Annotated in this window: 45 protein-coding genes, 1 tRNA gene and 1 pseudogene (1 of these 47 only partly in view); 33 read left to right on the forward strand and 14 right to left on the reverse strand. The window is 65.6% G+C overall.

Annotated features, from left to right (window positions below; all coding sequences use genetic code 11):
- The 5 genes from B133_RS0100265 to B133_RS0100285 all read left to right on the forward strand — a co-directional run.
- A protein-coding gene (locus tag B133_RS0100265; RefSeq protein WP_018598702.1) for a deoxyribonuclease IV crosses the window boundary here: on the forward strand, positions 1 to 486 show its 3' portion. Its footprint begins 270 nt before the window's first position; the window shows 486 of its 756 coding nt (coding positions 271-756); its start codon lies beyond the left edge, outside the window; it ends in the stop codon at positions 484 to 486.
- Between the two features lie 70 nt (positions 487 to 556).
- Complete coding sequence (locus B133_RS22155) at positions 557 to 1,690, forward strand: phosphatase PAP2 family protein (RefSeq protein ID WP_051088014.1); 1,134 nt, start codon at positions 557 to 559, stop codon at positions 1,688 to 1,690.
- Positions 1,691 to 1,720: 30 nt separating this feature from the next.
- Positions 1,721 to 3,400, forward strand: coding sequence for an acyl-CoA dehydrogenase family protein (locus B133_RS0100275; protein WP_018598704.1), 1,680 nt, complete (start codon positions 1,721 to 1,723; stop codon positions 3,398 to 3,400).
- Between the two features lie 51 nt (positions 3,401 to 3,451).
- The gene (locus tag B133_RS0100280; protein ID WP_018598705.1) at positions 3,452 to 4,183 is read left to right on the forward strand and encodes a PaaX family transcriptional regulator C-terminal domain-containing protein; all 732 of its coding nucleotides are present in this window, start codon (positions 3,452 to 3,454) and stop codon (positions 4,181 to 4,183) included.
- Positions 4,180 to 4,947: a crotonase/enoyl-CoA hydratase family protein gene (locus B133_RS0100285; protein ID WP_018598706.1), complete on the forward strand. Its 768-nt coding sequence runs from the start codon at positions 4,180 to 4,182 to the stop codon at positions 4,945 to 4,947. Before B133_RS0100280 ends, B133_RS0100285 begins: the two co-directional genes overlap by 4 nt.
- An 8-nt stretch (positions 4,948 to 4,955) precedes the next feature.
- Here B133_RS0100285 and B133_RS0100290 read toward each other — a convergent pair whose 3' ends face one another.
- The 6 genes from B133_RS0100290 to B133_RS0100315 form a co-directional block, all read right to left on the reverse strand.
- On the reverse strand, positions 4,956 to 5,723 hold the full coding sequence (locus B133_RS0100290; protein ID WP_018598707.1) for an enoyl-CoA hydratase family protein: 768 nt from the start codon (positions 5,721 to 5,723) through the stop codon (positions 4,956 to 4,958).
- A 31-nt stretch (positions 5,724 to 5,754) separates the two neighbouring features.
- Positions 5,755 to 6,921 (reverse strand): acyl-CoA dehydrogenase family protein, encoded by a 1,167-nt coding sequence (locus B133_RS0100295; protein WP_018598708.1) that lies wholly within the window; start codon positions 6,919 to 6,921, stop codon positions 5,755 to 5,757.
- Positions 6,918 to 8,873, reverse strand: coding sequence for a biotin carboxylase N-terminal domain-containing protein (locus B133_RS0100300; RefSeq protein ID WP_018598709.1), 1,956 nt, complete (start codon positions 8,871 to 8,873; stop codon positions 6,918 to 6,920). The genes B133_RS0100295 and B133_RS0100300 overlap by 4 nt, the downstream gene beginning before the upstream one ends.
- Before the next feature lie 91 nt (positions 8,874 to 8,964).
- Positions 8,965 to 10,554: an acyl-CoA carboxylase subunit beta gene (locus B133_RS0100305; RefSeq protein WP_198291019.1), complete on the reverse strand. Its 1,590-nt coding sequence runs from the start codon at positions 10,552 to 10,554 to the stop codon at positions 8,965 to 8,967.
- A gap of 2 nt (positions 10,555 to 10,556) precedes the next feature.
- Positions 10,557 to 11,735, reverse strand: coding sequence for an acyl-CoA dehydrogenase family protein (locus B133_RS0100310; protein WP_026255792.1), 1,179 nt, complete (start codon positions 11,733 to 11,735; stop codon positions 10,557 to 10,559).
- Positions 11,732 to 13,519, reverse strand: coding sequence for an acyclic terpene utilization AtuA family protein (locus B133_RS0100315; protein ID WP_018598712.1), 1,788 nt, complete (start codon positions 13,517 to 13,519; stop codon positions 11,732 to 11,734). The genes B133_RS0100310 and B133_RS0100315 overlap by 4 nt, the downstream gene beginning before the upstream one ends.
- A gap of 177 nt (positions 13,520 to 13,696) precedes the next feature.
- Between B133_RS0100315 and rpmF the strand changes: the two genes are divergently transcribed.
- From rpmF to B133_RS0100345, 6 genes are all read left to right on the forward strand, one after another.
- Positions 13,697 to 13,873, forward strand: coding sequence for a 50S ribosomal protein L32 (rpmF, locus tag B133_RS0100320; RefSeq protein WP_026255793.1), 177 nt, complete (start codon positions 13,697 to 13,699; stop codon positions 13,871 to 13,873).
- Positions 13,874 to 13,930: 57 nt separating this feature from the next.
- Positions 13,931 to 14,617, forward strand: coding sequence for a response regulator transcription factor (locus tag B133_RS0100325; RefSeq protein WP_018598714.1), 687 nt, complete (start codon positions 13,931 to 13,933; stop codon positions 14,615 to 14,617).
- 7 nt (positions 14,618 to 14,624) lie between these two features.
- Positions 14,625 to 16,109, forward strand: coding sequence for a HAMP domain-containing sensor histidine kinase (locus B133_RS22160; protein WP_232423333.1), 1,485 nt, complete (start codon positions 14,625 to 14,627; stop codon positions 16,107 to 16,109).
- Positions 16,110 to 16,271: 162 nt separating this feature from the next.
- Positions 16,272 to 17,582: a S1C family serine protease gene (locus B133_RS0100335; RefSeq protein WP_018598716.1), complete on the forward strand. Its 1,311-nt coding sequence runs from the start codon at positions 16,272 to 16,274 to the stop codon at positions 17,580 to 17,582.
- A gap of 32 nt (positions 17,583 to 17,614) precedes the next feature.
- Positions 17,615 to 18,157, forward strand: coding sequence for a molybdenum cofactor biosynthesis protein B (locus tag B133_RS0100340; RefSeq protein WP_085974213.1), 543 nt, complete (start codon positions 17,615 to 17,617; stop codon positions 18,155 to 18,157).
- Between the two features lie 655 nt (positions 18,158 to 18,812).
- The gene (locus B133_RS0100345) at positions 18,813 to 19,475 is read left to right on the forward strand and encodes an MspA family porin (RefSeq protein WP_018598718.1); all 663 of its coding nucleotides are present in this window, start codon (positions 18,813 to 18,815) and stop codon (positions 19,473 to 19,475) included.
- A gap of 81 nt (positions 19,476 to 19,556) precedes the next feature.
- Here B133_RS0100345 and mscL read toward each other — a convergent pair whose 3' ends face one another.
- The 4 genes and pseudogenes from mscL to B133_RS0100365 form a co-directional block, all read right to left on the reverse strand.
- The gene (mscL, locus tag B133_RS0100350; RefSeq protein ID WP_018598719.1) at positions 19,557 to 20,018 is read right to left on the reverse strand and encodes a large-conductance mechanosensitive channel protein MscL; all 462 of its coding nucleotides are present in this window, start codon (positions 20,016 to 20,018) and stop codon (positions 19,557 to 19,559) included.
- 103 nt (positions 20,019 to 20,121) lie between these two features.
- Positions 20,122 to 20,762: pseudogene (locus B133_RS22165) on the reverse strand (SAF domain-containing protein).
- A gap of 70 nt (positions 20,763 to 20,832) precedes the next feature.
- Positions 20,833 to 21,153, reverse strand: a complete 321-nt coding sequence (locus B133_RS23450) for an FmdB family zinc ribbon protein (RefSeq protein ID WP_026255795.1) — start codon at positions 21,151 to 21,153, stop codon at positions 20,833 to 20,835.
- 72 nt (positions 21,154 to 21,225) lie between these two features.
- Positions 21,226 to 21,840, reverse strand: a complete 615-nt coding sequence (locus B133_RS0100365) for a 5-formyltetrahydrofolate cyclo-ligase (protein ID WP_018598721.1) — start codon at positions 21,838 to 21,840, stop codon at positions 21,226 to 21,228.
- A 13-nt stretch (positions 21,841 to 21,853) separates the two neighbouring features.
- Here B133_RS0100365 and B133_RS0100370 point away from each other — a divergent pair, with 13 nt between their 5' ends.
- From B133_RS0100370 to B133_RS0100390, 5 genes are all read left to right on the forward strand, one after another.
- The gene (locus tag B133_RS0100370) at positions 21,854 to 22,774 is read left to right on the forward strand and encodes a UTP--glucose-1-phosphate uridylyltransferase (RefSeq protein ID WP_036418308.1); all 921 of its coding nucleotides are present in this window, start codon (positions 21,854 to 21,856) and stop codon (positions 22,772 to 22,774) included.
- 45 nt (positions 22,775 to 22,819) lie between these two features.
- A complete protein-coding gene (gene glp / locus B133_RS0100375) occupies positions 22,820 to 24,079 on the forward strand; it encodes a gephyrin-like molybdotransferase Glp (protein WP_018598723.1) in 1,260 nt (419 codons plus the stop codon).
- Positions 24,079 to 24,732 (forward strand): GNAT family N-acetyltransferase, encoded by a 654-nt coding sequence (locus tag B133_RS0100380; RefSeq protein WP_018598724.1) that lies wholly within the window; start codon positions 24,079 to 24,081, stop codon positions 24,730 to 24,732. Before glp ends, B133_RS0100380 begins: the two co-directional genes overlap by 1 nt.
- A gap of 232 nt (positions 24,733 to 24,964) precedes the next feature.
- On the forward strand, positions 24,965 to 26,041 hold the full coding sequence (glpR, locus tag B133_RS0100385; protein ID WP_026255797.1) for a gephyrin-like molybdotransferase receptor GlpR: 1,077 nt from the start codon (positions 24,965 to 24,967) through the stop codon (positions 26,039 to 26,041).
- A 54-nt stretch (positions 26,042 to 26,095) separates the two neighbouring features.
- Positions 26,096 to 26,168, forward strand: a tRNA-Ala gene (locus B133_RS0100390).
- Positions 26,169 to 26,191: 23 nt separating this feature from the next.
- On the opposite strand, the gene B133_RS0100395 is transcribed toward B133_RS0100390, so the two are convergent.
- Positions 26,192 to 26,443: a tyrosine-type recombinase/integrase gene (locus tag B133_RS0100395; RefSeq protein ID WP_018598726.1), complete on the reverse strand. Its 252-nt coding sequence runs from the start codon at positions 26,441 to 26,443 to the stop codon at positions 26,192 to 26,194.
- Between the two features lie 136 nt (positions 26,444 to 26,579).
- Between B133_RS0100395 and B133_RS0100400 the strand changes: the two genes are divergently transcribed.
- Positions 26,580 to 26,918 carry a hypothetical protein gene (locus B133_RS0100400; protein ID WP_157625761.1) on the forward strand — a complete coding sequence of 113 codons (339 nt, stop codon included), beginning with the start codon at positions 26,580 to 26,582 and terminating at the stop codon, positions 26,916 to 26,918.
- 143 nt (positions 26,919 to 27,061) lie between these two features.
- On the opposite strand, the gene B133_RS24180 is transcribed toward B133_RS0100400, so the two are convergent.
- Entirely contained in the window at positions 27,062 to 27,283 is a 222-nt protein-coding gene (locus B133_RS24180; protein WP_026255798.1) for a hypothetical protein, read from the reverse strand.
- 305 nt (positions 27,284 to 27,588) lie between these two features.
- On the opposite strand from B133_RS24180, the gene B133_RS0100410 reads away from it, so the two are divergent.
- The 8 genes from B133_RS0100410 (at position 27,589) to B133_RS0100450 (ending at position 43,433) form a co-directional block, all read left to right on the forward strand.
- Positions 27,589 to 29,358 carry a fatty-acid--AMP ligase gene (locus B133_RS0100410; RefSeq protein WP_018598729.1) on the forward strand — a complete coding sequence of 590 codons (1,770 nt, stop codon included), beginning with the start codon at positions 27,589 to 27,591 and terminating at the stop codon, positions 29,356 to 29,358.
- Between the two features lie 8 nt (positions 29,359 to 29,366).
- A complete protein-coding gene (locus B133_RS0100415; protein WP_051088075.1) occupies positions 29,367 to 30,137 on the forward strand; it encodes a thioesterase II family protein in 771 nt (256 codons plus the stop codon).
- A gap of 81 nt (positions 30,138 to 30,218) precedes the next feature.
- Positions 30,219 to 34,979: a type I polyketide synthase gene (locus B133_RS0100425; protein ID WP_018598732.1), complete on the forward strand. Its 4,761-nt coding sequence runs from the start codon at positions 30,219 to 30,221 to the stop codon at positions 34,977 to 34,979.
- A 2-nt stretch (positions 34,980 to 34,981) separates the two neighbouring features.
- A complete protein-coding gene (locus B133_RS0100430) occupies positions 34,982 to 39,457 on the forward strand; it encodes a type I polyketide synthase (RefSeq protein ID WP_026255800.1) in 4,476 nt (1,491 codons plus the stop codon).
- Positions 39,458 to 39,469: 12 nt separating this feature from the next.
- On the forward strand, positions 39,470 to 40,477 hold the full coding sequence (locus B133_RS0100435; protein WP_018598734.1) for a daunorubicin resistance protein DrrA family ABC transporter ATP-binding protein: 1,008 nt from the start codon (positions 39,470 to 39,472) through the stop codon (positions 40,475 to 40,477).
- Positions 40,474 to 41,283 (forward strand): ABC transporter permease, encoded by an 810-nt coding sequence (locus tag B133_RS0100440; RefSeq protein ID WP_018598735.1) that lies wholly within the window; start codon positions 40,474 to 40,476, stop codon positions 41,281 to 41,283. Before B133_RS0100435 ends, B133_RS0100440 begins: the two co-directional genes overlap by 4 nt.
- A complete protein-coding gene (locus tag B133_RS0100445) occupies positions 41,283 to 42,101 on the forward strand; it encodes an ABC transporter permease (protein WP_018598736.1) in 819 nt (272 codons plus the stop codon). The genes B133_RS0100440 and B133_RS0100445 overlap by 1 nt, the downstream gene beginning before the upstream one ends.
- Positions 42,102 to 42,182: 81 nt before the next feature.
- A complete protein-coding gene (locus tag B133_RS0100450) occupies positions 42,183 to 43,433 on the forward strand; it encodes a hypothetical protein (protein ID WP_018598737.1) in 1,251 nt (416 codons plus the stop codon).
- Positions 43,434 to 43,453: 20 nt separating this feature from the next.
- Here the strand turns inward: B133_RS0100450 and B133_RS0100455 are convergent, their stop codons facing one another.
- Positions 43,454 to 44,827, reverse strand: a complete 1,374-nt coding sequence (locus tag B133_RS0100455; RefSeq protein WP_051088016.1) for a wax ester/triacylglycerol synthase family O-acyltransferase — start codon at positions 44,825 to 44,827, stop codon at positions 43,454 to 43,456.
- 53 nt (positions 44,828 to 44,880) lie between these two features.
- On the opposite strand from B133_RS0100455, the gene B133_RS0100460 reads away from it, so the two are divergent.
- Positions 44,881 to 45,663: an SDR family oxidoreductase gene (locus tag B133_RS0100460; RefSeq protein WP_018598739.1), complete on the forward strand. Its 783-nt coding sequence runs from the start codon at positions 44,881 to 44,883 to the stop codon at positions 45,661 to 45,663.
- Positions 45,664 to 45,681: 18 nt separating this feature from the next.
- Here the strand turns inward: B133_RS0100460 and pks2 are convergent, their stop codons facing one another.
- Complete coding sequence (gene pks2 / locus B133_RS0100465; protein WP_036418816.1) at positions 45,682 to 51,912, reverse strand: type I polyketide synthase; 6,231 nt, start codon at positions 51,910 to 51,912, stop codon at positions 45,682 to 45,684.
- A 494-nt stretch (positions 51,913 to 52,406) separates the two neighbouring features.
- Between pks2 and B133_RS0100470 the strand changes: the two genes are divergently transcribed.
- From B133_RS0100470 to B133_RS0100500, 7 genes are all read left to right on the forward strand, one after another.
- Positions 52,407 to 52,997 (forward strand): carboxymuconolactone decarboxylase family protein, encoded by a 591-nt coding sequence (locus tag B133_RS0100470; RefSeq protein ID WP_018598741.1) that lies wholly within the window; start codon positions 52,407 to 52,409, stop codon positions 52,995 to 52,997.
- A 301-nt stretch (positions 52,998 to 53,298) separates the two neighbouring features.
- Positions 53,299 to 53,565, forward strand: coding sequence for an integrase core domain-containing protein (locus B133_RS22175; RefSeq protein WP_018598742.1), 267 nt, complete (start codon positions 53,299 to 53,301; stop codon positions 53,563 to 53,565).
- Between the two features lie 201 nt (positions 53,566 to 53,766).
- Positions 53,767 to 54,066 (forward strand): type VII secretion target, encoded by a 300-nt coding sequence (locus B133_RS0100480; RefSeq protein WP_232423232.1) that lies wholly within the window; start codon positions 53,767 to 53,769, stop codon positions 54,064 to 54,066.
- A 71-nt stretch (positions 54,067 to 54,137) separates the two neighbouring features.
- On the forward strand, positions 54,138 to 55,919 hold the full coding sequence (locus B133_RS0100485; RefSeq protein ID WP_018598744.1) for an alpha/beta hydrolase: 1,782 nt from the start codon (positions 54,138 to 54,140) through the stop codon (positions 55,917 to 55,919).
- A gap of 114 nt (positions 55,920 to 56,033) precedes the next feature.
- On the forward strand, positions 56,034 to 56,483 hold the full coding sequence (locus B133_RS22180) for a hypothetical protein (protein WP_018598745.1): 450 nt from the start codon (positions 56,034 to 56,036) through the stop codon (positions 56,481 to 56,483).
- Between the two features lie 78 nt (positions 56,484 to 56,561).
- Positions 56,562 to 57,008 carry a metalloregulator ArsR/SmtB family transcription factor gene (locus B133_RS22185; RefSeq protein WP_036418314.1) on the forward strand — a complete coding sequence of 149 codons (447 nt, stop codon included), beginning with the start codon at positions 56,562 to 56,564 and terminating at the stop codon, positions 57,006 to 57,008.
- A 130-nt stretch (positions 57,009 to 57,138) separates the two neighbouring features.
- Positions 57,139 to 57,567 carry a Fur family transcriptional regulator gene (locus tag B133_RS0100500; RefSeq protein WP_081618148.1) on the forward strand — a complete coding sequence of 143 codons (429 nt, stop codon included), beginning with the start codon at positions 57,139 to 57,141 and terminating at the stop codon, positions 57,565 to 57,567.
- Positions 57,568 to 57,671 lie beyond the last annotated feature (104 nt).

The following is a 57,671-nucleotide window of genomic DNA, read 5'->3' on the forward strand; positions in this document are numbered from 1 at the left end:
ACTGCGGTGATCGTGCACGGTGGGCACGCCGATGACAACGACATGGAGGCCGGGTTTGAGCGCTGGGGCAAGGCGCTCGACTATCTGAATTCCGACGTACCGGTGTATCTGGAGAACACCGCGGGTGGGGACCACGCCATGGCCCGCCATTTCGACACCATCGCCCGGCTGTGGGACCGCATCGGTGACAAAGGTATTGGCTTCTGCCTCGACACCTGTCACGCGTGGGCCGCAGGCGAGGCACTCGTCGACGCGGTGGACCGCATTAAGGCCATCACCGGGCGCATCGATCTGGTGCACTGCAACGACTCCCGGGATGCCGCCGGTTCTGGCGCTGACCGGCACGCCAATTTCGGTCTGGGACAGATCGATCCGCAGCTGCTGGCCGCGGTGGTCAACGCCGCCGACGCTCCGGTGATCTGCGAGACGTCCGAGGAAGGCCGCAAGGACGACATCGCGTTCCTGCGCGAGCACGCTGTGAGCTGAGACGCCACGCCAGAAACGGTTCCCTAAACGGGGAGTTAGCGGCAGGTGAACTAGCCTTGTCCGGGTGTCCATGATTGATGAAGGGCAGTCAATCGTGCGATCACCGGTCGATCCTTCAGCGGAGACCGCCGCTCGCCGCGCGCTTTTGTTGCGTATCGTGCGCTATCTAGCGGTCGCGGTCTGGGCTGTCATCGTCGGTTATCGCACGGTCACCGACGGTTTCGCATTCAATCGAGAACTGTTGCTGCTCTACATCTCTACGGGCCTGCTGGCCGCCAGCATCGGACAGGGCCGGCGCATGTTCTATGTCGTCCGGGACTGGCTTCCGTTCGCGTTGGTGCTCCTCGCCTACGACCTGAGTAGGGGAGCGGCGACGTTGATCGGGCGGCCGACCCTCTGGCAATGGCAGGTCAACGCAGACCGCTGGATGTTCTTCGGCACAGTCCCGACGGTGTGGCTGCAGGAACGACTCAAGGCTCTGAACCCGCCGTGGTGGGAGATCGTGATCAGCACGGTCTATATGTCGTTCTTCATCCTGCCGTACGTTGTCGCCGGGGTGTTGTGGCTGCGTGACCGGGAGGAGTGGAAACGGTTCGTCCGGCTGTTCGTCGGGCTGTCGTTCGCGGCACTGATGATCTATGCGCTGCTGCCCGCCGCGCCGCCGTGGGCGGCAGCCCGGTGTACCGCCGATGATGTCGACGGTGGTCCGTCCGGTCCGCGGTGCATGTTCCGCTCGGCGCGCGAGGCTACCGACGGCGGACTGCTCGGGGCGATGCAGGGCAACCGGGACGGCGGCCACGAGTGGATCGAGCGAATCGTCACGCGCGGCTGGGGCAAGCTCAACCTGCACTCTGCGACCGCGTTGATCGATCAGGGCCAGGCGAGCGTGAATCTGGTGGCGGCCATCCCGTCACTGCATGCCGGACTGACAGCAGCGGTCTCGGCGTTTCTGTGGAACCGCGTCAACCGCGGTTGGCGGCCGGTCCTTGTGGGTTACGTCCTGATCATGGCGTTCACGTTGGTCTACACCGCCGAGCACTACGTGATCGACATCCTGCTGGGCTGGGCCTTGGCGGCAGTAGTGGTCACGGCGTTGAACCGCTATGAAGCGCGGCGGTCCGGACGCAGGGCCGATGTCGACACCTCGGGATGTTCGCTCGCAGAGGAGAGCGCGGAGGCCTCCGGCGGTCATTACAACTCTTGAACAACTGTCGAGAAACTGTAACACTGGAGTATGGCTCATGACCCTTCGCTCCTCGCGTCCGCGGCCACGCACGTCGTCACCAATCAGGTCCCGCCGCTGGAGGACTTCAACTCCGCGGCCTCGCCGGTATTGATCGAGGCACTCATTCGGGAAGGTGGTGAGTGGGGTCTCGACGAGGTCAATGCGGTCGGCGCGCTCAACGGCAGCGCCCAGGTCCAGCGCTGGGGCGAACTCGCCGACCGCAACCAGCCGATCCTGCATACCCACGACCGATACGGCTACCGCGTCGACGAGGTCGAATACGATCCGGCTTACCACGAGCTGATGGCCGCGGCGATCAAGCACGGCCTGCACGCGGCACCCTGGGCCGACGACCGGCCCGGGTCCCACGTGGTGCGCGCCGCCAAGACCTCGGTGTGGACCGCCGAGCCCGGCCACATGTGTCCGATTTCGATGACATACGCCGTCGTCCCCGCGCTGCGGTTCAACCCGGAGCTGGCCAAAGTCTACGAACCCCTGCTGACCAGCCGGGTTTACGACCCTGAGCTCAAGGTGCCGGCGACCAAACCCGGCATCACCGCGGGCATGTCGATGACCGAGAAGCAGGGTGGCTCCGACGTCCGGGCAGGTACCACGCAGGCCGTGCCCAACGGTGACGGCACTTACTCGCTCACCGGGCACAAGTGGTTCACCTCGGCGCCGATGGGTGACATCTTCTTGGTATTGGCCCAAGCGCGCGGGGGCGTGCGAAGCGACGGGGGATCGTCCGGTGGGCTGAGCTGTTTCTTCCTGCCGCGGGTGCTGCCCGACGGTAGTCGCAACCGAATGTTCTTGCAGCGCCTCAAGGATAAGCTCGGCAATCATGCCAATGCCTCCGCCGAGGTCGAGTACGACGGCGCGGTGGCGTGGTTGGTCGGTGAGGAGGGTCAGGGTGTGAAGACCATCATCGAGATGGTCAACCTGACCCGGCTCGACTGCGCATTGGGCAGCGCCACCAGTATGCGTACTGGGCTGAGCCGTGCGGTGCACCACGCCCAGCATCGAAAGGCGTTCGGCGCCTACTTGATTGACCAGCCACTGATGCGTAACGTACTCGCCGACCTCGCCGTGGAAGCCGAAGCGGCCACGATGCTCGCCATGCGGATGGCCGGGGCCACCGACAAGGCGGTGCGCGGTGACGAACGCGAAGCGCTATTGCGCCGTATCGGGCTGGCCGCCGCCAAGTACTGGGTGTGCAAGCGCGCTACCCCGCATGCGGGTGAGGCGATGGAATGTCTGGGCGGCAACGGCTACGTCGAGGAATCCGGTATGCCGCGGCTATACCGTGAGGCTCCGCTGATGGGCATCTGGGAGGGTTCCGGCAACGTTAGCGCCCTCGATACGTTGCGCGCCATGGCAACTCGCCCCGAGTGCGTCGAGGTGATGTTCGATGAGCTGGCGCTGGGGCAGGACCCACGGCTCGACGCCCACGCCGCCGCGCTCAAGGGGCAGCTCGGCACGTTCGACAACATCGAATACCGCGCCCGCAAGATCGCCGAGGACATCAGCCTGGCCCTGCAGGGCTCGCTGCTTATCCGCCACGGTCACCCGGCGGTGGCCGAGGCGTTCCTGGCCAGCCGGCTCGGCGGCCAGTGGGGCGGCGCCTTCGGAACCCTGCCCGCCGGGTTGGATCTCGCCCCGATCATCGAGCGCGCGTTGGTCAAGGGATGACTGCTCGCGAGGAGCGGTGAGGGCACGGCCACTAGCGTTGGGGTGTGACGGATGCCTGCGCTGAACCGGATGACGGCTCGTTCGGTCGTGCTGAGCGTGCTGCTCGGGGCGCACCCCGCGTGGGCGAGTGCCGCTGAACTGATCAGGCTCACAGCGGATTTCGATATCAAGGAAACCGCGTTGCGGGTCGCACTCACCCGCATGGTGGGGGCGGGTGACCTGGTGCGCTCCGAGGACGGTTATCGACTGGCCGACCGACTGCTGGCCCGGCAGCGCCGCCAGGACGACGCCATCAACCCCCGGCTGCGCCCAGATGATGAGGAATGGCTCACCCTCGTCATCACCAGTGTCGGCACCGACGCCCGTACCCGCGCCGCGCTGCGAATCATGCTGCAGCAGTATCGTTTTGCCGAGTTACGTGAGGGGGTGTGGATGCGGCCGGACAATCTCGACCAGGCGCTACCGCAGGAGATCGCCGAACGAGTGCGGATGCTGCACACCCGCGACGACGACCCGTTCGATCTGGTCGGGCGGTTGTGGGATCTGCCCGGTTGGGTCAGGGCCGGCCGCCGGTTGCTGGACGACATCGCGTCCGCCACCGACGTTCCGAGCCGGTTCGTGGCGGCCGCGGGTATCGTGCGGCACCTACTTACCGACCCGGTGCTGCCCGACAAACTGTTGCCCGCCGACTGGCCCGGCGCGCAACTGCGTACGGCCTACACCGATTTTGCCGCCGAACTCGTCGCGCGGCGCGACCGGGAAGAACTCATGGAGGCGACATGACCGAGTCGGTCCGAACTGAGCGCGACGGCGCGGTGACCACCGTCATCTTGCATCGTCCGCACGCACGCAACGCGGTGGACGGACCGACCGCGGCCGCGCTGGTCGCGGCGTTCGAGGAATTCGATGCCGATGATTCCGCATCAGTCGCCGTGTTGTGGGGCGATGGTGGAACATTCTGTGCCGGAGCTGATCTCAAGGCGTTCGGCACGCCGCAGTCGAACGTCCTGGGCCCCGTTGGTCCGGGGCCGATGGGGCCGACCCGGATGGTCCTGTCCAAGCCGGTGATCGCCGCCATCGGCGGCTACGCGGTGGCCGGTGGCCTGGAGTTGGCGCTGTGGTGTGACCTACGGGTAGTCGAAGAGGATGCGGTGCTGGGCGTGTTCTGCCGGCGCTGGGGCGTTCCGCTCATCGACGGGGGCACCGTGCGCCTGCCGAGGCTTATCGGCGAAAGCCGGGCCATGGACCTGATTCTGACGGGCCGCGCCGTCGACGCCGCCGAGGCCCACGCGATCGGCCTGGCCAACAGAGTGGTTCCCAAGGGCGACGCCCGAACCGAGGCCGAGGAGCTGGCAACGCAACTGGCGGCTCTGCCTCAGCAGTGCCTGCGGGCCGATCGACTGTCCGCACTGCGTCAATGGGGCCAATCAGAGCGAGCCGCAATGGAATTCGAGTTCGACAGTATCGAACGGGTCAAGCACGAGGCCGCACACGGGGCCGGCCGGTTCGCCGCGGGCGCAGGCCGCCACGGCGCCGGTGCGAGCTGAGGCCGGGCTCAACCAATCCAGTTCGGCCGACGTTTCTGCAAGAAGGCCAGCATCCCCTCACGGGCTTGGTCGGAGCCGAACAGTTCGGCCGACAGTCGAGTCAACTCCTCGGCGTGCTCGTCGAACGACCTGAGAATCGCCGCGGTCGTCAGCGCCTTCGACATCGCCAGACCCTGCGGTGAACCCTTGGCAATTTCGGTGGTCAAACCCGCGACAGTGCCCTCGACGTCGTCGGAGGCCAGGGTGATCAACCCGATCGCGGCGGCCTCGGCGGAGCCGAACTTCTCCCCGGTGACGAAGTAGCGACCCACCGAGCGCGGTGACATCTTCGGCAACAGTGTCAGCGAGATGATCGATGGCGCAACGCCGATCCTTGCCTCGGTGAGAGCGAACGTGCTGTTATGCCCGGCCACCACAAGGTCGCAGGCGCCGACCAGGCCAAGGCCACCCGCCCGGACATGGCCGTCGATCGCCCCGATGACAGGCACGGGTAGCTCGAGGATCGCGCGCAGCGTCGTCGTCATCTCGCGCGCCCGGTCGACCGCGACGTCACCCGGTTCACGTCCCGCCGCCTCGCTCAGATCGGCACCCGCACAGAATGTTCCACCGGTGTGGCCGAGGACCACCACCCGCACGGCTGGATCGGCGGCCGCCCGCGCCAGGCCCTTGTTCAATTGGTCGACCAGGGCCGTGGACAGCGCGTTGCGGTTGTGCGGTGAGTCGAGGGTCAGCCGGGCGACGGCGTTGTCGGCTACGTAGTGGACGAGTTCGCTCATCAGTATCGTTTCTTCTTCGCGCAAGCGCTCATCAGTACGACCGGGGGAGGCCCAACGAGGTCTGCGCCACGAAATTGAGAATCATCTCGCGGCTGACCGGGGCGATGCGGGCCAGCTTCGACGCGGTGACGGCCGCGGCGATGCCGTACTCCTTGGTCAGACCGTTGCCGCCGAGCGACTGCACGGCCTGGTCGACGGCCCGCACCGACGCCTCGCCTGCGGCGTACTTAGCCATGTTGGCGGCTTCGGCCGCACCCACGTCGTCACCGGCGTCGTACAACGTCGCGGCCTTCTGCATCATGAGCTTGGCCAGTTCGATCTCGATATGGTTCTGCGCCAAAGGATGTGACAGGCCTTGGTGTGAGCCGATCGGAACCTTCCAGACCTGGCGGGTCTTGACGTACTCGACGGCCTTGTTGATCGCGAACCGGCCCATGCCGACTGCGCTGGCCGCGCCCATGATCCGCTCGGGGTTCAGCCCGGCGAACAGTTGCGCGATCGCAGCATCCTCGGAGCCGACCAAGGCATCGGCGGGCAGTCGCACGTCGTCGAGGAAGACCTGGAATTGGCTTTCCGGGCTGGTGATCTCCATTTCGATCTTGGTCCAGTTCAGGCCCGGGGTGTCGGTCGGGACGACGAACAGCGCGGGACGGAGAGATTCCGACTTGTGAACTCCCTCTTTGTAGGTGCGGCCGACGACGAGTACAGCCTGAGCCTGGTCAATGCCGGAGATGAACGTTTTCTGGCCCCTGAGGATCCAGTCGCTGCCATCGCGGCGGGCCGTGGTGGTGATGCGGTGGCTGTTCGACCCGGCATCCGGTTCGGTGATCGCGAAGGCCATGGTGATCGAGCCGTCCGCGATGCCGGGGATCCAGCGCCTCTTCTGCTCGTCGGTGCCGAACTTCGAGATGATGGTGCCGTTGATGGCCGGGGACACCACCATCATCAGCAGCGCCGACCCGGCCGCCGACATCTCTTCCATCACCAGGCTCAGCTCATACATACCGGCGCCGCCGCCGCCATACTCCTCGGGCAGATTCACCCCGATGAAGCCAAGTTTTCCTGCCTCACTCCACAGTTCAGTGGTGTGCTGGCCGGACCGGGCCTTCTCCAGGTAGTAGTCCTGACCATAGTTGGCGGCCATAGCGGCCACCGCCTGGCGTAGCGCCTGCTGTTCCTCGGTTTCGACGAAGTTCACTGTTGTTCTCCTTCTTGAGATGACGCCGCTTCCACGCGGGCAAGGACGGCGCCGACCTCGACCTGCTGGCCCGCGGTGACATTGAGTTCGGCCAGCACCCCATCCTCGGGTGCAGCGATGGTGTGTTCCATCTTCATCGCCTCGAGCCAGATCAACGGTTGCCCGGCAGTGACGCTGTCGCCGGTGGTAGCGCCGACCCGCACCACTGAACCGGGCATAGGCGCGAGCAGCGAGCCGTGCGCGACGGCGTCGTTGGGATCGGGAAAGCGGGGCCGCGCGGTGAACTGCACCGGGCCCAGCGATGAATCGACGAAAACTTCAGGGGCTTCGGGGTTCCCGTACCGGGCTACGTCGAAGGCCCACTCGACGCGGTCGACCCCGAGCACCACATGCTCTGGCTTTGCGGCAACGAGTGTGACATCGGGGTGATCCGGCAGTTCCAAACCAGTGCGGGTGAACCGGTACCGCACGGTGTGCTCAGTATCGCCCTCGCAGTAAGTCCTGGTCTGATAACCCGACGCCAGGTTGCGCCACCCGCTCGGAGCGGCCCCGAAAACCTTGGCGGCGCTGCGGCTCTGCGCTGCGTCGGCGAGAGCCGCAGCGACTACGCTCAGCGTCACTGCCTCCGGTGAGCTGAGCGGGGCGGCCAGCGCCTCCAAACCGTGCGTGTCGAAGAATGCGGTGTCGGTGGCCCCGTCCAGGAACGCAGGATGGCGCAGCACATTCACCAGCAGATCCCGGTTGGTGCGGACTCCGTGAATCTTTGTGCGGGCCAACGCATCCGCGAGAACTCCGGCCGCCTGTCGGCGCGTCGGTGCGAAGGAGATGATCTTGGCCAGCATCGGGTCGTAGAAGATCGAGACCACCGAACCGTCTTCGATGCCGCTATCGACACGGACCTGTCCGGGCACGGCGAACCGGTGCACCGGGCCGGCCTGCGGTTGCCAGCCCTTGGCCGGATCCTCGGCGTAGAGGCGGGCCTCGATCGAGGAGCCCCGGGCCGGCGGCGGCTCGGGATCGAGCCGGCCGCCGTCGGCTACCGCGATCTGCAGCTCGACCAGATCGAGCCCGGTGGTGGCCTCGGTGACCGGATGCTCGACCTGCAGTCGGGTGTTCATCTCCAGGAAGAAGAACTCGCCTTGCTCGTCGGCCATGAATTCGACGGTGCCCGCACCGGTATACCCGATGGCTTCAGCCGCCGATCGGGCCGCTTCGAACAGCTTGGCCCGCATGCCAGGCGTGCGCTCGACGAGGGGCGACGGCGCCTCTTCGACGATCTTCTGGTGGCGACGCTGGATCGAGCATTCGCGTTCGCCGACCGCCCACACCGTGCCGTGCGCGTCGGCCATCACCTGCACCTCGACATGGTGACCGGCGGCGAGATACCGCTCGCAGAACACCGTGGGATCGCCGAACGCCGACTGGGCCTCGCGTTGCGCCGCGGCGACTTCGCTTGCCAGCGTGCCGAGTTCCCGCACAACACGCATACCGCGTCCGCCGCCGCCGGCAGAGGCCTTCACCAGCACCGGCAGCTGCTCGACTGTGACGCTGTCCGGCGAGAGCTCTTCGAGCACCGGCACACCGGCCGCAGCCATCATCTTCTTGGCTTCGATCTTGGAGCCCATCGCCTGCACTGCGGGTACCGGCGGGCCGATCCAGGTCAGCCCCGCGTCGATCACCGCCGTCGCGAAATCCGCGTTCTCCGAGAGGAATCCGTAACCGGGGTGGATCGCGTCAGCACCCGCGGCGCGAGCGGCCGCAATGATCTGCGCGGCGTCAAGATAGGCGGTGTTACCGGTGAGACGCACCCGAGCGTCGGCCTCGGCGACGTGGGGAGACTCGAAGTCGGGATCGGTGTACACCGCGACGGTGCCGATACCCAGGCGGCGGCACGTGGCGAACACCCGGCGGGCAATCTCGCCGCGGTTGGCGACCAGAACTCTGGTGATCATCTTCCTCCTCCGCCGAAACGACGCTTTTTGGCGGGATTCGGTCCGAAAGTCGACAGAATGCGTAGTCTCGGCCCAGACATGTGATGCCCCCTCACATCCGGAAGACGCCGAAGTTCGACGTCCCCTCGATCGGGCCATTGGCGATGGCGGACAGGCACATTCCCAGCACCGTGCGGGTGTCGCGGGGGTCGATGACCCCGTCGTCGTACAGTCGGCCGGACAAGAACATCGGTAGCGACTCGGCCTCGATCTGAGCCTCGACCGCCGCCCGCAGCGCGGCGTCAGCAGCCTCGTCGACCTCCTGGCCGCGCGCCTCGGCGGCGGCGCGGCTGACGATCGAGAGCACGCCGGCCAGCTGCGCGCCGCCCATCACGGCCGACTTCGCGCTGGGCCAGGCGAACAGAAATCGGGGATCGTAGGCGCGCCCGCACATGCCGTAGTGTCCGGCACCGTAGGAGGCGCCGATCAGCAGAGAGATGTGTGGCACCTTCGAATTGGACACGGCGTTGATCATCATCGAGCCGTGCTTGATCATGCCGCCCTCTTCGTACTGCTTACCCACCATGTATCCAGTGGTGTTGTGCAGAAACAGAAGCGGGGTATCGGCCCGGTTGGCCAACTGGATGAACTGTGTGGCCTTCTGAGACTCCTCGCTGAACAGCACACCGCGCGCATTGGCCAGGATGCCGATCGGGTAGCCGTACAGCGTGGCCCACCCCGTCACCAACGACGACCCGTACAGGGGCTTGAACTCGTCGAAGTCCGAGCCGTCGACGATGCGAGCGATGACGTCGCGCGGATCGAACGGGATCCGCAGATCCGCGGGCACGATGCCGATGAGTTCTTCGGAATCGAACAGCGGCTCGATGACCGGGGCCGGTGCCGGGCCCTGCTTGCGCCAGTTCAACCGGGCCACGATGCGCCGGCCGATCCGGATGGCGTCGAGCTCGTCGGCGGCCAGGTAATCACCGAGACCCGATGTGCGGGCGTGTATCTCGGCGCCGCCGAGCGACTCGTCGTCGGACTCCTCGCCGGTCGCCATCTTCACCAGCGGCGGCCCGGCCAGGAACACTTTGGACCGCGCGTGGATCATCACGACGTGATCGGACATGCCCGGCACATACGCACCGCCTGCGGTCGAGTTGCCGAACACCAGGGCGATCGTCGGGATGCCGGCGGCCGAAAGCCTGGTCAGGTCCCGGAACATCTGCCCACCGGGGATGAAGATCTCCTTCTGAGTGGGTAGATCAGCTCCGCCCGACTCCACCAGTGAGATCACCGGAAGCCGGTTCTGCAGCGCAATCTGGTTGGTGCGCAGGATCTTTTTCAGCGTCCAGGGGTTGCTGGTGCCCCCCTTGACGGTTGGGTCGTTGGCGACGATCAGGCATTCGACACCTTCGACCGCGCCGATGCCGGCCACGACGCTGGCGCCGACGGCGAAGTCGCTGCCCCACGCCGCCAGCGGGCTCAGTTCCAGGAACGGTGCGTCGGGGTCCAGCAGCAGTTCGATGCGTTCGCGTGCGGTGAGCTTGCCGCGGGAGTGGTGCCGGTCCACGTACTTAGGCCCGCCACCGGCCAGTGCCTTTGCGTGCTCTGCCTCGAGCTCGGCCAGCTTGGCGATCATCACCTCTGCGGCCTCGGTGAACCCGGGGGAGTGGGGGTCGACCGTCGATTTCAGAATTGTCATGGCTGGAACCCCAACGTCTTCGCGGCCAGTGAGGTCAGAATCTCGGTGGTCCCTCCGCCGATGCCGAGGATGCGCATGTCCCGATATTGCCGCTCGATCTCGGATTCGGCCATGTAGCCCATGCCGCCGAACAACTGCACGGCCGCATTGGCCACCCATTCGCCGGCCTCGACGGCGGTGTTCTTGGCAAAGCACACCTGAGAAATAAGGTCGATCTCTCCCTGGCCCGATGTCGCCGCCGGGGCGGCTCCGGCGAGTTGCCGCTCGACGACGTTGCGGGTGTACACGCGGGCCACGTCGGTACGGCGGGCCATCTCGGCCAGCGTGTTCTGCACCGACTGCCGGGAAATGAGTGGTCTGCCGAAGGTTTCGCGGTTGCGGCACCACTCGACGGTCAAGTCCAGACAGCGCTGCGCACTGGCATACGCCTGCGCGGCAAGGCCGACCCGCTCGGAGACGAACGCCGCGGCGATCTGAAGGAAACCAGAGTTTTCCACACCCACCAGATTGGCGACCGGCACCCGCACATCGGTGTAGGACAACTCGGCGGTATCGCTTGAGCGCCAACCCATTTTGTCGAGTTTGCGGCTCACCTCAAACCCGGGTGTGCCTTTGTCCACCACGATCAGCGACACCCCGGCAGCGCCCGGCCCACCCGTGCGCGCGGCGGTCACGACGTAATCGGCACGTACGCCCGACGTGATGTAGGTCTTGGCGCCGTTGAGGACGTATTCATCGCCGTCCCGAGTGGCCCTGGTCGTGAGATGCCCGACGTCGGAGCCGCCGCCCGGCTCGGTGATGGCCAGCGATCCGATGAGATCCCCTCGCAGCGTGGGCTTCACGTAGGTTTCGATCAGCCGCTTGTCGCCAGAGGCGATCATGTGCGGCACCGAGATCCCACACGTGAACAGCGACGCGAACACACCGCCCGGAGCTCCCGCGTAATGCATCTCCTCGCAGATGATCAGCGCGTCCGCGCCGTCGCCGCCACCACCTCCGACCGACTCGGGGAAGTTGGCTCCGAGCAGTCCGGCCTCACCCGCTTTGCGGTGCAGTTCGCGGGGGAGTTCACCCGTGCGCTCCCACTCCGCGACGTTCGGCAACACCTCACGTTCAGCGAAGCTGCGCACGGTCTTTCGTAGAGTCTCCCGTTCTGGGGTATTCCAGATGCTCACGTGAGAAGGTCCTCCGGGATATCGAGATGACGACTGCGCAACCATTCGCCCAGCCCCTTGGCCTGCGGATCGAACCGAGCTTGATAGGCCACGCCCTGGCCGAGGATGCCTTCGATGATGAAGTTCACGGCCCGCAGATTCGGCAGTACGTGCCGGGTGACGGTCAGATCCGCTGTCTCAGGCAGTAATTCGCGAAGTTTGTCGACGGTCAGCGCATGCACGAGCCACCGCCACTGCTTGTCGGCTTTGTCTCCCGTCGCTGCGCTCGCCCCGGTGCTGTTTCCCGTCGCTGCGCTCGCCCCGGTGCTGTTTCCCGTCGCTGCGCTCGCCCCGGCCCGCACCCATACCCCAACGTTGGCCGAGCCACCCTTGTCGCCGCTGCGGGCGCCGGCGATCGTGCCGAGCGCGACCCGGCGGGTGGGCCCGGCCGGTAACGGCTCAGGTAAATGTGGCTCTGCAACCGGTGCGACGACGAGGGTTTCGGTGGCCGGCGCGATGTCGACACGAGTGCCGTCGGCGTACACGGCGACATGCGGCACTTCGGCGGCATCGACGTATCCCGGGGTGAACACGCCGTACACCTGACCGTCCGCCGGTGGCGCGGTGGTGGTGAAGCCCGGGTAGCTCGCCAGTGCGAGTTCGACTCCCGCGGCGGAGAATTGGCGGCCGACGACATTGGGGTCGGGATCGCGCGCCACACAGTGAAGCAACGCACTGGCGGCTTCCTCGGTATCGGCGTCGGGATGGTCGGTGCGGGCCAAGAACCATTCCAGCTCTGCCGGTTTGACCTTCAGGCCCGCTTCGAGTTGGCTGCGCACAAGCTCGGCCTTGGCCTCGATATCCAGACCGGTCAGCACGAACGTCGCGGCGTTGCGGAATCCGCCGATGCTGTTCAGCGATACCTTGAGCGTCGGGGGCGGGGCCTCACCCGTCACACCGGAGATGCGAACGCGGTCGTCGCCGTCCCCACTCAACTGCAACGAGTCGACACACAGTGTCACATCGGGATTGGGGTAGCGGGCACCGGCGATCTCGTAGAGCAGCTGTGCAGTGACGGTGCCGACGCTGACCTGGCCGCCGGTCCCGGGATGCTTGGTGATCACCGACGAGCCGTCGGCCGAGATCTCGGCGAGTGGGAAGCCCGGCCGCTGCAGATCGGGTATCTCGGTGAAGAACGCGTAGTTGCCGCCGGTGGCCTGGGTGCCGCATTCGATGACGTGGCCTGCGGCGACCGCGCCTGCGAGGGCATCGTAATCGGTTCGGCCCCAACCGAAGTGCGCCGCGGCCGGCCCGACGATCACCGAGGCATCGGTGACCCGTCCGGTGACCACAACGTCGGCACCGCTGTTCAAGCATTCGACGATGCCCCACGCGCCCAGGTAGGCGTTGGCCGCGAGCGGCGTCCCCAGGCCGAGCTCTGTCGCCCGTCCGACCAGATCGTCACCCTCCACATGTGCGACGTTGACGTCGAGGCCAAGGCGTTCGACTAGCGCACGCACCGCGCCGGCCAGTCCCGCAGGGTTCAGGCCACCGGCGTTGGCGACGATCTTCACGCCCTTGTCCAGGGCCAGGCCCAGCGACTCCTCCAGCTGTAGCAGGAAAGTCTTGGCGTAGCCGCGCTCGGGATTCTTGGCCCGGTCGCGCGCCAGGATCAGCATGGTGAGCTCGGCGAGGTAGTCGCCCGTCAGATAGTCCAGCTCGCCCCCGGTGAGCATGTCCCGCATCGCGGCGAGCCGATCACCGTAGAAGCCCGAACAGTTGCCGATCCGTACTGCAGGTGGCACGCGTACTCCCGTCGACGCCGATGAACGACCCAACCAACCGGTAGGTTATCGGGTACCGCGGGTCTCACGTCAAGGGGTCTGCCCGTTTTGGACCCCACGCAGGTCAACCGTTACTCTGTAGTGCAATCGTCTGCCGCTGCTGTGCGCGCGGCAACCCCAAGCAAGGAGATGCACGTCATGGCTGTGCCCAAGCGCAGAATGTCGCGCGCGAACACTCGTAGCCGTCGCGCGCAGTGGAAGGCCGAGGCTACCGGTCTGGTCGGTGTCAACGTCGCGGGCCAGCAGCACAAGGTGCCGCGCCGGCTGCTGAAGGCTGCACGCCTGGGCCTGCTCGACCTGGATCGCCGACGCTAGACATATTCGCGGCGCGCCTCTCAGGTCAATCTCAGATAGAGCGTTGAGACTGTGCCTGTGCGCATACTTGTCGTCGACGATGATCGCGCTGTGCGCGAATCACTGCGACGGTCGCTTTCCTTCAATGGTTATTCGGTTCAGCTCGCCCAAGATGGGGTTGAAGCTCTCGAGCTGATTGCCGACGACCGGCCTGACGCCGTGGTTCTCGATGTGATGATGCCGCGGCTCGACGGTCTTGAGGTGTGCCGGCAACTTCGCAGCACTGGTGACGATCTTCCTATCCTGGTGCTGACTGCTCGCGACTCCGTGTCGGAGCGGGTCGCCGGCCTCGACGCCGGTGCCGACGACTACCTACCCAAGCCGTTCGCGCTTGAGGAGCTGCTCGCGCGCATGCGCGCGTTGCTGCGTCGCACCGTGTCCGACGACGGCGCCGAATCGCAGAAGATGTCGTTCTCGGATCTGACCCTGGATCCCGTCACTCGTGAAGTCACGCGCGGTGAACGTCAGATCAGCCTCACTCGAACCGAGTTCGCGCTGCTGGAAATGCTGATCGCCAACCCCCGGCGGGTGCTCACCCGTAGCCGCATCCTCGAAGAGGTGTGGGGCTTCGATTTCCCCACTTCGGGCAATGCGCTCGAGGTCTATATCGGCTACCTACGCCGCAAGACCGAAGCCGACGGTGAGCCACGGCTCATCCACACCGTGCGCGGAGTCGGCTACGTGCTGCGGGAAACGCCCCCCTGATCGGATGATGTCGCTCAATCCGAACACTTGGCGGTCGGGCGCGCTGCCTAATACCAGTTCACTGTCGTTGCGCTGGCGCGTAATGGTGCTCGCGATGTCGATGGTGGTCATGGCGGTGGTGCTGATGGCCGTCGCGGTGTACGCCGTGGTGTCCCGCGCGCTCTACGACGACCTCGACAACCAGCTGCACAGCCGGGCCCGGCTGCTCATCGAGAGTGGGTCGTTGGCCGCCGACCCGGCCAAGGCCATCGAGGGCACGGCCTACTCCGACGTCAACGCGATGCTGGTGATCCCGGGCCGGTCCATCTACACGGCGAATCAGGAGGGGCAGATGTTGCCCCTCGGCCAGCCGGAGAAGGATGTGATCTCCGGTGAACTGCTGATGTCGATGCGCACAGTCAATCACCAGCGGGTGCTAGCAGTGCACCTGGCCAACGGCAGTTCTCTGCTGATCTCGAAGAGCTTGGCGCCGACGGGACAGGTGCTCCAGCGGTTGGGTACCGTGCTGCTCATCGTCGGTGGTGTCGGTGTTGCAGTGGCTGCGATAGCGGGTGGTGCCGTCGCCCGGGCGGGTCTGCGGCCGGTTCGCCGACTCACCGAAGCTGCCGAACGCGTCGCCCGCACCGATGACCTACGTCCCATTCCGGTTGTCGGCAGCGATGAACTCGCTCGGCTCACCGAGGCGTTCAACATGATGCTGCGCGCGTTGGCCGAATCCCGGGACCGGCAGGCACGGCTGGTATCCGACGCCGGGCATGAGTTGCGTACCCCACTGACCTCGCTGCGCACCAATGTCGAATTGCTGATGGCGTCACAGGCACCCGGGGCGCCGCCGTTGCCCGAAGAGGAGATGGCCGGGCTGCGCGCCGACGTGATCGCACAGATCGAGGAACTGTCCACTCTGATCGGTGATCTGATGGACCTGACGCGCGACGACGCGGGCGGTGTGATCCACGAACCGGTCGATATGGTCGAGGTGGTCGATCGCAGTCTGGAGCGAGTCCGGCGGCGCCGCAATGATATCCAGTTCGATGTCACGATGACGGGCTGGCAGGTCTACGGTGACGCGCCCGGCATGGGCCGCGCTGTGCTCAATCTGCTCGACAATGCCGCTAAGTGGAGTCCACCCGGCGGCCGAGTGGGGGTATCGCTGCGCCAGATCGATCCTGGGCATGCCGAGTTGGTGGTGTCCGACTACGGGCCCGGTATTCCGCCGCAGGAGCGTCGGTTGGTGTTCGAACGGTTCTACCGGTCGGCTGCGGCCAGGGCGATGCCCGGATCAGGCCTCGGGCTGGCGATAGTGCAGCAGGTGGTGCTGAAACACGGTGGCGCACTTCGCATTGACGAGACTGTGCCGGGCGGCAACCCGCCGGGCGCATCGATCCATCTGATCTTGCCAGGTATGCCGCTTCCCGCCGGGCTTCCCGACATCGCACCGACACGCGGTCAACGTGACGTCGCCGACGATCCGGTCAGCGCGGACGAAAAGTGAGACAGTTAACCGCAGCCAGGGACAAAACATGGGTGGAACCGACGATTCTCTAAGTGGATTCTCAGTCCGCTCGGGCAACCTGACGGACACCTTCCTCGTTTGTTGAGTAGCAGTAGCGCCAGAGCCGATAGACCCCATACAAGAGAAGAGCATCGCACCGCCATGACAAACCATCCCAGGTATTCGTCACCGCAGCAGCCAACCCATGGCCCCGGCGGCGGTGCTCCTGGCTACCAGGGGAACCCGGACCCGTATCAGTCGCAGGCCTACGACTGGCGATATGCGCGTCAGCAGCAGCAGCCTTATCGCGCGCCGTACGATCCGTACCGCGTCGCGTCGGCAACCCCGCAGGTGGTCGGCCCCGCCCCCAAGAAACGGGGCAAGGGCGGTCTGGCCGCAGGCGCGTTGGTGTTGGCCATGGTTTCGGCGGGCATCGGCGGCGGCGTCGCAACAGTCGTGACCCATCAGGACGGTCCGCACCTCGGAGCGGAATCCAGCAGCGCGGCGCCCAGCGTGCCCGCGGCCGCACTGCCTGCCGGTTCGGTCGAACAGGTCGCGGCCAAGGTGGTGCCGAGCGTGGTGAAGCTCGAAACCGACATGGGACGCGCCTCCGAGGAGGGGTCGGGCATCATCCTGACCTCCGACGGTCTGATCCTGACCAACAACCATGTCGTGCAGGCGGCCAAGCAGTCGACGGGTACTCCCGGCGGTGCGCAGACGAAGGTGACATTCTCCGACGGCACCACCAAACCCTTCACCGTCGTGGGCACCGATCCGAGCAGTGATATCGCCGTCGTGCGCGCACAGGGCGCCTCCGGGTTGACCCCGATCACCCTCGGTTCGTCGAGCAACCTGCGCGTCGGCCAGGACGTGGTGGCGGTCGGTTCGCCGCTCGGCCTGGAAGGCACCGTGACGACGGGCATCATCAGTGCGCTCAACCGTCCGGTCGCGGCTGGCGGCGATGCCCGTAATCAAAACACCGTGCTCGACGCCATTCAGACCGACGCCGCGATCAACCCGGGTAACTCGGGCGGTGCGCTCGTCAACATGAGCGGTGAACTCGTCGGGGTCAACTCCGCGATCGCGACCATGGGTGGCGATTCGGCGCAGGCGCAGAGCGGGTCGATCGGTCTGGGCTTCGCGATCCCGGTTGACCAGGCCAAGCGAATCGCTGACGAACTGATCCAGAACGGCACGGCCTCACATGCCTCGCTCGGAGTCCAGGTCAGTAATGACGCCACCACCGATGGCGCCAAGATCGTCGAGGTCACCAAGGACGGTGCCGCCGCGGCAGCCGGGCTACCCAGCGGCGTCGTGGTCACCAAGCTCGATGACCGCGTGATCCCGAGTGCCGACGCGCTCGTTGCCGCGGTTCGGTCCAAGGCACCTGGTGAGAAGGTTACTTTGACCTATCTCGATCAGGCTGGCAAACCGCAGACGGTCACCGTCACGCTCGGTAAGGCCGACCAGTGAGGATCCTGACACCAGCTCTGGAACAGCTGTCACTGCGAGTGGCTGCGCCGCTGTCTGTGCACACATATACGGTTGCAGGCATGGAACAACCAGGGGAGTTGGTGGGGCGGGCACTTGTGGTCGTCGTGGACGATCGCACCGCTCACGGCGAGGAGGACCACAGCGGTCCGTTGGTTACCGAATTGCTCGGCGAAACCGGGTTTGTCGTCGATGGAGTCGTGGTGGTTTCGGCCGATGAGGTCGAGATCCGCAACGCGCTGAACACGGCTGTCATCGGCGGAGTGGATCTGGTGGTGTCCGTCGGCGGCACGGGTGTGACCCCGCGCGACGTCACGCCTGAGGCCACCCGCGACATCCTGGATCGCGAACTGCTCGGTATCGCCGAGGCGCTGCGGGCCTCCGCTCTGTCGGCCGGTATCGCGGATGCGGGAGTATCGCGCGGACTGGCCGGTATTTCCGGCAGCACACTCGTTGTGAACCTGGCGGGCTCCCGGTCAGCGGTCCGCGACGGCATGGCCACGCTGGGGCCACTGGCGGTGCAGATCATCGGCCAGTTATCAAGCTTGGACATCTAATGAGTGCGATACGGCGGTCGATGGCTGCCGTCTCGTAGAAGATGGCAAATGCGATACCGATCGATCGACGGGGTTGGCAGCAAGGCGACACCCGTCCGAAATAGATGTGATCTTCGTCACAAAAGGGAATGTCGATGACTCATCCATCCCAGCCGTCACGCCGCCTAGTTAACAAAATTTTCGGGGAAACTCTCCCCGAGGTTGCGCCGAGCGAGCGCGACGAGCCTTCGCCGGAGGACGCCTCTGAGCATGACCGGTGGTTGCGGAACAATATCCCGCCACATCATGGTTGAGCTGTGTTGCCGCAGTGAACGCTGTAAATGCACAGTTGACAATGTGGTGTGGCTCAACATTGGTTAGCGAAAGCGGGCCACATCACAGCATTGCCGGAGCGCTCAATCGGCAGGATCCGCACTTTCCCTAGTGTCCCCTCGCTCGAAGCTGGCAAACTTTGGACGGCTGATTGCAGGCATCTGCCCCGGTTTGTTCTTGCGTTGCCGGTCGGAGGCCGCCCCGTTATGTTCCTCGTGTCAACGATGAGCGAAATGTAAGAGCGAGGTGTGACCGTTCTAATCTGGGTCACGTCACTGGTCTTGCCGGGAGCTCGGCCCCGCAGCGGGTCGGGCACCCCTACAACGACATAGCTAGGGAGAACATGAAGGCATTCAGTCGAGTGCTGACCGCGTTGGTGGTTGCGATGGCAGGTGCCTTCGCAACCCTGTTCGTGAGCACCGGGACCGCGCATGCAGGTCTGGATAATGAGCTGAGTCTGGTCGATGGCCAGGATCGGACCTTGACGGTTCAGCAGTGGGACACCTTCCTCAATGGGGTGTTTCCCCTGGACCGTAACCGGCTGACCCGTGAGTGGTTCCATTCCGGTCGGGCCAAGTACCACGTCGAGGGCCCCGGTGCCGATGACTTCGCGGGCACGCTGGAACTGGGCTATCAGATCGGCTTCCCGTGGTCCCTGGGTGTGGGCATCAACTTCAGCTACACCACCCCGAACATCCTGCTCGACGACGCATCGATCGCACCGCCGCCGCTGGGCGGTGGCTTTTCCCCGCTGGGCTCGGTGATCACTCCTAACCTGTTCCCCGGTGTGTCGATCTCGGCTGACCTGGGCAACGGCCCGGGCATCCAGGAGGTCGCGACCTTCTCGGTGGACGTCAAGGGCCCGGCCGGCGGAGTGGCGGTCTCCAACGCTCACGGCACCGTGACCGGCGCCGCCGGTGGTGTGCTGCTGCGTCCGTTCGCCCGTCTGATCGCCTCCACCGGTGACAGCGTCACCACCTACGGCGACCCCTGGAACATGAACTGACATTTTCAGGCAACGCAACAGCCCCCGGATTCCTCCGGGGGCTGTTCGCGTTTCAGGGCTGTGGGCGTTTCAGCGCAATGGCTACGTCCGGTCGGCGCTGGTCGTCTCGGCAGTGTCCGGACTGGGGCCGGTGCCCGGGCCGGTGACATGCTTGCCGGTGGATCCGCCCTCGGCCAGTAGATCCCGAATCTCGGTGAGCAGGCTCAGCTCGGTGTCCTGTGCCTGCTCAACCTCGCCACGCTCTCGCAGCTTCTTATAAGGCAGCACGATGATGAAGTAGAGCACCATGGCCACCAGAAGAAAGTTGATTGCGGCCGACAGCACGGCGTTGAGGTCGATGAAGGTCTCGGGATTTCCACCCAGCGAGATCTTCAGAATTCCGTATTCCTTGTCGGGGCCTGCGCCGATCCGGTCGATCAATGGCTGGACCACTTTTTCGGTGAACGCCGTGACCAAGCCGGTGAACGCCGCGCCGATGACCACGGCGACGGCAAGGTCGATGACGTTTCCCCTGGACAGAAACTCCTTGAAGCCCTTAAACATGCCGGGACCCTTCCTGCAGTGACGACAATTATTGGGTGAACAAGCGAACACTAACCGAGTTGTGCGGATGTCAGCAGAGTTCAACCATCGCTGCAGTGCACCGCTAATGCATCACAACGGTCACGGCCGCGACCAGGCTCGCAGTGGCTACCTCGTTGGCCAACCGCGCAGGCAGGGCCACCAGTGCCACCCGTTCGCCGCCACCCTTGGGCTTCTCCGACACCAGAACCACCACCCCGTCGGTGGCAAGGAGCCGGGGCCGGGATTCAGCGCTGTCGTCGGCGGTGAGTACGTCGACCACGTCACCGGGCCGGATCAGGTCCAGCACGGCGGTGTCTCTCAGTTGTAACGGCACGATCCTGGCGTTCGGGCCCGCGGTCGATTCACTCAGACGGGGCCCGAGCAGGCGCACATCGGTGAGTACCTCACCGCGGCGCGCGGGCCCGGCCACTGTGGCGCCGATCATGGTGGTGACGTCAGTCTGGGCTCCATCGGGCACAGTGGCCGCGCTGCGGTTCTCCAGCCGGACGTCTTCGGCGGTCAGTGTCACGCCTGGCGTCAGATCATGTGCGGCCACCACGACCTGGGTGTGATCGCCCCGTGGATCGGACGTACGGCGGCGAGGCCGGCGAGCATCACGAGGCCGGCAGCCGCGGCACGTCGGGCAGCGACCGTGCGGGACCAGTCCGGGCGCAGCGCGCCGGTCAGGCGGCGCAGTGCCGAAGGGTTGAGTGATTCGGCCATGGCGTCACCGTAGGCGCCGGCATCGGGTGCCGGAACGATGTTTTCGCCGGCCTGTGGATAACTCTGTCGGTCAGCTCGACGCTGCGGCTGCGGGCGCGGAGCTGCTCGACGAGCTGTTCGATGATGAGGAAGAGGACGACGAAGAAGAGGCTTTCTCCGACGAGCTTGAGCTCTCACCGCTCTTCGCCGAGCCGTTTGACGAGCTCTTGCCCGACTCCCGGTTGTCGGTGCGATAGAAGCCGCTGCCCTTGAACACCACTCCCACTGAGCCGAACAGCTTGCGCAGCCGGCCGGAGCACTTCGGGCAGGTGGTCAGCGCATCGTCGCTGAACGCTTGCACCGCGTCGAACCGATTGCCGCACTCGGTACACGCATAGGAATAGGTAGGCACGAAAACCTCCGACTAGGTCAATCTTGTTAGCACTCTACCGGCTCAAGTGCTAGAACCGCTACGTGGGGCAGGTCATTCCCACGCAAGGGGGGCTATACCCCCGGTCGGCGTCATGACGTGGGTCATCCGGATGTCGTGAGGCTCGGCGGGCAGCTCGTCGAGCAGTTCGTCGTCGCGAACCACGGCGATCAGTTTCGCCCCGGCGGCGGCACTCAGGGTGCGGTCGTAGAAGCCGGCGCCGCGACCCAGTCGCGCGCCGGATCGGTCCACAGCCAGCGCAGGCACCAGGATGACGGCCGCCTCGCTCACCGTCTCGGCGGGCAGGTAGGGGGGCCGGGGCTCGCGCAGCCCGAAACCCGCCGGCTGCAGGCTGCCCGGTTGATATTCGGCCCACCGCAACGGCAGGGGAACTCCGTCGGTGTCGTTTCGGGCGATGGGGAGCAGCACTCGGGCGCCGAGCTCAAGCAGCCGGTCGAGGAGGGCGGGGGAGCCGGGTTCGGAACCGACCGGCACGTACGCGCATACGGTCTGACCCGGCCCGACGAGACCGGGGAGCCATCGGCAGAGTGCCTCGGACTCCGCGTCGCGCGACTCCTGCGGGATCGCTCGTCGCGCGCGCAGCAGCGCGGTTCGTAACTCGGGCTTCGTCAGTGGGGTCACAACCTCCCACCATGTCAGAACGCGCATTAGGGTATGAACGATGACCACGTCTGCGAAGCCGCCTGTGGTGCCTATTCCCTACACTGCGGTCGTTCCGGCTGCAGGCCTGGGCACGCGGTTTCTTCCCGCCACCAAGACGGTGCCGAAAGAACTGCTGCCCGTGGTCGACACGCCCGGCATCGAACTGGTCGCCGCAGAGGCCGCAGAAGCCGGCGCCGAACGGCTCATCATCGTCACCTCTGAAGGCAAGGACGGTGTCGTCGCGCATTTCGTCGAGGACCTCGTGCTCGAGGGCACGTTGGCGGCGCGCGGCAAGGTGAAGATGCTCGAGAAGGTGCGCCGCGCGCCTGCTCTGATCAAGGTGGAGTCGGTTGTGCAGGCCGAGCCGCTCGGGTTGGGCCACGCCGTGAGTTGTGTCGAGGCGAGCCTGCATCCTGACGAGGACGCCATCGCCGTGCTGCTGCCCGACGACCTGGTGTTGCCGACCGGCGTGCTGGAGACGATGTCGCGGGTACGGTCCAAGCGCGGTGGTTCGGTGTTGTGCGCGATCGAGGTGCCCGGTGACGAGATCAGCGCCTACGGCGTGTTCGACGTGGAGCCCGTTCCCGACTCCACCAACCCGAACGTGCTGCGGGTCAAGGGCATGGTCGAGAAGCCCAAGTCCGAGGACGCCCCTTCGCACTACGCGGCTGCCGGCCGCTACGTTCTGGATCGGGCAATCTTCGATGCACTGCGCCGGGTTCCGCGCGGGGTGGGCGGCGAGATTCAGCTCACCGACGCGATCTCGTTGCTGATCGACGAAGGCCATCCGGTGCATGTGGTGGTGCACCGCGGTGCTCGACACGACCTGGGAAATCCCGGCGGCTACTTGATGGCTGCGGTTGACTTTGCGTTGGAACGTGACGACTACGGCCCTGAGTTGCGGCGGTGGTTGGTTGAACGATTGGGCCTGGCAGAGTAGTAGAGCCGCGCGTCGGGCCCGGTAAACGGGATAGGAAGGCGTGTTGTGCGTTCGGTGGAGGAGCAGCAGGCCAGGGTGGCGGCCGCCGCGGTGGCGCCTCGGCCGGTACGGGTGGCCATAGCCGAAGCTCAAGGCCTGATGTGCGCTGAAGAGGTTGTGACCGAACGTCCGATGCCGGGGTTCGACCAGGCCGCAATCGACGGATATGCCGTGCGCAGCGTCGACGTGCTCGGCGTGGGCGACGAGGGCGATCCGGACGAGCGCGGCGGTGGTGAGATCAGTCTGCCCGTGATGGGGTCGATCGAGGCGGGCGCGCGTACGCCGAGCCGATTGCAGCCGCGGCAGGCGGCCAGGGTGCAGACCGGCGCGCCGATGCCGACGCTGGCCGATGCCGTCTTGCCGCTGCGGTGGACCGATGGCGGCCAGAACCGCGTGCGCGTGCTGCGTGGTGTGCGGTCTGGCGCATACGTGCGGCGCACGGGCGACGACGTGCAGCCCGGCGACGTCGCGGTGCGGGCCGGCACCATCATCGGGCCCGCTCAGGTCGGCCTGCTCGCCGCGGTGGGGCGCGACCGCGTACTGGTGCATCCGCGACCGCGGCTTTCGGTGATGTGCGTGGGTGGTGAGCTCGTCGACGTCTCCCGCACCCCGGGCACGGGGCAGGTCTACGACGTCAACTCCTATGCGCTGGCAGCAGCTGGGCGCGACGCCGGCGCCGAGGTCAACCGCGTCGGCATCATCAGCACCGATCCCGGCGAGCTGCGGGAAACCGTTGAGGGGCAGGTCAATCGGAACGAGATCGTGGTGATTGCCGGCGCGGTGGGTGGAGCCGCGGCCGAGAGCGTCCGTACTGTGCTCGCCGAACTGGGTGAGATGGAGGTGGCCCGCATCGCCATGCACCCGGGCTCGGTTCAGGGCTTCGGACAGTTGGGACGCGACCGCGTGCCGGTCTTCCTGTTGCCCGCCAATCCGGTGAGCGCACTGGTGGTATTCGAGGTGATGGTGCGTCCTCTGATCCGGTTGTCGCTGGGTAAACGTCAGCCGATGCGGCGCATCGTGCAGGCCCGGACATTGTCACCGATCAGTTCGGTGGCCGGTCGCACCGGATATCTGCGCGGCCAGTTGATGCGCGACCAGGACAGCGGTGAGTATCTGGTACAGGCCCTCGGTGGGACTCCTGGCGCGTCCACCCACCTGTTGGCCACGCTGGCCGAGGCCAACTGTCTGGTCGTCGTACCCAGTGAAGCCGAACAGATCCGCACCGGCGAGACTGTCGACGTGGCGTTCCTGGCTCAGCGCGGCTGATGACCTTGTTCCGTTCGGGTGGGGTCCACCCCGGCTGGCCCGACCCTCTTGGACCGCTGCGGGTGCCGGCGGGCGTGGTGAAGTTACGTCCCGTGCGGTTGCGCGACGCGGCGGTGTGGAGCCGGATCAGGCTGGCCGACCGTGAGCACTTGGAACCATGGGAGCCTGTCTCGGGTTCGGATTGGACTGTGCGGCACGCGGTTTCGTCGTGGCCGACAGTATGCTCGGGGCTGCGGGCAGAGGCCAGAAAGGGTCGCATGCTGCCCTACGTGATCGAGCTCGACGGGCAGTTTGCCGGCCAGCTCACCATCGGCAACGTCACGCATGGGGCGCTGCGATCGGCGTGGATCGGGTACTGGGTGGACAGCGCGAAAACCGGGGGTGGCGTCGGCACGGCGGCGCTTGCCCTCGGCCTGGACCACTGTTTCGCCGGGGTGCGGTTACACCGGGTGGAGGCGACCGTACGGCCCGAGAACGCGATCAGTCGGGCGGTGCTGGCGCGGGTCGGTTTCCGCGAAGAGGGGCTGCTGAAGCGCTACCTGGAGGTCGACGGCGCCTGGCGGGACCATTTGCTGGTCGCGATCACGGTCGATGAGATGACCGAATCGGCCGCGCAAGCGCTGGTGCGAGCCGGTCGGGCCAGCAGGGTCTGATTTGTGTCGGACGCTGCCATTTCGTTCATATTGCGCCCAGGGTCGTGGATTCGCTGGATCCACAGCCCTGGACGCAATCTCAACGGCTGGCGAGCACACTCTGTTACCAATGTGACATTTGAGGCTGTTGGTGCTTGTCTCAGGTGAATTACAGGTGTGTAATTGACCTCGGCGCGCCGCCCATGGATGCGCTGGTCACAGACCTAGCCTGAAGGGGAAAGGAGCAGGCTACATGCCAAGCATCCCCCAGTCTCTGCTATGGATTTCCCTCGTAGTGCTCTGGCTCTTCGTGCTGGTTCCGATGTTGATCAGCAAGCGTGACGCGGTTCGTCGCACCAGCGACGTCGCACTCGCCACGCGCGTGCTCAACGGCGGCCGCAACGCGCAGAGGCTACGACGCGGTCCGGCCGCAGGTCACCACAGCGATCCCCACTGGCAACGGTCCGGCGATCACCTCGACGAAGAACTCGACGACCGATTCGAAGAAGAATCCGAGCCGAAGCGATCGGTGGTGGTTGCTGCCGCGGTGGCCGAGACCGCCGAGCCCGACTACCTCGACGTCGACATCGTCGAAGAGGATTCCGGTGCGCTTCCGGTCGGCACCCTTCAGGTTGAGGAGCCGGCGACCGACCAGTTCGAGCGCATCGAGGTCGAGCCGGAGATCAGCGAGGCCGCCGAGGTCGAAACCGACCAACTGCCAACGGATATCGACGAGCCTGAGGACGAGGCTGACGAGCCGGATTCCGTTGCCGAGGACCAGGCCGACGGCATCACCGATGAGTATGAATATGTGGCCGACTCGTCCGGGCTGGAATCTGAGCCTGAGGACGACGATGAGGAAGATGCCGAAGCGGTGCCGGTGGCCGCATTGCCAAGCGACTCCCGGACGCGACGTTTCGAATCCAAGACCGCGGCGGCAGTGAGCGCTCGCAAGTACAAGTTCCGCAAGCGGGTGCTCGCGGTGTTTGCGGTGTTGATGGTGTTCTCGGCGGCTGCGGCGTTCCTGCTGACACCGTCGGCTTGGTGGCTGCTGGGCGTCGTGGCCACCCTGACCGTGCTGTACCTGGGCTATCTGCGCCGGCAGACCCGTATCGAGGAACAGCTGCGCCGCCGACGGGCCCAGCGCATGATGCGGTCGCGGCTGGGCGTGGAGAACACCGACGACCACAAGCTCGACGTGGTCCCATCCCGGTTACGCCAACCCGGCTCGGTGGTTCTCGACATCGACGACGAAGACCCGATTTTCGAGCATCTGGACTACGTGCCGTTCACCGGCGAATACGATCTGCCGCGCGCGGCCGGGCAGTAACCAGCCAGTTTCGGTTCCCGGCCCACAGGCTGGTAGCCTTTCCTCTCGGTATCAGGGGCTATGGCGCAGTTGGTAGCGCGACTCGTTCGCATCGAGTAGGTCAGGGGTTCGATTCCCCTTAGCTCCACAACATTTCGGTGGGTCAGCGTATTATTCCGCTGCTACGAGCGTTGGGCCGTCCGCAGTAGAGTTGATCGCCGCGTCGAGCCGGTCCGCAACGCCGTCGAGATCCTCGTCGAGCAGGTCGGCGTACACGTCCAACGTCATCGATGCTTTGGCGTGCCCGAGCATCCGTTGCACGGCTTTGACGTTTGCACCCACGCTGCCGGCCAGGCTGGCCGCGGTGTGCCGTAGATCGTGCGGCGTGATCGTCGGGAACTCCGGTGTGGTGACTTTGGCCATGTGGCGCTACCGCTCCTGCTCATCGCGGTAGCCGTCCTTGCGGTCGCGGCGGTGGTGATGGCCGGTATCGCGCCGGGGCCGCGGCGGGCGGCTGATGTGACGCGCACGGTGACCGCATCCTCGTCGCCGTCCACCGATGAGCAGATCGCGGCAGCGAAAAAAGGACGCCCGCGATGCCGCCACGCGGACCGACGGGCCGATGACCGATGTGGCCCAACGCCTTTGGGATACGCCCAAAGGATCGAGTGAAGAGCCCGCCGCCCTGGCCGCTTACCAGCGGGTCACCCTTGTCGAAATCGAGTACTTGACGAGCAGGACGCGGCCGGAGACAACGGAAGCGGTGCGGACCGCCGTGCACACCTACATTGCCGCGCTCCTGGCGAAAGTCGATGGCATCACGCGCGACGTACCGGTCAGCGACAAGGTGACAGCTACGAAAGCTGCTGGGGCACAACTCGATAAAGCCTGCAAGTAGGGGTGAGGAATGCGCGTTGACGTGTCAGTGAGTCAGGCGAGAGCGGCGAATGCGTGGGCCAGCGCATCGTCGGCGCCCGCCGCTAGGGGCAATCCTGTGGTCGAGCCACGTCGCCGCAACCGCGGCATCCACTGCGCCTCCGGCTAACGCTGCCCCCCGGAGATCCTGGTCCGCCCCGTTCGGACCCCCACCGTGCCCGCCGTGGTGTGGAGATCGACCCACAGGAGCGCCGACAACTCCAAGCGGCGTAGACCCGTGGCGATGAAGATGGTGATCGGATCGATGAGATCGCACTCCACCGCGTAGGGGTTTCCGGCGATCTTGGCCAGGAGTTCGCGCAGGATATGAGATGCACTCCCGCTCAACGACGGCAAACTCTGTCTAGGGCGCAGCTAACCTCGGAAGGTCTGCCATCTGTCTGTTCAACTGCTGTAGATGTGACGTGTCAACTGCTGTAGATGTGACGTGCGCGTTAATCGCGGGTATCTTCGCGCCATAGGTGTGGTCGTTTGCGTGGTCCTCGCGCAACGACGACACAGAGCGCCTACGGCTACGCGTTTGGCAGCGGGATAGCGACGGGGCTGGACGAGCGGGAAGACAGGTACGCAAATCGACCGCCAAGGCGCTCGATTCGAACAGCATGCCTTTAAAGAACTAGGGTGGTGGCGTTTTGTCCGTGATTGGGACCTCCTCTGCGGAGACCTCGATTCCGAGCTTGTTGCACGAGCGCGCGGTTCGCCAACCCGACGTGGCGGCGTTCACCTTCATTGATTACGAACTGGACCCCGCCGGCTACGTAGAGAGCCTGACGTGGTCGCAGGTCTACCAACGGGCCCGCGTGGTCGCCGAGGAGCTCACGCTCTGCGGATCGATCGGGGACCGGGCGGCGATATTGGCGCCACAGGGACTCGACTACGTGATCGCGTTTCTGGGCGCGCTGCATGCCGGCTTCGTCGCCGTCCCGCTTTCCGTACCACAGATCGGGTCGCATGACGAGCGGGTGGCGGCCGTCCTTCGCGATTCCGCGGCGACGGTGATCCTCACGACATCTGCGGTTGCCGACGTCGTCCGAGGTTATACCGCCGCCGTCAGCCGCTCTGCGCCCAGCGTCGTCGAGGTCGACGCATTGAACGTCGATGCACTGGTCGAGTCGGCGCCGGCACGCACGGTGCGTTCCCGGCCGGCGTATCTGCAGTACACCTCGGGATCGACCCGAACACCCGCTGGCGTGATGATCTCCCACCGCAACGTCGTTGCAAACCTCGAGCAGGTGATGACCGACTACTTCTCTGACAACGGCGGGGTGCCGCCGACGGACACCACGGTGGTTTCGTGGCTACCGTTCTTTCACGATATGGGCTTGATACACGGCGTTTGTGCGCCGATCCAAACCGGCTTACACGCGGTTCTGATGAGCCCGATGGCCTTCCTGCAGCGGCCGGCGCGGTGGATTCAACAGCTGGCCATGAACACTCATTCGTTTTCGGCCGCGCCGAACTTTGCCTTCGAATTGGCGGCACGCCGGACATCAGATGCCGATATGGCGGGCCTCGATCTGGCACACGTGGCGGGAATCATCAGCGGAAGTGAACGAATCCACGCGGCCACCATCGCCCGGTTCAATGACCGGTTCGCACAATTCAACCTGCAGAAGACGACGGTGCGACCGTCCTACGGTCTCGCCGAGGCGACGGTGTACGTGGCGACAGCCGAGCGGGAGCGGGCAGGCAGTTCGGTCCGGTTCGAGTACGAGAAGCTCTCCGCGGGCCACGCCAAGCGGTGCGAGAACATCACGAGCGGCGGAACGGAGCTCGTGAGCTATGGCGCTCCACGCGCGTCGACACTGCGGATCGTGGACCCGGAGACTCTGCGGGAGAACCCCGCGGGCGCCATCGGTGAAGTCTGGGTGCACGGGGAGAACGTCGCCATGGGGTACTGGCGGAACCCCCAGCAGACGGAGCGCTATTTCGCTGCCTCTGTGGTTAACCCGTCACCGGGCACCCCGGCCGGGGGCTGGCTGCGGACCGGAGACCTCGGCGTGATGTCGGATGGCGAGCTGTTCATCATCGGGCGCATCAAGGATCTGCTGATCGTCGATGGCCGCAACCACTACCCCGACGACATCGAAGCGACGATCCAGGAGATTACCGGCGGCCGCGTCGCGGCCATCGCACTCCCCGATGACCGCACCGAGCACCTGGTTGCCGTCATCGAAATCAAAGATCGGGGCGATTCGCGCGAAGACGCAATCGACCGACTACGCGGAGTCAAACGCCAGGTCACATCGGCGATCTCGCAGTCCCACAGCCTCCGGGTAGCTGACATCGTCCTGGTGCCACAAGGCGCGATCCCGATCACCACCAGCGGCAAGGTGCGCCGCTCGGCGTGTCTGGACCGCTACCGGCTCGACGACTTCGCCCGCCTCGACAAAGCACTGTGACGCCGAACATGCAGGATGCGAACGAACTGAGCACCGTGACCACCGAGACGAAGGTCGAACCGCGGCTCTACATCTTCCCCCACACTGGTGGTTCGCCAGATTTCTACGTGCCCTTCGCCAGGGCGTTCACCGGCACCAAGTGCGTGGCGGTCCAATATCCCGGAAAGCGCGCAGGCAAGGACTTGTCCCGGTACACCAGCATCCCCGAGCTGGCCGATCGCCTATGCGCGATGCTCAAGCCCGCCGAGGCCCCAGCGGGTCAGGTCGCGCTCTTCGGGCACAGCATGGGGGCCCTGCTGGCCTTCGAGGTTGCCCTCCGCTTCGAGCAGGCCGGCAATCCCATCGCAGCGTTGTTCGTGTCGGCCAGTGCCGCACCCGGAGTCACGCGCTATGGTGTCGACCTGCAGGGTTCCGACCTGGAGCTGCTGAACATGGTCAGCGAAGTCACTGGCGCCAACCCGGAATTCCTGAAGAACGACCAGTTCGCCGCCACCATGTTGCCCACTCTGCGCGGCCTGAAGGCCATCGCGTCGTATAACTGCCCGCCCGAGGTGAAGTTGTCGTCCCCCATCTACGGGCTGATGGCCGACGACGACGAGTTGGCGACCACCGAACTGATGACCCCGTGGGCGCAGCGCACCACCTCGGACTTCGACTTGACCACCTTCCCTGGCGATCACTTCTACATCAATACGAATTTGCCTGGGCTCGCGCACTGGGTCGAAGAACGCGTGTTTGCGCCGGGTACCGCTGTCCGCGCAGCAAATCGGCGTGTATGACATGCGGATCGTTTCAGCGCTGCATGCCAGCGGACCGGTCGGTTACACCACCGGCAAGATCCGACGACTGGACACGGCCTCATGACGCCGCTCGGCGATCGGGAAGCCGAACTTCGCAACTGGTTGGTCGACTACCTCGTTACCAACATCGGCTGCAGCCCCGACCAGATCGACCTCGACGCGCCCCTGAACGAACAGGGCGTGGGTTCGCGCGACGCGGTGGTCTTGTCGGGTGAGCTGTCCGAGTTGTTGGGACGTCCCGTCTCGCCGGTGGACTTCTGGCAGAACCCGACCCTCAACAGCCTCGTCCACGCGCTGATCAATCCCGATACGGAGCCGATGGTCGTGGCCGACGCCACGGGCGGCGCAGAGGACGAGCCGATCGCCGTCATCGGGCTGGGCTGCCGGCTGCCAGGCGATGTCAACGGACCGAACGCGCTGTGGGACTTTCTAGTCGCTGGCCGCTCAGCGGTGGGAACCGTGCCCGACGATCGGTGGCAGTCGTTCGACGATGGCTCGGCGGAAACGTCGGCGGCATTGGCGAACACCACGCGGTGGGGCTCCTTTCTCAGCGACATCGCCGGTTTCGACGCCGAGTTCTTCGGGATCACGCCGCGCGAAGCCGACTACATCGATCCGCAGCAGCGTCTACTGCTCGAAGTCGCCGTGGAGGCGCTCGAGCATGCCGGTATCCCAGCCGAGTCGCTTCGGCGCACTCAGACCGGGGTCTTCGTGGGCGCCAGTGGAAGCGAATACGGGTACATGGCCGCCCGTGACCTCAGCAAGATCGACGTCTGGTCGGGTACGGGCGGGGCCCTGAGCATCATCTCCAATCGGCTTTCCTACTTCCTCGACCTGCGCGGTCCGTCGCTCACCGTCGACACCGCCTGCTCGTCTTCGCTGGTTGCGGTGCACCTGGCCTGCCAGAGCCTGCGTACGGGCCAGTCCGAGCTGGCGATCGCCGCAGGAGTAAACCTGCTCCTCTCGCCTGCCGTGACGGGCAGCCTCGACGCAGCAGGAGCGATGTCGCCGACCGGTGCCTGCCACACCTTCGACGCCGCCGCTGACGGATACGTCCGCGGCGAGGGTTGTGGCGTCGCAGTGCTCAAGCGACTCTCCGATGCACTCCGTGACGGAGACCGGGTGCTTTCAGTCGTCCGCGGCTCAGCGGTCAATCAGGACGGCCGATCCAACGGATTGATGGCACCGAACCCGGCTGCCCAGGTGGCAGTGTTACGCGCCGCCGTCACGGACGCGGGCGTCAAGCCCTCCGAGGTCGACTACGTCGAGGCGCACGGAACCGGAACACTGCTCGGCGACCCCATCGAAGCCCGTGCGCTCGGCACCGTCTACGGGCGCGGGCGGCAACCGGACGCGCCGCTGCTCGCCGGTTCGGTCAAGACCAATCTGGGCCACCTGGAGGCCGCCGCGGGCATCGTCGGGCTGATCAAGGCGACGCTCGCCGTGCAACGCGGCACGATCCCGGCCAATCTGCACTTCGATACCCCCAACTCGCACATCCCCTTCGACGAGCTACGGCTGAAGGTGGTAACCGAGACGACCAAGTGGCCGGCAACCGGACGTCCGCGACGGGCCGGAGTGTCGGCGTTCGGTTTCGGCGGCACGAACGCGCACGTGGTCCTGGAACAGGGTCCTTCGGCAATCGCGCCGGATCCGGTGGTGGTACCCGCGGTCACCACGCTCGTGGTCACCGGCAAGGACGCCGAGAGGGTCGCCACGATGGCCACCGCGCTGGCCGACTGGATGACCGATGCCGGCGCGCTCGTGCCGCTGCCCGACATCGCGCACACGCTGAGTCATCACCGCAGCCAGCACCCGACGTTTGCCACCGTCTGCGCGGCCGACCGCGCCGAAGCCGTTGCCGGACTGCGCTCGGTCGCGGCTGGGCAACCGGCAACCGGCGTCGTCAGCCCACACCAGGGACCGTGCGGTTCCGGGACGGTGTTCGTCTACTCGGGCCAGGGTTCGCAGTGGGCGGGGATGGGTCGCCGGCTGCTCGCCGACGAACCGGCGTTCGCCGCCGCCGTCGCCGAGCTAGAGCCGGATTTCGTTGCCCAGGTTGGGTTCTCGCTGCACGACGTGCTCGCCGGTGCCGAGGAGCTCATCGGCATCGAGCGGATTCAGCCGGTGTTGGTCGGCGTTCAGTTGGCGTTGACCGCGTTGTGGCGCTCGTACGGGGTCGAGCCGGATGCGGTGATCGGGCATTCGATGGGCGAGGTGACCGCTGCGGTGGTGGCAGGCGCTCTGACGCCAGCGCAGGGACTACAGGTCATCACAACCCGGTCGCGCTTGATGTCCGAACGCGCCGAAAAGGGCGCGATTGCTCTGCTGGAGCTCGATGCGCCGACTGTCGAGGCGATGATCGCCGATTTCCCAGAGGTTACGGTGGCGGTGTATGCCTCACCGAGCCAGACCGTGGTCGCGGGGCCCACCGATGCTGTTGATGCCGTCGTCGCCAGGGCGATTCAGCAGAATACGTTCGCCCGCAGAGTAAACGTCGATGTCGCGTCCCACCACGCGATGATGGACCCCATCCTGCCGGAGTTGCGGGAGGCGTTAGCTGATCTGACGCCGAGGCATCCGCTCATCCCGGTCATCAGTACGGTCGAAAATGCCAGTGCCGCAACGCTGTTCGATGCCGATTACTGGGCAGTCAACCTGCGCAACCCGGTCCGGTTCAGCCGGGCCGTCGCCACCGCGGGCGCCACCCACTGCACCTTCGTCGAGATCAGCCCGCACCCGTTGCTCACCAAGGCGATTTCCGACACCCTCGACGACCCGGCCACCGGTAACGAGCACCACCACAGCCTCGGCACGCTGCAGCGCGATGCTCACGACACCGTTGAATTTCACACGAACCTCAACGCGACACACACCGCCCGGCCACCGTCCGGCGATCACGGGCCCGAGCCGCATCCCGCCATCCCGATCACCCCGTGGCGCCACACTCGGCACTGGATGGATGTCACACCCGCCTTGTTCGCCGACGGCTTTGGGGCTCGCCGCCCGCACCGGCTGCCGGCAGGCGACAGCAGCCCGATCCCGGCGGACTGGCTGTACGAGCCGGCGTGGCCCGTACACCCACTATCCGCGGCCGACATTGCGGGCGTCGGCCCCTGGCTGGTGCTCGGGGACGCGGACCTGGGCGCCGAACTCGGTCGCGGGCCGGGTCTTGCTACCGACTGGATCACCGACCGGACCGCATTGCGCACCGCACTGGCTGAAGTGGACAACGTGCTACTCGCGCCGGCCGCCACTGGCGTCGCGATCGACGTCGCGTCCGCGTACGCATTGTTCAACGAAGCCAGAAGTCTTGTCGAAGAAGTGCTTTCGGTGTCCTCGCCGCCGCGGCTCTACTTCGTCACCCGCAATGCCCAGCCGGTGGCCGAAGGTGATCGCGCCAATTCGACACATGCCGTCCTGTGGGGTCTCGGCCGCACGCTGGCACTCGAACATCCCGAAATCTGGGGCGGCGTGGTCGATGTCGACGACTCACTGCCCGCCGTTCTGGCCGCGCGGCATGTGCTGACCGAAGCGCAACCCGGCGAGCGGGAGGATCAGGTCGTCTACCGGGCGGGTGCCCGGCACGTGCCACGTCTGCAACGACGGACACCTCTGCAGGTCGACACCGGCCTGCTCGGCCAGGACACCAGCCACCTGGTCATCGGCGCCACCGGCCGCATCGGGCCACATCTGATCCAGCAGCTTGCCGACATGGGTGCCAAAACCATCGTCGCGGTATCGCGAAACCCCGGCGGGCGGCTCGATGAACTGGCCCAACGCCTTTCGTCGACGGGCACGACGTTGGTCCAGGTGGCTGCCGATGCGGGAGATGAAGCCACGATGGCGGCGCTGTTCGACCGGTTCGGCACCGATCTGCCTGCGCTGGAGGGCATCTACCTGGCGGCCTTCGCAGGCGGACCCGTCGCGTTGTCCGAAATGACATCCGACGACGTCGAGGCCATGTTCGGACCGAAGCTGGATGCGCTCGCCGTACTGCACACCCTTTCGCTACGAACGTCCATTCGCCACTTCCTCATGTTCTCGTCGATCTCCGGTCTCCTCGGTTCACGCTGGCTGGCCCACTACACGGCGACCAGCAACTTCCTCGACACCTTCGCCTACGCCAGGCGCAACATGGGTCTGCCGGCTGCCGTGGTGAACTGGGGATTGTGGAAATCGTTGTCCGACTTGCAATCCGATGCACAATCGGTGATGTCGGACACTGGGCTGGTGCCGATGCCCGACGAGGTGGCCATCCGCGCCCTGTCGTTGGTGCTGGCTCCCGATGCGCCGCCGCGGTACACGGTCGCCGAGGTGGATTGGCCACTGCTGGCCGCGGCGTACCGCACCCGCGGAGCACTGCGGATCGTCGACGACGTGCTGGCGGTCGACTCGGACCCGGACAAGTCCATCCCGGAGACCGAGTTCGGCAAGGCCCTGCGCGAATGCCCACCCGAACGGCGTCGCGGAATGCTGGCTGACCACATCGCCACGTTGGCGTCGGACGCCATGGGACTGGCGCCGGCGGAGACGCTGGACCCGGCGGCGGGGTTCTTCCAACTCGGCATGAACTCGCTGATGGGTGTCTCGCTTCAGCGCAGCCTTGGCACGAGCCTGGGCATCGCGCTGCCTGCAGCGGTCATCTACGAGTATCCCTCCATCTCGCGTCTTACCGACGCTCTGTACGAGCGCATGGGCTATGTGAGCACGGACGACATCCCGGCGACGGCTAGATCGGGCCTCGGTGCCCGAGCCCAGCAGCGCGCCAAGGCCCGCCAGCAAGCCCGGGCGGGCAGAAGGAAAGGACATGGGGTCTAGTGATGGACACCGAAACAACCGACTCGAATAAATTGCCGCCCAACGCGATTGCGGTCATCGGTATGGCGGGGCGGTTTCCCGGCGCAAACTCGGTGACACAGTTCTGGGACAACTTGTGCAGCGGTGAGGAATCCGTCACGACGCTGTCCGAGGAGGCGCTCACCGCCGCGGGCGTGAGTGCGAAGACGTTGGAGAGTCCCGCGTACGTCCGGCGCGCGGCGCTGGTCGACGGGATCGACGAGTTCGACGCGGAATACTTCGGGATGACTCCCTACACCGCTCGGATGATGGACCCCCAACAGCGACTGTTTCTGCAGACTGCATGGCATGCGTTCGAAGATTCCGGATACGACCCCGCCACCTACGACGGAGCGATCGGTGTTTTCGGGGCGAGCACTGCCAGCGGCTACCTGTTGCACAACCTGATGTCGCACCGCGACCAGAAGACGCTCGTCGGCGAGGGCATCACCGTCGACATGTTCAACCTGGTCCTGCTCAACGACAAGGACTACCCGGCGACGCGGGTGTCGCACCAGTTCAACCTGCGCGGACCGAGTCTTTCGGTGCAGACCGCCTGTTCGTCATCGCTGGTCGCGGTGCACCTGGCGTGCCAGAGCCTGTTGTCCGGTGAATCCGACATGGTGCTCGCGGGCGCCGCCGCGATCCGGGTGCCACATCATGTCGGCTATTTATACGAGCCGGGCGCGATGGTGTCGCAGTCCGGCCACTGCCGACCGTTCGACGCGAGGTCTGACGGCACCATCTTCGGCAGCGGAGTCGCGGCGGTGGTGCTCAAGCCGTTGCGGGCAGCGCTCGACGACGGTGACCGCATCCACGCCGTCATCCGCGGTTCGGCGATCAACAACGACGGCGCGGTGAAGATGACCTATGCGGCACCTGCTATCACCGGCCAGGCAGAGGTCATCGCCGAAGCACACGCCGTCGCCGACGTCGACGCCTCGACCATCGGATTCGTCGAGACGCACGGAACCGGTACCCCGCTGGGCGACCCGATCGAAGTCGAGGCACTGCGTCAGGCCTTCGAGGTATCGGAGTCAGTCCGGTCCGGCCCGTGCGTGCTGGGCTCGGTCAAGTCGAACATCGGCCACCTGGATGCGGCGTCCGGTGTTGCCGGCCTCATCAAGGCGATCTTGTGCCTGAAGAATCGGGCGATTCCCCCGACCCTGCACTACACCGCACCGAATCCAGAACTACACCTGGAAAACAGTCCGTTCGTCGTTCAGAACTGTTATGCGTCTTGGGAATCCGATGCTCCCCGGCGGGCTGGAGTGAGCTCGTTCGGCGTCGGCGGCACCAACGTGCATGTCGTCTTGGAGGAGGCGCCGCAGAATTCTTCTGACGGTGCGCAGGCCCCGAGCGGTCCGCAGGTGCTGCTGTTGTCGGCCCGGACCACCGAGTCCCTGCAGGATGCCAGGGCTGCGCTGGCCGCCGAACTCGCTAGGGACGAACAACTTTCGCTGCCCGACGTGGCGTTCACGCTCGCGGGCCGGCGAGCCTACGAGGTCCGGATGGCCGCCGTCGTCACCGACCGCGCCGACGCCGTCGCGGTACTGACCGCCGCGGAACACGACAAAGTGTCGGTCGGACAGTTCCCGCAAGGTATTTCGCCGGCCGCAGAACGGGTGGCATTCCTGTTTCCCGGGCAGGGCGCGCAGCACGTCGGCATGGCCCGCGATCTCTACGACACCGAGCCGGTGTTCAAGGAGAACTTCGACCGGTGTGCCGCTGGCTTTGCCGAGGAACTCGGAATCGAGCTGTCGGCCGAGGTATTCGAGGGGGCTGACCTGGAGCCCACCGACCTGGCGCAGCCAGCGCTGTTCACAGTGGAGTACGCACTGGCGCAGCTGATCATGTCGTACGGTGTCACCCCGGCGGCGTTGGCTGGCCACAGCATCGGGGAACTGGTGGCCGCCACCGTGGCAGGGATCTTTGATCTGCCGTCGGCGATCAAGGTGGTGTCGTTGCGCGCTCGTCTGATGCACGCCGCACCGCCCGGTGCCATGGTGGCCGTGGCGGCCAGCCCCGACGACATCGCGGAGCATCTGGCCGCCTCGACAGAACCGGTCGACGTCGCCGCCATCAACGAACCGGGCAGCTGTGTGGTGGCAGGCCCGGCGGAAGCCATCCGTGCGTTCACCGATCGTCTTGCGGTGGCGGGTATCCTGGCGCGACGCGTCCGGACCTCACATGGCTTTCATTCGCAGGCAATGGATGGGGTGCTCGCCCCGTTTGCCGAATACCTGTCCACCCTCACCCTGCAGGCGCCCCGAATCCCCATGCTGTCCAACGTGACCGGCACGTGGATGACCGATGAGGAAGCGACCGATCCGCAGCGGTGGTCCCAGCACATCCGCAGCACCGTCCGGTTCGCCGATGAGGTTCAGGAATTGCTCGGCGATACCCACCGGGTGCTCGTCGAGGTAGGGCCCGGCGGCAGTCTGACCGGCTCTGCGGTGCGGCTGCCTGAGTGGTCGGACGCCCACCGTGCGGTTCGACTCATGCGGCACCCGCTCCAGAGCCGGGATGATCGCGACGCGTTCCTGCTCGGATTGGGCCAGCTATGGTCGGCCGGAGTCGACGTGCACTGGGCTGCCCGCCACGGTGATCAAGCCAGCCGCGTGACGCTACCCGGTTATGCCTTTGCACGGCAGCGTCATTGGGTCGAGCCCGCGGCTTTCTCCGCACGGTCGGTCGTACCGGGGCAGGCAACAGACCACGCCGGCCAAAACGGGACCGCGGTCGTCGACGCACAGTCGGCCGAGCGCAAGACCGCAAGCGGCACCGATGCCCGCTCGCAGATGCAGGCCACCCTGCAGCGGATTTGGTCGCAGTGCCTTGGCGTCGACTCGATTGCACCGAGCGACAACTTCTTCGAACTCGGTGGCGACTCGCTGCTGGCGATCGGCGTTGCGATGACTGCGACTCACGAGGGAGTGGAGCTCACTCCGCAGGACCTCTATGACCATGGCACCATCGCCGCGCTGGCCGACACCCTTGTCGCTCGCTACGCCTCCGGCAGCCTGGCCAGCCAGGACACCGAAGAGCTGAATCTGCCACTCCCACCGAATATTCTGCGGTTCCTGGACGGCGGGTTGACCGAGCCGGGCGGCTGGCGCGCGCCGCTGGTGTTCCGTCTCGACTCGAGCGTCAGTGTCGAGCATGTCCGCGCTGTCATCACTGCGGTGGTCGACCACCACGATGCGTTGCGAATGCGGTTGGTCAACCGCGCGGGCGTGTGGGAGCAGCAGATCCGCGAACCCGGTGACTTTGCCGACCTGGACCAGCAGTCGCTGCCCGCCGACGCCAAGCCTGGCACGGAGCAGGAGCGCACTGCGCTGTCGGTCATCGTCGCTGAAACCATTGCGGGGCAGGACTTGAGCAGCTGGCCATTGACGGCCACGTACGTGACCGACGCGCAGTCAAGCCCGCGATTCCTGGTTCTCACGGTGCACCAGATGGTCGATGACAGCGTGTCACGCGAGGTGCTGGTGACCGACTTGTTGACCGCGTTCGGACAGGGGTTGGCAGGTAATGAGATCGCCCTGGAACCGGTAACCACGAGTTGGCGGGAGTGGTCGCGACGGTGTGCGGCGCTGGCCGCGCATCCGGCAGTGCTCGACCGGCGAAGCTACTGGATCGACAATGCCGCGAAGGCGACGTTGCGGGTAGCCGATATCGCGGTGGTCGGTGCGCCGGGACCCGATGACCTGATCAGGCAGGCCACCGCGTTGACCCCTGAGCAAACATCGCAACTCGACAACGCGCGGCGGTTATTACAGTCCTCGGTCGAGGAGATCCTGTTGGCCGCGCTGGCCCGTACCCTCGCGAGCACCGTCGGCGACGGTGTTGCGGCGGTTGACATCTCCGGCGCCGGGCGGTCGGTACTGCGGCCTGAGGTCGACTTACGAAGAACGATCGGCTCGTTCGCGACGATCTACCCGATCGCGCTGTCCTGCATCGACATCTCGGGTGCCAGCGCGACACAGCTGCTCGCCGAGGTCAGCCGTACGGTCGAGGCAGTGCCCCACAATGGCATCGGGTACGGACTGCTGCGTTATCTGCACGCGCCGACGGCCAGCCTGCTCGGCGCGACGTCCGCATCGGACATCTTCGTCTCCTACCTCGGCATGATCCCCGAATGGCAGGAGCGCGACACACCGGTCCAATTCGACAGTGACACCGAGCTGACGGTCAGGGAGACCCTGCCTGGGCTGGGCCATCCAATCGAATTACGGGCGTTCCGCCACAGCGGCGTGCTCCACGTGGACTGGTGGTATGACGCCCGACGGGTGCGCAGCGGTACCGTCGAGGCGTTCGTCGAGCAGTTCCCGACCACGTTGATCGGTCTGATCGACGAAGCGGTAAGTGGCGACGACTACGCCGCAGACGACGATGCCGACGACGAGGCCTTGGCCCTGGTGGACTTGTCGGCCGCCGTCTTCGATGACGATGAGTAGGTGAGGGAAGCGATGTCGCAGTCGGACGAGGGTTCCGATAAAGGCGTCGACGTCGAAGGCATCGGCAAATCGTTTGGTTCGGTTGCCGCGCTGCGCGACATCTCGTTCGACGTGGGTCGCGGTGAGGTCGTTGCACTGCTGGGCCCCAACGGTGCCGGTAAGACCACCATGGTGGAGATTCTGTCGACTCTGACCACGCCAGATCGCGGACGTGCCAGGGTCGCAGGTCATGACGTGGTCACCCGCCCTGCGCTGGTACGCCGGTCGATCATGCTGACCGGTCAGCACGTCGCCCTCGACGACATGCTGACCGGATACGAGAACGTGGTGATGTTCGGCCGGCTGCAGGGCCTGAACAAGTCAGATGCCCGCACGCGGGCCCGCGATCTGCTGCGCGAGTTCGACCTGACGCACGCCGCCGGCCGGCGGGTCAGCACCTACTCCGGCGGCATGCGCAGACGCGTCGACATCGCCTGCGGGCTGGTGGTCCGCCCCGAGGTGGTATTCCTCGACGAGCCGACCACTGGCCTGGATCCCCGTAGCAGGCAGGCCATCTGGGAGTTGGTAACCACCTTCAAAGAGGCGGGTATCGCGACCTTGCTGACCACTCAGTATCTCGAGGAGGCGGACGCGCTCAGTGACCGCATCATCGTGATCGACCACGGCACCATCGTCGCGCAGGGAACGGCCGACGAGCTCAAGGAGCGCACGGGCAGCACGTACTGCGAGATCGTGCCCCGCAACCCGGCTGACCTGCCCGCCTTAGTTGAGGCGCTGGGTTCGCTGGTGCCTGCCGCCAGCCGGCACGCGATGGGACCTGAGTCCGATCGGGTCAGCCTGCCCGCCCTGGACGGCCCCGCCACATTGTCAGCGGCTCTGTCGCAGTTGAATTCGGCGCATATCGAGCTGGCCGACGTGGTGCTACGCAGGCCGTCACTGGACGACGTGTTCCTCTCGCTGACGGGAAATCCGGTCGGCGATCCGTCCCCAGCAGGGGTGGCAGACGAGGTGTTCTCGTGACCGCGTTGACTGCGGTGCGCCCGGCCCCATCGGGACTGCAGCAGTGGTGGGTACTGACCGTACGGCTGATCGCACCCACATTGCGCAACGGTGAAGTGGCAGTGGGTGTTGCCGTTTCGGTGGCCGCTACCGCGAGTCTCTACATCCCGTTGAACCGACTGATGGATGGCCCCGACCTCAAGATGAGCAGCTACGCGCAGTACCTGCTGCCGCTGATCGTGTTGCAAGCCGTCGCGTTCGCGTCGATCTCCACTGCTTTTCGGGCTGCGACCGATTCGGTACAGGGGATCAACCGACGTTTCCAGGCGTTGCCGATCTCGCCGCTGACCCCGTTGGCGGCCCGGATCGCAGCAAGCGTCTACCGCTGCGTGATCGGACTGGTCGTGGCGCTGGCATGTGGATATGTGATCGGCTTTCGATTTCACCGTGGGCCCATTTGTGTCGTGGTGTTCTGTCTGCTGGTGATGCTCACCGGGCTGGCTCTGGCGCTCGTGGGCGATACTCTCGGCACCAAATCGCGCGACCCAGCCGCGACCGCACAATGGTTGTTGTTGCCGCAGTTGATATTCGGTTTCCTGTCGGTGGGAATCCAGCCGCTGCATCGGTTTCCCGAGTGGGTTCGGCCGATCGTCGACAATCAGCCGATCTCCCGGCTCGTCTACGCCATGCAGGCACTGGCCGGTGACTCCGCTGACGGTGTACCACCGGTCAGCTGGTCGGTCATCGCTCCGGCACTGGCCTGGGTGGTCGGCATCATCGCAGTGACCCTGCCTTGGGCTGTCGTGGTTTACCGGCGGAGAACCTGATGGCCGTTCTCGTCAGCACCAGCGTTGATGCCGTTGATGCGCACCGCCGTTCGCTGAGCCTGGCGTCGCAAACCGCGGTGCTGACCCAGCGGCTGCTGATCCGGTCGGCTCGTACCCCCATGACGCTTGTTCACGCTCTGCTGTTGCCAGTGGCCTTCCTGCTCACCCTCAAGGTTGTCTTCGGCGACTCGATCACGACGATCACGGGCGAGAATGCGCTCTACCGCAGCGTGCCACTGGTCGCCGTGGTGGCGACGATGACAGGGTCGACCACGGGAATGGTCGGCGTCAACGCCGAACGTCTTGACGGGTTTCTTTCCCGGATGTGGGCGCTGCCCATCCATCGCGCCGCCGGACTGCTGTCGCGGCTGGCCGCCGAGGTGATACGTCTGCTCTTCACGACGCTGGTGATCCTTTGTGCGGGAATCGCTCTGGGATTCCGCTTCCACCAAGGGGTTGGCGCCGCAGTGCTGTGGGTGGCCGTCCCGGTGATCTTTGGCGTCGCCTTCGCCGCGCTGGCCACCACGATCGCGCTGTATTCACGTAAAGCCGTGATGGTGGAGGCGATGCAACCCGTGATCATCTTGGGTGCCACCTTCTGTACCGGGTTCGTCCCGGTGGAGCGTTACCCGGACTGGGTTCAGCCGGTAGTCCGGCATCAGCCGATGTCACCGGCAGTCGATGCGATGCGGGGACTGTCGGTGGGTGGGCCGGTGCTGTGGCCGCTGATCAGTGCGCTGGTGTGGTGCGCCGCGATCTTCTTGGTGTGCCTGTGGCCGATCGTGCGGGGCTACCGCAGAGCCAGTACCAGCCGCTAGACCAATGCGATATCGACAAAGCGATACCAAGAGACCAGGCGATACCAAGAGACCAGGCGATCCCAAGAGAAAGAGTGCACAGTGTTCGGTTCAACGCCGATCCGCGATCTGACGCCCAGCGAAGAGTTCTACGCACAGGCCGAGAACTTCATCGGCATCACCCTTACGTTGCGCGGACCGGTGGATGTGGGCGCGATTTCGCAGGCGTTCGACACGTTGATGCGGGTGCATCCCGCGCATGCCGGACACCTGGAACATCCCGGCACCGATGGCAGGCATCAGATCATGGTCGACGAATACGAGCATGCGGGGATCTGGCTGGAGAAGATCGGGGAGACGTCGCCGCAGCGCCTGCCAGATCAGTCCCAGGCACTGGTGAACCTGCGGCTGCGACTGGGTTCAGAACGGTCCGAACTCACGCTCTACACACATCATGCCCTTGGCGATGCGCATCATCAGTTCGCGCTACTGGAGAAGTTGTTGGGTTGGTACACCGACATTGTCGAAGGCGCCGATATCGGGCCGGTCAAGTCCGAACCCGTTCCCGACTCGTTGGAGGGTGTGCTCGCGGCTCGGGGCATCGGCAAACTTGCACGGTTCGGGCTGGAGCGCTACCTGCCCGCAATGTTCGTCTACGACCTGCCGGCCTCACATCGAAACGCGGGACGCGTCGGTCCTCAGTCGGTTCGGGTGCCCTCGGCCACCTGCCGGCTCTCCCGCCAGGAAACCCAGGATCTGGTCGCCATCTCCGCCGCCGAACGGGTCAGTCTCAACTCCCTGGTGGCCGCTTCGATCCTGTTGGCCGAGTGGAAGATACGCGATAGCCCGCACATTCCGATCCCCTACATGTATCCGGTCGATCTGCGCTTCTACCTGACCCCAGCGGTTGGTGCGACCGAGGCGACCAATCCGGTAGGCATGGCTATGTACCTGGCCGAGATCAACGCACGCACCGACCTGATAGACCTGGCCCGCGACATCGTCGAGGCGTTTCGCGCTGATCTGACCGAAGGTGTGATTCAGCAGTCGTTTCTGCACTTCAGTCAGCAATACCAGGGCAACCCGCCCGGGTTGCCCGATGTGGTGATGGCCACCGATGGCGGGGAATTGCCGTCGGTTCGCACGCCGCCCGATCTCACGGTCGAGGAGTATGACGCCGAAGTGCTGTTCGCCTCGACCTCGGTGGGGATCGACATGTATTCCGTCGCAACGTATGACGGTCGGTTGGTGATCACCTATCACAGCCATGGGCCCAGCCCTGGTCATTACGTCGGCGAGATCCACGACCTGTTGGTCGGCGTGCCGTCCAGATACGGCTGGGTCACCGAGTAGATCGCGAACGCCATTGTGGTTTAGCTGATTTGGTCCAACATCTCGGTTAATCCGGCGGCGAAACCGTCAGCCAAGGTGCGTGGGTCCAGCAGGAGTGCCGGGCAGGAGAGCACTGCGATGTACAGCGTCCCGTTGGCCGACCACAGCGTGACGTTGAGCCCCGCCCCGTGCATCACCGGACCGCACGCATACAGCGCCGAAACCTCAGCGCCAAGAAGATAAGGTGCGTGTGGACCGGGCACGTTGGACACCACGATGTTGTACATCGGACGTAACTGGGTGAGCCACGCGTACACCCGCTTGGCGATGCCAAGAAGTACTGGGCCGATGACATCGCCCCAGTCTTGCAACAGCGTCACGCCGATTGCCGAACTGTGTTCCTTGGCAATGACATTGGCTACGGCGATGGATTTCAGTCGTTCCACGGGGTCAGTGATCTGCGTCTGCAGCTTGGGGTACATGCCCGACACCTGGTTTCGCCCTGTGCGATCGGAGGGGCCGTGCGCCGACACCGGCACCAGCGCCACCAGCGAGGCCTTCGGCAATTCGCCCCGGTTGAGAAACAACTCGCGAGCCTGCCCGCCGACGATCGCCATCACCACGTCGTTGATCTTGACCCCGAAGTGGTTCGCGACCTTTTTGACGTCAGCAAGATCCAGCTGGGCGAAGGCAAGCTTGCGATCGGAGGTGAGCTTCCCATTGAGCACGGTGCGTGGGGCGGTGAACGGAGCCGCCATCGCGCGGCCGGTAGCCGCACGCCGAATGGTGTCGATCACCGCGGTGATGCTCGCGGGCAACAATTTCAGCAGGTACCAGGGGCGGCGTGCGAACCCGGCCAGACCGGTGACGGCGATTCGCAACGGGCCGGCGGCCGGCGCTGCCTCGACAAAGGCCGGTGGCGGCGGGTCGGGTTCGGTACTGCACAGCTGCCCGATGATGTCGGCAAGGGTCAAGCCGTCGGCTATCGCATGGTGGAGCATCAGCAGAACGGCCAGCCGTCCGTCGTCTCGGCCCTCGATCACCCACATGGCCCACAGCGGCCGGCCATGATCGAGCCGCAACGTGGCGAGGTACCCGCACAGCTCCTCGAACTCGGCCCGGCCCCCTGGCGCCGGGACACCGATCCGATGCACGTGACGGTCGATGTCGAAGTCGGTGTCTTGCACCCAGGCGGGAAAATCGAGGTTCAGGGCGTTGTCGGACACCTTCTCCCGGAACACCGGTATCGCCCGCAGCCGCGTCGCCAGGGCGGCTCGGAAGCAGTCGTAGCTGTAGCCGCCTGGAATCGTCGAGGTGTCTAGTTCGAAGACCGAAAACACTTGCAGCGGCTGTGTTGCGGTCTCGAGGGAGAAAAAGCTGGCGTCGAGTCCGCTTACTCGTTGTGGACTTCGCACGCATGCGATGATACGTGCTGGCCATTCAACGTCGAGGCAAGTGGAGTTGGGTGATGGTTGCCTTGATCACCGGGGCGTCGACCGGGATCGGCGCGGAGTTCGCCAGGCAGTTCGCCGCACGGGGCCACGACCTCGTCGTCGTTGCTCGCAGTGCGGACAGGCTCGATGATCTCGCCGCTCGACTGCGCGAGGCACACGGCGTCGAGGTAACCGTGCTGGCGATGGATCTGTCGCTCCCGGCCGCTGCGGGCGAGCTGTGGCAGCAGACGGATCGCCTGGGTCTCGAGATCGCGGTACTGGTCAACAATGCCGGCTTCGGCACCCACAGTGACGTCGCCGATGCCGATCCGCAGCGCCTCGAGGAGGCGGTCGAGCTCAATTGCCGAACGTTGGTCGGGACGACCGCCCGCTACCTGCCTCAGATGCGGGCCAGGGGTGCGGGAACGATCATCAACGTGGCGTCGACCGCGGCGTTTCAGCCGTTGCCGAAGATGGCGGTTTACGGCGCGACGAAGGCCTTCGTGTTGTCGTTCACCGAGGCGGTCTGGGCAGAGGAGCGCAGACACGGCGTTCGTGTCCTGGCAGTGTGCCCGGGGTTGACGGATACCCCGTTCTTCGAGCTGGCAGGCGAGACCGCGGCTCGGGGTGCGGCACGTTCGAAGGCCTTGGGGCTCACCCGAACTCCGCAGCAGCTCGTCGACGCCACGATGCGTGCGCTGTCCAGCGGCAAACCCAGCTTCGTGGACGGCGTCGCCAATGCCTTCGTCGCGCGCGTGCTTACGCGGGTGCTGCCAAGGCGAGCGGCGATCGCGGTGTCCGGGCGGCTGCTTGGCTGAAGCCGGGCAGCCGCCCGGCTACCCGGAGCTTGCCTCCAGGGTGTCGGTCAGATGCCCCGCCAGCGCCCGCGGTGTGCTGTAGGTGACGATGGTCTTGGGCGCCAGACGGATACCCGTCTGCGTCTCGATGTGGGTGCGCAACTCCAGCGTGCCAAGGGAATCCAAACCGTGCTCGGCGAACGAACGATCGGGATCGACCGCCCGCCGCAGGATGAGGCCGACCTGGTCGGTGACCAGGCGGCGCAACCGGTTCGGCCACTCGTCCTGGGTCAGCCCGGCGAGTTCGGTCAACACGGTTGCGGCACTGGCCGCGTGGTCGCCGTCGGCGTCGCGGAATGCCTCGGCGAACGGGCTGCGCGCGGCCAGCGCCACCAACAACGGCATGCCGGTCAGGGGCAGGTACCCGGTGTATCCCCGGTCGTAGCGCAGTAGCGCCCGGAACGCGTATCCACCGTCTTCCGGACTGATCATCGTCACGTCACCGCGTTGTGCCACCGCGGCGCCACGGCCGATGTCGGCCCAGGCGCCCCAGGCGATCGCGCTGGCCGGAATACCTTGGCTGCGTTGCCATGCCGTGAAAGCGTCCAGCCAGCTGTTGGCCGCCGCATACGCGCCCTGTCCCGGCGAGCCAAGCAGCACCGCGGCTGAGGAGAAGTTGCAGAACCAGTCAAGCGGCTGAGAGGCGGCCGCCTGATGCAGATGCCACGCGCCGCGAACCTTGGGTGCCCAGTCCCGCTCTAGGAGCTCGTCGGTGATGTTGTCCAGGGTTGCGTCGTCGACGACGGCCGCGGCATGCAGAACGCCGCGCAATGGCAGCCCGGTGGCCGTGGCGGCGTTGACGAGTCGCTCCGCGGTGGCCGGGTCGGCGATGTTGCCGCACTCCACCACGACGTCGGTACCCTTACTGCGTAATGCTGCAATCGTCTTCTGCGCCTGTGCATTCGGTTGAGATCGAGAGGTCAGGACGATTCGTCCGCATCCTCCCGACGCCATCACCGCGGCTAGGAACAGCCCTAGGCCGCCCACCCCACCGGTCACGAGGTAGGAGCCGTCGCTGCGGAAGACCGGTGCCCGATTCGGCGGCACGGCCACCCGGGTGGCTCCATTCCTCGGCACCGAGAGGACGAGTTTGCCGGTGTGTTCGGCGGCGCTGATTGCCCTGATCGCGGTGGCGGCTTCGGCCAGCGGATGAACCGTGTGCTCGGGCACCGGCAGCACGCCGCTGCCGACCAACTCGTAGACCTTGCGCAGCAGTGCCCCAATGCTTTTGGGGGCGTTGGTGGTCATCAGTGCCAGATCGGCGTAGTAGAACGTCAGGTTCCGCCGGAACGGGTACAGATCGACGCGGGTGTGCTCGTAGACATCGCGTTTGCCGATCTCGACGAAGCGCCCGCCGAAGGCCAGCAACTCGAGTCCGGCGCGCTGGGCCGGCCCGATCAACGAGTTGAGCACCACATCGACGCCGTAGCCGTCGGTGTCGCGGCGGATCTCGTCGGCGAAACTAGTTGAACGCGAGTCGTATACGTGCTCGATTCCCATGTCTCGGAGCAATTGCCGCCGCGCTGGGCTGCCTGCCGTTGCGAAGATCTCGGCGCCGGCATGCCGAGCGATCGCAATCGCCGCCTGACCGACACCGCCTGTCGCGGAGTGGATGAGCACCCGGTCGTCTGCACCGATCCGCGCAAGGTCGCACAACCCGTACCACGCGGTGCCGTACCCGGTGGACACCGCGGCGGCCGCCTCGGCCGTCAGGCCGGCCGGCAATGGCGCGACCAGTCGTGCGTCGCACGTGACGTACGTGCCCCAGCATCCGCCTGCGCCAAAACCGCCGACTTTGTCGCCGACCCGGTGCTCGGTGACCCCAGGCCCGATGGCGGTGACCACACCCGCGAAATCCAGGCCGAGTTGCGGTTGCGTGCCGTCGAATGTCGGGTAGCGGCCGAAGGCGGCCAGCACATCGGCGAAGTTGATGCTGGAGGCGCCGACCGCGACCTCGACCTGTCCGGCCGCGGGTGTCGGCCGCTCGGCTGCGACCACCTCCAGGGTCTGCAGATCACCGGGGGTGCGGATCTGCAGTCGCATGCCGTCGGATCCGGGGTCGGCGAGAATGGTCCGCCGCTCCTCGGCTCGCAACGGAGTCCGACGCAGCCGCGCCGCGTACCACGACCCCTCCCGCCAGGCCGTTTCGTCCTCATCCGAGCCGCTCAGTAATTCCTGTGCGAGCTGGTCGGCGGTGGTGAGGGAGTCGACGTCGATCTGGCTCGGTCGCAGGGGCGCCTGCTCGGCACCGATCACCCGCACCAGCCCACGCACGCCACCTTGGTCCAGGTTGACCCGATCGTGGCTCGCCACGGCCTGCGAGTTGCGGGTGACGACGTAGAGGCGCGGCGGCTGCGAGTCGGTGTTCGAGAGTTCGCCGGCGATGTCGACGATCTGCCGAACGAGTTCGCGGCCGCGCGTGAGGCAGGCCTCGGTTGGATCGTCGCCTGCCGGTGCTGTCACGATCACCACGCCGGTCAGGCCGTCGGCGTCGGCGACCGAGGCCGCCGTCCGGCACTGGGCACCGCCGGCCACCAGTGCATCGGTCAGGTGGGCCGGAAGGTCATCGGTGTCATCCGAGCTGATCAGCAGCCAACGCCCGGCCGAGGCCCCGTTGACCGAGGCGGTCGGTGGTTGTCGCTGCTCCCACTCGACCGTCAGCAGCCGGTCGGCGAGAAGGCGTTCACGTTCGCCGGCCTTGGTGGCGCCGCTGCCCAACCGGAGTCGGCTGATTTCAAGGATCACCCCACCGTTTCCGTCGAGCACCTCGAGGTCGGCTTCGATTACCGTAGCGTCGGCTTTGGTGACGGTGACATGGCAGTAGCGGGCATCACGACCCGCCCCGAAGCGGCGCAGCCGGCCGACACTCAAGGGCAACAGCAGACCACCACTGTCTCGCCGGCCGCCGACCAGCAGGTGTGCGCCGACGGATTGAAAGCAGGCATCCAGCACTGCGGGGTGGATGCAGTAGCCGGACTGCCCGGCCCGGATACCGGCAGGCGCCCCGATCTCGGCCAGCAGCGTGGCGCCGCCTTCCGCGGTATGCACGCGGGCCAGACCGGTGAAGGCGGGACCGAACTCGATGCCCCGCGCGGCCAATGACTGCCGGAGCTCCTCGCCACTGACGGTGCCCGGGTGCGCGGCCAGCAGATCGTCGAGATCGCGGCAGCCCGGCGGGAGGCCTTCCTCGGTTGCGTAGAGGACCGCGACCGCGCGCCGGACCCGTTCCCCGGCATCATCGGTCTGCACGGTGAACGCCGCGACGCCGGGCGCATCGATCGACGCGACGGCAGCGACCTCGGTGTGGACGTCGAGCAACAGGAGCTCTTCGAACTGGACGTCGCGCACCTCGGAACCCGTGGGGAACAGCCTTTCCCCGGCCGCCAAAGCCATCTCACAGTAGGCAGCTCCCGGCAGCGCAGAAACATCGTGCACCTGATGGTCGCCCAGCCACGGCAGCGCGGCGGTGCCGACGTCGGCCTGCCAGGCGTGCCGTTCGGGTTCCTCCAACAGCCGAACATGCGCCCCTAGCAGGGGATGGACCGCGACCAGGTGGCCCTGCGCGTGCCCACCCCAGCCGGCGCCGCCCGCGCGGGAGAGCAGTAGATGGCGGTGGGTCCACGTCGCCAGCGGCGCGTCCACCAGTCGCCCGTCGGGATACGGCACGGAGAAGTCCACCGCTGCACCGGCGCTGTGCAGATCGGAGACGAAGCCGAGCAAGCCGTGCGGCGACGGCTGGTCGCGCCGCATGCTGGTCAGCGCAGCTGCCGGGGTCTCCATCTTCTCGGCGGTCTGTTCGACGGCGCGGGTCAGCAGCGGGTGCGGAGCCAACTCTGCGAAGACCCGATGGCCGTCCTCCAACGCTGCCTGCACCGCGGCGGAGAACCGGACCACCTGACGTAGGTTGTCGACCCAGTAAGCCGGATCGCATGCGGCTAACGCGCGCGGGTCGTCCTGGGTCGAAGAATAGAAGGGAATCGCCGGTTTCCCCGGGGCGAGATCGGCCAATGAGTCGGCCAGGTCCGCCAGGATCGGGTCCACCTGAGGGGAGTGGGAAGCGACATCGACGGCTACTTCGCGTGCCATCACCTCGCGCTGCTCCCAGGCCGCGACGAGCTTGCGGATGGTCTGGGTTTCGCCGCCGATCACAGTCGTCTGCGGGGACGCCACCACGGCCACAACGACGTCGTCGATACCGCGGCTGGCCAGTTCGTCGCGGACGCGTTGCTCGGACAGCTCCACCGAAGCCATCGCCCCGGACCCGGACAGGCGAGCCAAAAGCTTGGAGCGGCGGCAGATCACCCGCACGCCGTCCTGCAGCGAAAGCGATCCCGCGACGACGGCTGCGGCGACCTCGCCCATGGAGTGCCCGATGACTGCGCCGGGCCGCACCCCGTGGGATGCCATCGTCGCAGCCAGGGCGACCTGCATGGCGAACAGGGTCGGCTGAACCCGGTCGATGCCGGTCACCGTCTCGGATGCCGACATCGCCTCGGTCACTGAGAACCCGGACTCCCGCACGATCAGCGGCTCGATGCTCGCGACGGTGTCGGCGAACACTGGTTCCGTTTCCATGAGGGTTGCACCCATGCCGGCCCACTGCGAACCCTGTCCGGAGAACACCCATACCGGGCCGCGGTCATCCTGTCCGACCTGGGCCGGGTACTGCGCGTCGCCGACAGCGACGTCCCGCAGGGCGGCACACAGCTCCTTGATGTCGCCCGCGATCACCGAAGTGCGTACCGTGCGATACCCGCGCCGACGAGCCAGGGTGTAGCCCAGGTCTTCCAGCCCAACCGATTCCGCGCGCCGTTCCAGCCAGTCGGCCAGTCGGCCGCACGTACGCCGCAGTTCGTCGGCCGAAGTCGAGGACAGCGGGATCAGCATGGGACGCACGATCGCGTCATCGGCGTCTTGGCGTGGGGATCGGCATGATCGGGTCGCTGGCGCCTGCTCGACGATGGCATGCACATTGGTGCCGGAAATCCCGTAGGACGACACCGCGATCCGGCGCGGTCCGGCGTGACCGTCGGGCCACGGCGTGGTCTCCCGCGGCACGGTCAAACCGGTCTCGATCTGCGCAAGCGCATCGGGCAGGCGGTTGAAGTGCACCATCGGCGGAACAACACCGTGCTGCAGCTCGAGGACCGCCTTGATGAACCCAAGGGCGCCCGCCGCGGACTCGGTGTGGCCGAAGTTCGACTTCGCCGAGCCGAGCAGGACTTCACCGCTGCGCCCGTAGGACTGGGCGAGGCTCGCGAACTCGATCGGATCGCCGACCGGAGTGCCGGTGCCATGTGCTTCCACCGCGCCGATCGTGTCGGCATCGACGCCGCTCGCGGCCAGCGCCGCCCGGCAAGCCGCCACCTGGGCATCGAATGACGGCGTCGCGATGTTCCTGGTCCGGCCATCTGAATTGGCGGCCGTGCCGCGGACCACGGCGAGAATGTCGTCACCGTCCCGCAGTGCGTCCGGCAACCGCTTGAGCAGCACCACGGCGCAACCCTCGGAGCGGACGAACCCGTCGGCCGCCTCGTCGAACGCCCGGCACCGTCCGGTCGGAGAAAGCATGCCCTGCGCCGACGCCCAGCTGTTCTTTCGAGGCTCCCTCATTACCATGCAGCCGCCGGCCAGTGCGAGGTCGCTTTCACCCCCGTCCAAGCTGCGACAAGCCATGTGCACGGCAAGCAGCCCCGACGAACACGCCGTGTCGAACGTCAACGCTGGACCGTGCACGGCCAGCGTGTAGGCGACCCGACCGGATGCCATACACGCGGCGGTCTCCGTGTACCCGTACGCATCCGCGTCGAGCGCTATGGAGGTGTGGTCGTCATGGGACAAGCCTAGGTACACCCCCGTGGCGGTCCCGGCCAACGATGTCGGTGCCATCCCGGCCTGTTCGATGGCCTCCCACGAGGTCTCCAGCAGGAGGCGGTGCTGCGGATCCATCGCCGCGGCCTTGTTCTCGTTGAGCCCGAAGAACGGGGCGTCGAAACCGCCAATATCGTCTAGAAACGCGCCCCACCTCGACACCGAGCGGCCCGGCACACCACGCTCGGCGTCGAAGTACTCGTCGGCATTCCAGCGGTCCGCTGGGACCTCGGTGACGAGATCGTCACCCCGTATCAACGCCTCCCACAGCAACTCCGGGGAGTCGATACCGCCGGGCAGCCGGCAGGCCATTCCGATGACGGCAACCGGCGTGACCATGGGTTCCGCCACAGGATGGTCCTTCACATTTGGATGTATCCAGTGGGCCGGACACCACGCCGGTCTGGCTGAACGGCCAGCCTTTGGTTCCAGCCCCTGGGTCGCGCGAAAACGTCTCGCACGGTTTCCGCCAGCTTATCTGACGCGCGAAAGAACGCCTCCCGGGAGCTGGACAGGCCTGCTGGCCCGGGCTGATCAGCTGTCGCGCCAGGCGCGGTTGCCCTATCCATGGAGGTGGGTGACCGGTTGCGCGTCGTCGGCCCGTAGCCGCCCTTGGGTCAACCCGAGTGGGACGACACTTAGTGGGGGGTACCGTGGTGGCCGACCAGTGGCGGGCCGAGAAGCTTTCGGGCCGAGGTCACGTTCCCAGGGGCACGGCGACCAAGGCAGGTGCGGCTGGTGGCGGGGATCGGCGTCCGGCACGCAGCTGAACCGATGTGTAATGGCCTTGCCGTCCACATCGGCAGGATCTGTACTACTGAAGAAGGCGGACCATGACGTCGTGGGAACGATTACCGGCGGATCGGACCGGTCCGCTGCCCGCGGTGACGTCACCGCGCATTCCGCCGGGCGACCGGCGTCAACTCGGTTTCTTCGGGTGGCTGTTCTGCAAGCTGTCCGCTCGAGTCTGGGGCGTGCCGGAACTCCACCTGTTCACGGTGCTGGCTCAGCACAAGCGGCTGTTCTGGTCCTGGGCGCCGTTCAACGGCACGCTGTTGTACCGCGGACGCCTCCCCAAACGCGATATAGAAGTAGTCATCCTGCGCGTCGGACACTTGCGCGCCTGTGAGTACGAGTTGCAGCAGCACCGCAGGCTCGGGCTGCGGCGCGGCGTCGACGCAGGCACCCAGGCCGCGATCGTCGCCTGGCCCAACTCCGTGGAGCCTTCGCCGCGGCACCGGGCGCTGTTGGTCGGAGTCGACGAACTCATCGCCGCACGCACGTTGTCGGACGCGGGTTGGCGGTTGCTGGCCGGCCACCTGGACCGCCGCCAACTGATCGAGTTCGTCACGCTGGTAGGCCAATACGATGCGCTGGCGATGACGCTCAACACGCTGGGCGTCCCGATGGACTATCCCGATTAGGGTCGATTGACAGCGTTTGCGCGAACCGGACGAGGCGACCTCGCGTCGATCTACCGAACCGGTGGTGACCGAGCGGCCGACTGCGCGGCGAGTTGGATTTGGCGATGTCGTAGCGGCCGGAGCTCGTAGAGTGTTCGCCGGTATCCGACTACAGGTCGGAGCTCCCCCCCCCATAGGTCAATGCCGGAATCTGAAGCGAAACGGTCGATCTCGCTCAGGTCCTCGGGCGTGAATTCGAGGTGGTCGGGTCAAGGGCGTCATTCTGCATTCGGACCGAGGTACCCAGTACACCTCCCAGGCTATGGCCGCTGCCGCGGTCACTCATGGGTTGCGCCGCTCCATGGGGGCCGCCGGGATCTGTTGGGACAACGCCGGCGCCGAGTCGCTGTGGTCGACGTTCAAGCACGAATACTACTACCGGCATACTTTCGCTACGAAAGCTGAATTGATTGCAGCAGTTGAGAATTGGATGATCTTCTACAATCATCGACGCAGGCATTCATCGATCGGAATGTGTTCACCCATCGCCTACGAACGCACACTGAATGCCACCCTGGAAGCAAGCTAACCGCGTCCACTTTTTCAGGGGAACCTCAGTAGGTTCGTTCGCATCGAGTAGGTCAGGGGTTCGATTCCCCTTAGCTCCACCAGAATCCATACAGGTAGTCGGCACTCAATGAGTTAGCTAACTACCCAGAAGTGCCAGTCGGCAGCAGCCCCGCAAGATGGTGTGATGTCGCGGTTGCTGGCAGTCGTAGACTTTCTTTCCATGGGTGGGACGTTGCGTGTCAATCCGGATTCGCTTCGCAACGCGGCGCGAGCACAGACCGACGTGGGCCAGTTTGTCTCAGACATGGGCATAGGCGAATCGATGACCAGCGCAGGCACGGGTGTTTCCGGTCTGTTCAGCGAGTCCGCATGTCAGTTCGCAGGCTCGACCGTCGACGCCGCGCTGAACAACGTGCACGAAGAGCTGACGAGCCATTCAACGAAGTTGTCGACCGCTGCCGATCGCTACCACCGGATGGATGAGGAACTCGGCCGCCGCCTACACAAGTTCGCTCCGTGACAACCCGGCCGGTCGCAACATCGTCCACGTTCAGCGTTGGCTCCCCCGTCGTCCCGGTAACGATTCCGCAGGTGGAAGCCTCACGTCCCGAGTCGCTGACCGTATCGGCGGCCGAAATCGCCAACAAGGCCTCTGGTTTGGCATCGCAGATCGACAACCAGCGCGCGACCATCAATGGGTTGCGGTCGAACTGGCACGGCACTGCGTCTGAAGCTGCGACCGCTAAAGCAGAACCCACCCTGGCGCGTATGCAACAGGTTCACGCTGCGCTGACCCGGGCTCAACCTGTTCTGCAAGACGGCGGTACCAAACTCAGCCAGACCCGAACCGGTCTGCTACAGGCAGTCGATCAGTTGAAGGGCCAGGGCTGGCAGGTTGCCACCGACGGCTCGGTCTCGGTGCGGCCGGGAAGTCCCTTGGATCAATACGCCAAACTCAGCCCGACCAACGCCATGCAGCTGCAACAGTTGGCGGCCACAAACTCTTTGACCCTCAAGACCTACCTGGCGGACTTCGACACGACCGACCGGCAGCTCAGCCAGAATCTGCGTACCGCGGTCGCGGGGTTGGACGCCAAACCGCAGAAGTTCGGGATCGGAGATCTCCCGCAAGCGCCGCTGCCATATGACACCGGGGCAGAGATTCCCGTGGGCAAAAGTCCGGAAGAGGTCAACAAGTGGTGGAAGTCGCTGCCTCCGGATAAGCAGCGCGAGCTCCTGGACAAGTGGCCCAACAAGTTGGGCAACCTCAACGGCATTCCCGTCGCCGACCGCGATACGGCCAACAAGGTCATCCTTCAACAGGATCTCGATCGCCCTGCTCAGGTCGCCGCGTCCCGCGGAGTGACGAAAGAGGAGGTCCTGGCTCACCCGGAGCTCTATGGCATGGCCGGGCAGATGATGGACCGCTATAAAAATGCACTCAAGGTTCAAGAGGCATTACGGACAGACGCTGAAAGGACCGGTGCGCCAACGTTTCTGCAGGTATACGAACCCGAGGCGTTCAAAGGTGACGGTCGGGCGGCGATTGCGATCGGCAACCCGGATGACAGCGCGAACACAGCAGTTGTCGTGCCCGGCACGGGAAACAGCGTGACCAACGGCTGGCTCGGCGGTAACGACGCAGTCGAGCTCTACAAAGAGGCCAACGCGGCTGATCGCACCAATCACACGGCAGTGATGGCGTGGATGGGCTACGACGCGCCGGATTCGCCCATCGATCCGCGAATTGGGGCGACGGCCCTGGCACACGACGGCGGTCAGATGTTGGCCGCAGATGTCAACGGCCTCAACGCTACTCACGAGGGCAAAGGGCATATGACCGTGTTGGGGCACTCCTACGGATCGACGACCGTGTCCGACGCCGCGGCAGGATATGGCATGCACGCCGACGATGTGGTGCTCGTCGGCTGCCCCGGCACCGATATGGCCCACAGCGCCGCCGACTTCCACCTCAACGAAGGTGGGCACCTCTACGTCGGGGCAGCTTCTACCGACCCGATCACGAAACTTGGTTCCATCCCGCAGATTCCTGTGCCGGGCACTGATTTCACTGTCTCGCTCGGCGACGACCCCGCGATGGACGGTTACGGGTCCACCCGGTTCAAGGCGGAGGTGCCGGGCCTGACGTTTCCACTGGGCGACCACAGCCAGTACTACACGCCCGGTAGCGAGTCGTTGTTCAGCATGGGCGACATCGTCTCCGGGCATGGGGACGCCCTCGCACACGACGGTATGACGGCTCCGCACCGCATCCCGGTCGTGGGCCACATTCCTCTGCCGGTGCCCGGGCTAACCATGCCCAACGATCCCGAGCTCTTCCGTCCAGGTACGTCCGGACATACACACCAGTAGTGGGGATGATCTGAATCTGAGATGCCAAACATACGTATGCGCAATGCACAGACAACGCCGAAAGTACTAGTCGCCGCGGCCGTGGTGGCAGCTTTAGTTTCAGGATGTGGAGTAGTGAGCGGGATCATGAACGACGGCGTATCGAATCCGATCACCCCCGAGCAGTCCAAGGCTCAAGTCATCGACGCCGCAAGGGACATCGTCGGCACCGTCGACTTGCAAGTTGTTGACGCCGTGTTCTGGCACGGTTCCTGCAACGACCAGGGAGACGCACCGTTCCAAGGGAAGATGAGAATCGCGCACCCGCTGGCGGCAAGCCTCGAAGCGGCAGATGCCGAAGACGCTCAAATGATCCAGCGCCTTGAAGCCAGTGGCTGGACAACCGATTCCGCGTTCAACACGCACAGCACGGCGCTCAAGAAGAACGGTGTAACGGCCGTCTTCCGTCCGCAGAATTCGGCTGTCGCGACCCGAGGCATCGATCTCTACGGCGAGTGCCGCGACGTCACGACGACGAAGCAGACCGCCGGCGGCAACGAACATGTCGACCTGTCACGGACCTGACCGAACAAGAATCCGCACCGGCGCGTGTGACAGGTTGAGCCCCTTGGCAGCTTGAACCCGAGAGCCTATAATCTTCGTATGTGTGCAGATACGAAGGTCTGTAGATTCGGTCCCGAAAGTGCGTATGTGGATCTGGCCGCAGAGGTGCTGCGGTTGTTGTCCGATCCGACGCGGATTCGAATCATCTTGGCGTTGCGTGATTACGGCGAGTTGTCGGTCAATCGGCTTGCCGAGGTGGTGGGCAAGACGCCGACAACGACCTCGCAACATCTAGCGAAGCTGCGGTGGGGGCGCGTGGTCGGGGTACGTCAAGACGGGGCGCGCATGTTCTATCAGCTCGTTGATGATCAGGCGCGGGAACTGGTGGCTCTGGCGGTGTTTCAGGCTGAGCGAGCATTAGGGCAAGGCTCTGCACATGAGCGTGCAGGCCTGCCGCCGGGTACCGCCGGGATGGAAGGCGGTGGATGCCCCGCCTCTGGCCGTTCGGCATCTGGCGACGGCGCCCACGGCGGGGATGAATCCTGACACTCACAGCTCACGGCGGCCGCGCCTGGAAAACGCACTCAAAAACCCTTGAGGAATACGGGGTTTGGGAAGCCGCGGCCCCACGCTAGCGACCGAGAAGGCAAACTCGGAACGGGGAGTCGCACAACACATGATCGCCCACTCGTCACCTGAACTCGGATCGCCGAGCCGACGCCGACGGACCGCGGCACAGCGCGCAGTGTTAGCCGTCCTCGACGGCAGCGAGAGCTTCCGTAGTGCGCAGCAACTCTACCGCCAATTGCGCCAACAACAGTCACAGCGATTCGGGCTGACCACGGTGTATCGCATCTTACGTACCCTTGTCGAGGACAAAGTCGCGGAGACTCAGCGTGCCGAGGACGGTGAGCTCCTCTACCGACTCCGCACCACCAGCGAGCACCGCCACTATCTGCTGTGCCGCCAGTGCGGGCGCGCAGAGGCCTTCACTTCGGCACCGTTCGAGGACCAAACCCATCAGCTCAGCCGCGAATTCGACTACACCGATGTCACCCACCACGTGGACCTGTACGGGGTATGTCCACGATGTCGAGGCGTCTGAACGGCGCCGCCGCAGCTTGCTGACATCATGCCGCCATATCGATAGGGGCGCATACTCTTTGGCTAGCGGCGTCTGAGTTACCGGCGTAGACCTGCGTTGGGGAT

It is taken from the genome of Mycobacterium sp. 155, from assembly GCF_000373905.1.
Taxonomy (GTDB): Bacteria; Actinomycetota; Actinomycetes; order Mycobacteriales; family Mycobacteriaceae; genus Mycobacterium.

Coding starts and splice junctions, on each gene's coding strand:
- B133_RS22155 (WP_051088014.1), top strand. CDS start 557: ATGATTGATGAAGGGCAGTCAATCGTGCGATCACCGGTCGATCCTTCA.
- B133_RS0100275 (WP_018598704.1), top strand. CDS start 1,721: ATGGCTCATGACCCTTCGCTCCTCGCGTCCGCGGCCACGCACGTCGTC.
- B133_RS0100280 (WP_018598705.1), top strand. CDS start 3,452: ATGCCTGCGCTGAACCGGATGACGGCTCGTTCGGTCGTGCTGAGCGTG.
- B133_RS0100285 (WP_018598706.1), top strand. CDS start 4,180: ATGACCGAGTCGGTCCGAACTGAGCGCGACGGCGCGGTGACCACCGTC.
- B133_RS0100290 (WP_018598707.1), bottom strand. CDS start 5,723: ATGAGCGAACTCGTCCACTACGTAGCCGACAACGCCGTCGCCCGGCTG.
- B133_RS0100300 (WP_018598709.1), bottom strand. CDS start 8,873: ATGATCACCAGAGTTCTGGTCGCCAACCGCGGCGAGATTGCCCGCCGG.
- rpmF (WP_026255793.1), top strand. CDS start 13,697: ATGGCTGTGCCCAAGCGCAGAATGTCGCGCGCGAACACTCGTAGCCGT.
- B133_RS22160 (WP_232423333.1), top strand. CDS start 14,625: ATGTCGCTCAATCCGAACACTTGGCGGTCGGGCGCGCTGCCTAATACC.
- B133_RS0100335 (WP_018598716.1), top strand. CDS start 16,272: ATGACAAACCATCCCAGGTATTCGTCACCGCAGCAGCCAACCCATGGC.
- B133_RS0100345 (WP_018598718.1), top strand. CDS start 18,813: ATGAAGGCATTCAGTCGAGTGCTGACCGCGTTGGTGGTTGCGATGGCA.
- mscL (WP_018598719.1), bottom strand. CDS start 20,018: ATGTTTAAGGGCTTCAAGGAGTTTCTGTCCAGGGGAAACGTCATCGAC.
- B133_RS0100365 (WP_018598721.1), bottom strand. CDS start 21,840: ATGCGCGTTCTGACATGGTGGGAGGTTGTGACCCCACTGACGAAGCCC.
- B133_RS0100370 (WP_036418308.1), top strand. CDS start 21,854: ATGACCACGTCTGCGAAGCCGCCTGTGGTGCCTATTCCCTACACTGCG.
- B133_RS0100380 (WP_018598724.1), top strand. CDS start 24,079: ATGACCTTGTTCCGTTCGGGTGGGGTCCACCCCGGCTGGCCCGACCCT.
- glpR (WP_026255797.1), top strand. CDS start 24,965: ATGCCAAGCATCCCCCAGTCTCTGCTATGGATTTCCCTCGTAGTGCTC.
- B133_RS0100395 (WP_018598726.1), bottom strand. CDS start 26,443: ATGGCCAAAGTCACCACACCGGAGTTCCCGACGATCACGCCGCACGAT.
- B133_RS0100400 (WP_157625761.1), top strand. CDS start 26,580: ATGAGCAGATCGCGGCAGCGAAAAAAGGACGCCCGCGATGCCGCCACG.
- B133_RS0100415 (WP_051088075.1), top strand. CDS start 29,367: ATGCAGGATGCGAACGAACTGAGCACCGTGACCACCGAGACGAAGGTC.
- B133_RS0100425 (WP_018598732.1), top strand. CDS start 30,219: ATGACGCCGCTCGGCGATCGGGAAGCCGAACTTCGCAACTGGTTGGTC.
- B133_RS0100430 (WP_026255800.1), top strand. CDS start 34,982: ATGGACACCGAAACAACCGACTCGAATAAATTGCCGCCCAACGCGATT.
- B133_RS0100435 (WP_018598734.1), top strand. CDS start 39,470: ATGTCGCAGTCGGACGAGGGTTCCGATAAAGGCGTCGACGTCGAAGGC.
- B133_RS0100445 (WP_018598736.1), top strand. CDS start 41,283: ATGGCCGTTCTCGTCAGCACCAGCGTTGATGCCGTTGATGCGCACCGC.
- B133_RS0100460 (WP_018598739.1), top strand. CDS start 44,881: ATGGTTGCCTTGATCACCGGGGCGTCGACCGGGATCGGCGCGGAGTTC.
- pks2 (WP_036418816.1), bottom strand. CDS start 51,912: ATGGTCACGCCGGTTGCCGTCATCGGAATGGCCTGCCGGCTGCCCGGC.
- B133_RS0100470 (WP_018598741.1), top strand. CDS start 52,407: ATGACGTCGTGGGAACGATTACCGGCGGATCGGACCGGTCCGCTGCCC.
- B133_RS22175 (WP_018598742.1), top strand. CDS start 53,299: ATGGCCGCTGCCGCGGTCACTCATGGGTTGCGCCGCTCCATGGGGGCC.
- B133_RS0100480 (WP_232423232.1), top strand. CDS start 53,767: ATGGGTGGGACGTTGCGTGTCAATCCGGATTCGCTTCGCAACGCGGCG.
- B133_RS22185 (WP_036418314.1), top strand. CDS start 56,562: ATGTGTGCAGATACGAAGGTCTGTAGATTCGGTCCCGAAAGTGCGTAT.
- B133_RS0100500 (WP_081618148.1), top strand. CDS start 57,139: ATGATCGCCCACTCGTCACCTGAACTCGGATCGCCGAGCCGACGCCGA.